Source organism: Cryobacterium melibiosiphilum (assembly GCF_003602235.1).
GTDB lineage: Bacteria > Actinomycetota > Actinomycetes > Actinomycetales > Microbacteriaceae > Cryobacterium > Cryobacterium melibiosiphilum.
This window is the reverse complement of record NZ_QZVS01000078.1, coordinates 1-57545: the sequence shown is the minus strand read 5'-3', so window position 1 is coordinate 57545 and position 57545 is coordinate 1. Positions and strand designations below refer to the sequence as shown.

49 protein-coding genes are annotated in these 57545 nt (G+C 67.4%); 28 read left to right on the top strand and 21 right to left on the bottom strand.

Translation table 11 applies throughout. From position 1 onward, the window contains the following. Positions 1–33: 33 nt before the first annotated feature. Complete coding sequence (gene ald / locus D6T64_RS08555) at positions 34–1173, bottom strand: alanine dehydrogenase (RefSeq protein ID WP_119974277.1); 1140 nt, start codon at positions 1171–1173, stop codon at positions 34–36. 316 nt (positions 1174–1489) lie between these two features. Between ald and D6T64_RS08550 the strand changes: the two genes are divergently transcribed. After that, positions 1490–2698 (top strand): PucR family transcriptional regulator, encoded by a 1209-nt coding sequence (locus tag D6T64_RS08550; RefSeq protein ID WP_119974217.1) that lies wholly within the window; start codon positions 1490–1492, stop codon positions 2696–2698. A 147-nt stretch (positions 2699–2845) separates the two neighbouring features. Then, on the top strand, positions 2846–4789 hold the full coding sequence (locus tag D6T64_RS08545; protein WP_119974215.1) for a tetratricopeptide repeat-containing diguanylate cyclase: 1944 nt from the start codon (positions 2846–2848) through the stop codon (positions 4787–4789). Positions 4790–4815: 26 nt separating this feature from the next. Here D6T64_RS08545 and D6T64_RS08540 read toward each other — a convergent pair whose 3' ends face one another. The 8 genes from D6T64_RS08540 to alr form a co-directional block, all read right to left on the bottom strand. Next, positions 4816–5628 (bottom strand): ATP-binding cassette domain-containing protein, encoded by an 813-nt coding sequence (locus tag D6T64_RS08540; RefSeq protein WP_119974213.1) that lies wholly within the window; start codon positions 5626–5628, stop codon positions 4816–4818. Next, complete coding sequence (locus D6T64_RS08535) at positions 5625–6689, bottom strand: ABC transporter permease (protein ID WP_119974211.1); 1065 nt, start codon at positions 6687–6689, stop codon at positions 5625–5627. Before D6T64_RS08535 ends, D6T64_RS08540 begins: the two co-directional genes overlap by 4 nt. Beyond that, positions 6686–7684: a sugar ABC transporter substrate-binding protein gene (locus D6T64_RS08530; protein WP_119974275.1), complete on the bottom strand. Its 999-nt coding sequence runs from the start codon at positions 7682–7684 to the stop codon at positions 6686–6688. Before D6T64_RS08530 ends, D6T64_RS08535 begins: the two co-directional genes overlap by 4 nt. Before the next feature lie 61 nt (positions 7685–7745). Beyond that, a complete protein-coding gene (locus D6T64_RS08525) occupies positions 7746–8681 on the bottom strand; it encodes a TIM barrel protein (protein ID WP_119974209.1) in 936 nt (311 codons plus the stop codon). Beyond that, on the bottom strand, positions 8678–9703 hold the full coding sequence (locus tag D6T64_RS08520; protein ID WP_119974207.1) for a Gfo/Idh/MocA family protein: 1026 nt from the start codon (positions 9701–9703) through the stop codon (positions 8678–8680). The genes D6T64_RS08525 and D6T64_RS08520 overlap by 4 nt, the downstream gene beginning before the upstream one ends. Before the next feature lie 55 nt (positions 9704–9758). Further along, positions 9759–10796: a Gfo/Idh/MocA family protein gene (locus D6T64_RS08515; protein ID WP_119974204.1), complete on the bottom strand. Its 1038-nt coding sequence runs from the start codon at positions 10794–10796 to the stop codon at positions 9759–9761. Between the two features lie 237 nt (positions 10797–11033). Continuing rightward, positions 11034–12041 (bottom strand): LacI family DNA-binding transcriptional regulator, encoded by a 1008-nt coding sequence (locus D6T64_RS08510; RefSeq protein WP_119974202.1) that lies wholly within the window; start codon positions 12039–12041, stop codon positions 11034–11036. 206 nt (positions 12042–12247) lie between these two features. After that, complete coding sequence (alr, locus tag D6T64_RS08505) at positions 12248–13393, bottom strand: alanine racemase (RefSeq protein WP_233550958.1); 1146 nt, start codon at positions 13391–13393, stop codon at positions 12248–12250. A gap of 193 nt (positions 13394–13586) precedes the next feature. Here alr and D6T64_RS08500 point away from each other — a divergent pair, with 193 nt between their 5' ends. Then, a complete protein-coding gene (locus D6T64_RS08500) occupies positions 13587–13949 on the top strand; it encodes a TFIIB-type zinc ribbon-containing protein (RefSeq protein ID WP_119974198.1) in 363 nt (120 codons plus the stop codon). 193 nt (positions 13950–14142) lie between these two features. On the opposite strand, the gene D6T64_RS08495 is transcribed toward D6T64_RS08500, so the two are convergent. Then, positions 14143–15012: an alanyl-tRNA editing protein gene (locus D6T64_RS08495; RefSeq protein ID WP_119974196.1), complete on the bottom strand. Its 870-nt coding sequence runs from the start codon at positions 15010–15012 to the stop codon at positions 14143–14145. A gap of 253 nt (positions 15013–15265) precedes the next feature. Beyond that, entirely contained in the window at positions 15266–17383 is a 2118-nt protein-coding gene (locus D6T64_RS08490) for a transketolase family protein (protein ID WP_119974193.1), read from the bottom strand. A gap of 52 nt (positions 17384–17435) precedes the next feature. Between D6T64_RS08490 and D6T64_RS08485 the strand changes: the two genes are divergently transcribed. From D6T64_RS08485 to D6T64_RS08470, 4 genes are all read left to right on the top strand, one after another. Continuing rightward, positions 17436–18596: an ROK family protein gene (locus D6T64_RS08485; RefSeq protein WP_119974191.1), complete on the top strand. Its 1161-nt coding sequence runs from the start codon at positions 17436–17438 to the stop codon at positions 18594–18596. 155 nt (positions 18597–18751) lie between these two features. Next, positions 18752–19234 (top strand): PTS sugar transporter subunit IIA, encoded by a 483-nt coding sequence (locus D6T64_RS08480; protein ID WP_119974188.1) that lies wholly within the window; start codon positions 18752–18754, stop codon positions 19232–19234. Next, positions 19231–19503: a PTS sugar transporter subunit IIB gene (locus D6T64_RS08475; RefSeq protein WP_119974186.1), complete on the top strand. Its 273-nt coding sequence runs from the start codon at positions 19231–19233 to the stop codon at positions 19501–19503. The genes D6T64_RS08480 and D6T64_RS08475 overlap by 4 nt, the downstream gene beginning before the upstream one ends. 54 nt (positions 19504–19557) lie before the next feature. Next, positions 19558–21102, top strand: coding sequence for a PTS ascorbate transporter subunit IIC (locus D6T64_RS08470; protein WP_119974184.1), 1545 nt, complete (start codon positions 19558–19560; stop codon positions 21100–21102). Positions 21103–21326: 224 nt separating this feature from the next. Here D6T64_RS08470 and D6T64_RS08465 read toward each other — a convergent pair whose 3' ends face one another. Together D6T64_RS08465 and D6T64_RS08460 are read right to left on the bottom strand one after the other, a co-directional pair. Further along, on the bottom strand, positions 21327–22379 hold the full coding sequence (locus D6T64_RS08465) for an LLM class flavin-dependent oxidoreductase (protein WP_119974182.1): 1053 nt from the start codon (positions 22377–22379) through the stop codon (positions 21327–21329). 18 nt (positions 22380–22397) lie between these two features. Then, the gene (locus tag D6T64_RS08460; protein WP_119974180.1) at positions 22398–23036 is read right to left on the bottom strand and encodes an NADPH-dependent F420 reductase; all 639 of its coding nucleotides are present in this window, start codon (positions 23034–23036) and stop codon (positions 22398–22400) included. A gap of 85 nt (positions 23037–23121) precedes the next feature. Here D6T64_RS08460 and D6T64_RS08455 point away from each other — a divergent pair, with 85 nt between their 5' ends. Further along, a complete protein-coding gene (locus tag D6T64_RS08455; protein ID WP_199719117.1) occupies positions 23122–23616 on the top strand; it encodes a MarR family winged helix-turn-helix transcriptional regulator in 495 nt (164 codons plus the stop codon). A gap of 67 nt (positions 23617–23683) precedes the next feature. Here D6T64_RS08455 and D6T64_RS08450 read toward each other — a convergent pair whose 3' ends face one another. Continuing rightward, positions 23684–24628 (bottom strand): N-acetylglucosamine kinase, encoded by a 945-nt coding sequence (locus tag D6T64_RS08450; protein ID WP_119974178.1) that lies wholly within the window; start codon positions 24626–24628, stop codon positions 23684–23686. A gap of 66 nt (positions 24629–24694) precedes the next feature. Beyond that, positions 24695–27226 (bottom strand): glycoside hydrolase family 2 protein, encoded by a 2532-nt coding sequence (locus D6T64_RS08445; RefSeq protein WP_233550956.1) that lies wholly within the window; start codon positions 27224–27226, stop codon positions 24695–24697. A gap of 263 nt (positions 27227–27489) precedes the next feature. Between D6T64_RS08445 and D6T64_RS08440 the strand changes: the two genes are divergently transcribed. The 6 genes from D6T64_RS08440 (at position 27490) to D6T64_RS08415 (ending at position 34135) form a co-directional block, all read left to right on the top strand. Beyond that, positions 27490–28500, top strand: a complete 1011-nt coding sequence (locus tag D6T64_RS08440) for a LacI family DNA-binding transcriptional regulator (protein ID WP_119974175.1) — start codon at positions 27490–27492, stop codon at positions 28498–28500. Between the two features lie 207 nt (positions 28501–28707). Then, positions 28708–30384, top strand: a complete 1677-nt coding sequence (locus D6T64_RS08435; protein WP_119974173.1) for an ABC transporter substrate-binding protein — start codon at positions 28708–28710, stop codon at positions 30382–30384. A gap of 57 nt (positions 30385–30441) precedes the next feature. Next, entirely contained in the window at positions 30442–31431 is a 990-nt protein-coding gene (locus D6T64_RS08430) for an ABC transporter permease (protein WP_119974171.1), read from the top strand. A 9-nt stretch (positions 31432–31440) separates the two neighbouring features. Next, positions 31441–32454 carry an ABC transporter permease gene (locus D6T64_RS08425; protein ID WP_233550954.1) on the top strand — a complete coding sequence of 338 codons (1014 nt, stop codon included), beginning with the start codon at positions 31441–31443 and terminating at the stop codon, positions 32452–32454. Beyond that, the gene (locus D6T64_RS08420; protein WP_119974167.1) at positions 32451–33317 is read left to right on the top strand and encodes an ABC transporter ATP-binding protein; all 867 of its coding nucleotides are present in this window, start codon (positions 32451–32453) and stop codon (positions 33315–33317) included. Before D6T64_RS08425 ends, D6T64_RS08420 begins: the two co-directional genes overlap by 4 nt. Continuing rightward, positions 33314–34135 carry an ABC transporter ATP-binding protein gene (locus D6T64_RS08415; RefSeq protein WP_119974165.1) on the top strand — a complete coding sequence of 274 codons (822 nt, stop codon included), beginning with the start codon at positions 33314–33316 and terminating at the stop codon, positions 34133–34135. The genes D6T64_RS08420 and D6T64_RS08415 overlap by 4 nt, the downstream gene beginning before the upstream one ends. Here the strand turns inward: D6T64_RS08415 and D6T64_RS08410 are convergent. From D6T64_RS08410 to D6T64_RS08400, 3 genes are all read right to left on the bottom strand, one after another. Further along, entirely contained in the window at positions 34132–35016 is an 885-nt protein-coding gene (locus D6T64_RS08410; RefSeq protein ID WP_119974163.1) for a TolB family protein, read from the bottom strand. The genes D6T64_RS08415 and D6T64_RS08410 overlap by 4 nt on opposite strands. A gap of 293 nt (positions 35017–35309) precedes the next feature. Then, on the bottom strand, positions 35310–36278 hold the full coding sequence (locus tag D6T64_RS08405) for an NAD(P)H-quinone oxidoreductase (protein ID WP_119974161.1): 969 nt from the start codon (positions 36276–36278) through the stop codon (positions 35310–35312). 379 nt (positions 36279–36657) lie between these two features. Further along, on the bottom strand, positions 36658–37656 hold the full coding sequence (locus tag D6T64_RS08400; protein WP_119974158.1) for an Lrp/AsnC family transcriptional regulator: 999 nt from the start codon (positions 37654–37656) through the stop codon (positions 36658–36660). 169 nt (positions 37657–37825) lie between these two features. Between D6T64_RS08400 and D6T64_RS08395 the strand changes: the two genes are divergently transcribed. From D6T64_RS08395 to D6T64_RS08375, 5 genes are all read left to right on the top strand, one after another. After that, a complete protein-coding gene (locus D6T64_RS08395; protein WP_199719116.1) occupies positions 37826–39100 on the top strand; it encodes a metal-dependent hydrolase family protein in 1275 nt (424 codons plus the stop codon). Beyond that, complete coding sequence (locus D6T64_RS08390; protein ID WP_119974154.1) at positions 39097–40725, top strand: ABC transporter substrate-binding protein; 1629 nt, start codon at positions 39097–39099, stop codon at positions 40723–40725. The genes D6T64_RS08395 and D6T64_RS08390 overlap by 4 nt, the downstream gene beginning before the upstream one ends. A gap of 61 nt (positions 40726–40786) precedes the next feature. Then, complete coding sequence (locus D6T64_RS08385) at positions 40787–41752, top strand: ABC transporter permease (RefSeq protein ID WP_119974152.1); 966 nt, start codon at positions 40787–40789, stop codon at positions 41750–41752. After that, positions 41749–42639, top strand: coding sequence for an ABC transporter permease (locus D6T64_RS08380; RefSeq protein WP_199719115.1), 891 nt, complete (start codon positions 41749–41751; stop codon positions 42637–42639). The genes D6T64_RS08385 and D6T64_RS08380 overlap by 4 nt, the downstream gene beginning before the upstream one ends. Beyond that, the gene (locus D6T64_RS08375) at positions 42636–44327 is read left to right on the top strand and encodes a dipeptide ABC transporter ATP-binding protein (RefSeq protein WP_119974150.1); all 1692 of its coding nucleotides are present in this window, start codon (positions 42636–42638) and stop codon (positions 44325–44327) included. Before D6T64_RS08380 ends, D6T64_RS08375 begins: the two co-directional genes overlap by 4 nt. 160 nt (positions 44328–44487) lie before the next feature. Here D6T64_RS08375 and D6T64_RS08370 read toward each other — a convergent pair whose 3' ends face one another. Then, the gene (locus tag D6T64_RS08370; protein ID WP_119974148.1) at positions 44488–45102 is read right to left on the bottom strand and encodes an NUDIX hydrolase; all 615 of its coding nucleotides are present in this window, start codon (positions 45100–45102) and stop codon (positions 44488–44490) included. Positions 45103–45198: 96 nt separating this feature from the next. On the opposite strand from D6T64_RS08370, the gene D6T64_RS08365 reads away from it, so the two are divergent. The 6 genes from D6T64_RS08365 to D6T64_RS08340 all read left to right on the top strand — a co-directional run bounded on the left by D6T64_RS08365 (position 45199) and on the right by D6T64_RS08340 (position 50218). Then, positions 45199–46677 carry an ADP-ribosylglycohydrolase family protein gene (locus D6T64_RS08365; protein ID WP_119974146.1) on the top strand — a complete coding sequence of 493 codons (1479 nt, stop codon included), beginning with the start codon at positions 45199–45201 and terminating at the stop codon, positions 46675–46677. Then, positions 46674–47450: a TY-Chap2 family putative peptide chaperone gene (locus tag D6T64_RS08360; protein WP_119974144.1), complete on the top strand. Its 777-nt coding sequence runs from the start codon at positions 46674–46676 to the stop codon at positions 47448–47450. Before D6T64_RS08365 ends, D6T64_RS08360 begins: the two co-directional genes overlap by 4 nt. A 23-nt stretch (positions 47451–47473) precedes the next feature. Beyond that, entirely contained in the window at positions 47474–48067 is a 594-nt protein-coding gene (locus D6T64_RS08355; protein WP_199719114.1) for a phosphohydrolase, read from the top strand. Positions 48068–48069: 2 nt separating this feature from the next. After that, positions 48070–48906 carry a hypothetical protein gene (locus D6T64_RS08350; protein WP_119974142.1) on the top strand — a complete coding sequence of 279 codons (837 nt, stop codon included), beginning with the start codon at positions 48070–48072 and terminating at the stop codon, positions 48904–48906. 665 nt (positions 48907–49571) lie between these two features. Then, the gene (locus D6T64_RS08345; RefSeq protein ID WP_119974140.1) at positions 49572–49826 is read left to right on the top strand and encodes an AbrB/MazE/SpoVT family DNA-binding domain-containing protein; all 255 of its coding nucleotides are present in this window, start codon (positions 49572–49574) and stop codon (positions 49824–49826) included. Continuing rightward, on the top strand, positions 49823–50218 hold the full coding sequence (locus tag D6T64_RS08340) for a PIN domain-containing protein (RefSeq protein ID WP_158594848.1): 396 nt from the start codon (positions 49823–49825) through the stop codon (positions 50216–50218). Before D6T64_RS08345 ends, D6T64_RS08340 begins: the two co-directional genes overlap by 4 nt. 109 nt (positions 50219–50327) lie before the next feature. Here the strand turns inward: D6T64_RS08340 and D6T64_RS08335 are convergent, their stop codons facing one another. Beyond that, on the bottom strand, positions 50328–51935 hold the full coding sequence (locus D6T64_RS08335; protein WP_119974135.1) for an SIR2 family NAD-dependent protein deacylase: 1608 nt from the start codon (positions 51933–51935) through the stop codon (positions 50328–50330). Between the two features lie 144 nt (positions 51936–52079). After that, positions 52080–52991, bottom strand: a complete 912-nt coding sequence (locus D6T64_RS08330) for a YDG/SRA domain-containing protein (RefSeq protein ID WP_119974132.1) — start codon at positions 52989–52991, stop codon at positions 52080–52082. Positions 52992–53158: 167 nt separating this feature from the next. Between D6T64_RS08330 and D6T64_RS22575 the strand changes: the two genes are divergently transcribed. From D6T64_RS22575 to D6T64_RS08320, 3 genes are read left to right on the top strand one after another with little or no spacing between them, the layout of a single operon-like run. Beyond that, complete coding sequence (locus tag D6T64_RS22575) at positions 53159–53509, top strand: hypothetical protein (RefSeq protein ID WP_158594847.1); 351 nt, start codon at positions 53159–53161, stop codon at positions 53507–53509. After that, positions 53506–56289, top strand: coding sequence for a UvrD-helicase domain-containing protein (locus tag D6T64_RS08325; protein ID WP_158594846.1), 2784 nt, complete (start codon positions 53506–53508; stop codon positions 56287–56289). The genes D6T64_RS22575 and D6T64_RS08325 overlap by 4 nt, the downstream gene beginning before the upstream one ends. A 47-nt stretch (positions 56290–56336) precedes the next feature. After that, positions 56337–57368 carry an NADPH:quinone reductase gene (locus D6T64_RS08320; RefSeq protein WP_119974128.1) on the top strand — a complete coding sequence of 344 codons (1032 nt, stop codon included), beginning with the start codon at positions 56337–56339 and terminating at the stop codon, positions 57366–57368. Positions 57369–57545: the final 177 nt, after the last annotated feature.

Sequence of the window (57545 nt, the reverse complement as noted above, 5' to 3'; positions counted from 1 at the left end):
TGTGCCGGCCCCGCGGCATCCGTCTGCGGGGTGTTAGGCGGTGACGAGCGCCGGGGTGTCGGTGACGAGGTCGGTCCAGCTCGCGAGCGGCAGGTCGAGCGCGATGCTCACCGAGCGGTTCGCGATCTGGCCGGCGGCGATGTTCAGGCCGCCGGCGAGGGCCGCGTCGCGCTCGAATGCGGCGCGCACGCCGCGGTCGGCGATCGAGATCGCGTACGGCAGGGTGACGTTGGTCAGCGCGAGCGTCGAGGTCTGCGGAACGGCGCCGGGCATGTTGGCGACGCAGTAGAAGATCGAGCCGTGCACCGCGAAGGTGGGGTCTTCGTGGGTGGTGGCATGGGTGCCTTCGAAGCAGCCGCCCTGGTCGACGGCGATGTCCACGAGCACGCTGCCCGGCTTCATGCGCGAGACGAGCTCGTTGGTGACGAGCTTGGGGGCCTTGGCGCCCGGGATCAGCACGGAACCGACCACGAGGTCGGCCTCGATCACGGCACGGTCGATCTCGTAGGCGTTGCTGGCAATGGTCTTCAGTCGTCCGGCGTACTGGGCGTCGAGTTCGCGCAGGCGGTCGATGTTGATGTCGAGGATGGTGACGTCCGCGCCCATGCCGATGGCCAGCGCGGCGGCGTTGGAGCCAGCGACGCCGGCGCCGATCACGGTGACCTTCGCGGCGCGCACGCCGGGAACGCCACCCATCAGGATGCCGGGGCCGCCGCCCGGGCGGGTCATCGACGCGGCGCCGACCTGAACGGCCAGGCGGCCGGCGACCTCGCTCATCGGGGCGAGCAGCGGCAGCGAACGGTCGGCCTTCTGCACGGTCTCGTAGGCGATGGCGGTGACGCCCGACTCGAGCAGCGCGGTGGCGAGCTCGGGCTCGGCGGCGAGGTGCAGGTAGGTGAAGAGGATCAGGCCCCGGCGAAAGTACACGTACTCGGTCTCGATCGGCTCTTTCACCTTGAGCACCATGTCGGCGCCGGCCCAGACCGCGGCGGCGGTGTCGATGATGTCGGCGCCGGCTGCGGTGTAGTCGGCATCGCTGAAGCCCGAGGCGACTCCGGCTCCGGCCTGCACGAGCACGGTGTGGCCGTGAAGCTTCGCTTCGTGTACCCCGGCGGCGGTGATGGCCACGCGGAACTCGTTGTTCTTAACTTCGGTGGGGACACCAATGATCATGGGTAACTCCTGGCTCGTTGTGGGCGCGGCGCCGATCGACATTGGTCGGCGTTGAAACGATAGGCCCGGGATTTTCCTGCAGCCGGGCCCTGACCACGTCGGCGACGGATGTCATAACTCGCTTCCGGCGATCCCCCGCCCACACGAGGGCCCCCGAATTGCCGCTTTCCCGGGGGTTTTTCCGCGCTGGCCGGTGTTCGGCCGAGTCGCGGCGTTCATTGTGGACGCCCGGCCGACTCGACATCTGTAGCGCCAACGTGCGTCGATTGTCGCCTTCCGTTGAAGTGGCCCGGCGAGCGTTCCGTAGGATTGGCCTATGAAAGCGGCCGACATCGACCAGGCGGTCGCCATCATTGCCGCGCACCTCGGCCGCGCCCTCTCCCTCGAAGACCTCGACGGTGGACTCCTGGCGTACAGCGCGCACCAGGCCACGGCCGACCGGGTGCGCACGAATTTTCTGCTGAGCAAGCTGGTTCCGCCGGATGTCAGCACCTGGCAGCTCAGCCACGGCATCGCGACCGCCGTCAAGCCCGTGCCGGTTCCGGCCAACGCCGGGCTCGGTATGCTCGGCCGAGTCTGCGTGCCGCTGCTCGCCCGCGGATTTCGCGTGGGGTACCTCTGGGTGTTGCAGCTCGACGATGAGCTCGAGCCGGGCGCCATCCTGGCCGAGCTGCGGGTCGTGCGCCCCGAGATGGACTCCCTCGCCGAGATGCTGTTGAACCGTACGAGCGCGGACTCCGACGGGCGGCGCGTGCGCGAAACGCAGTTTCTCGCCGCGTGTTTCGGCGACCGTGATGCCGTCGTGGCCGTCGGCGGCTGGCCCGGGGTGCACGGCCGCGGCCCCTGGCGGCTGGCGACGCTGCTCGAACGCGGTGATACCGCGACCCGTAACCCCGCCGAGAGCAGCCTGCTGCAGCGGTTGTCCGCACTGCACGCGACGCTCGGCATCAATGCCGTGCTGTTCTCCGCCGGCACCGAGACGCACGCCGTTCTGCTGCTGCAGGACGCGATCGACGGGGTCGACGAATCCGAGATCCTGCGCCGTTTCGGGCTCGAGGTCTCGCGGCGCGGCGGCCAGGCCGCTTCTCCCGCCCTGCTCGGCCTGAGCGAGCCGTTCTCCGACCTGCGCCGGCTTCCGGGCGCCTATGCCGAGGCGCGCAGCGCCGTGCAGGCCGGCTGGGTGGATGCCCAGCTCGGCGCGCTCGTCTCGTTCCGCGGCATCGGCGTCTACCAGTTTCTGGCCGTCGACGGGCGCGACGTGTCTCCGGGGGAGTCCACGCTCTACTCCGAACTGCGCGAGCTCGACCGCAACGGGGAACTGCTGCCCGTGCTGGAGCTGCTGTACGACAAGGACGGTTCGGTGGCGGATGTCGCCGAGCAGCTGCACCTGCATCGCACCAGCATCTACAACCGGTTGGGACGCATCCGTTCACTGATCGGGGTGGACCCGCTCGGCGGCCAGGCGCGCCTCGAACTGCACCTCGCCCTCAAAGCCGAGCGCTGGGCCGGCCGGCCGCGGCTGTAGAACACGACCTCCGCTGTGTGGTGGCGCACGACAGTGTGTGGCGCTGCAAAAAACAGTGCCACAGGTCCTGTTTTCGTTCGCGTCGGTGCCTAAGATGTTTTCAGGGCTGCTGAGCTGGCGTCTCGCGATCAGCCGGGGGAGCTGCACATGATCGAACCGGACGCTGGTGTCGGCAAGGGCCTGGTCGGCGACGACACGGCACCGAACCGGGCGGTGGGCATCGACGAGATGCTCGACAGCAGCCGGCTCTCCCGCGGCAACGGGCAGCATCGGCTGGGTGCCGAACAGGCCGAACGGGCCCTGGCCGAGCCGACCGCGACGGCGCTGCACCGAGCGCAGGCCCGCACACTGCTCAGCCTGCACCGCTTGCGGCTCGGCGACTACCCGGCCTGCGTGCGGCACGGCCTGCTCGCTCTGGAATATTTCACGGAGCACGACGATCGGCTCGCGCAGTCCGACGTGCACTGCACCCTCGCGCTGGCTTTCACCGACACCTCCCTCAACGAGACGGCCCTGCGTCATGTGCTCGGCGCGCTCAGCGCGGCGCGCGCCTGCGCCAGTCCCCTCGCCGAGTTCTGGGCCCTCAGCCGGTCGTCTCTCGTGCACGGGGCGATGGATGATGTGGAGCGGGCCGTAGACCTCGGAACCCAGGCGCTGGTGGTGGCGCAGGGGCTGCACGATCCGGAGATCAATTTCGTCGCCCTGAACAATCTGGGTGACACCTATCTGGTGTCGGCGCAGGCGCTGATGGCGCAGGGCGAGGAGGCGACGCATCCGCTGACCCAAGCCCTGACGCTGATGCGCCAGGCCGCGACGCTCGCGCAGATGCAGAGCAACCCCTTCAACGAGGCGCTTGCCCATACGAACCTCGTGAACATCCTGATTCGACTCGGACAGCACGCGGAAGCCCAGGAGCACGGTCGACAGGGCAAGGCCCTCAGCCGGCTGCACGGCTATCGCAGCCTCGAGATCGACATCGACGCTCAGTTCGCCGAACTCGCGCGCGCTGCGGGCCACGTGAACGAGGCGACCGCGATGATGGAAGCCCAACTCACCGATCCCGATATCGCCGAAGAACCCAAGCTGCTCGCCAAACTGCACCGCTCCCTCTTCGAGATGCACAAGGCCGGCGGCCGGTTCGATCGGGCGCTCGAACACCACGAGCAGCTGCACGAGGTGACGCTGCGAATGACCGTGCAGACGGCCGGGCTGCAGTCGCAGATGCTGATCAACACCATCGAAATGGAGCACGCCCGCCACGAGCTGCAACGCTCGCAGCTGGAAGCCAGCATGGCCCGGGTGCGCGCCGAGGAACTCGATAGTCAGGCCCACACCGATCCGCTGACCCTCCTGGCGAATCGCCGGGCCCTCGACCGGGAACTGCCGTGGATGGTCGGACTCGCCCAGACCGAGGGGCGCCCGCTCTGCGCGGCGATGATCGATTTCGACCACTTCAAACGGGTGAACGACCGCTTCGGCCACGGCGCGGGCGACGAGGTGCTCACCATCATGGCCGAGATGCTGCGCACCATCATTCGCGGCACCGACCTCGCCGTGCGGGTCGGCGGCGAGGAATTTCTGCTCGTGTTCTCCGATACCGGGCTGGATGCCGCGCAGCTGGCCTGCGAGCGCCTCCTCGCCCTGGTGCGCGCCCACTCCTGGGCGAGCGTCGCACCGGGGCTGGTGTGCACGGTCAGCGTGGGCGTCGCCGCGCTGGAACCCGACGAGACCGTGTCGGCCTGGCTGGCGCGAGCGGATGCCGCCCTCTACGAGGCTAAACATGGCGGCCGCGACCAGGTCTTTGCGGCTCCCAGCACCGCTGTCTCGGTCGCCGCCAGCCCCGACCCCAGCAGCGCCGACCCCACCAGCGCCGAGGCCACCAGCGCCGACCCCAGCAGCGCCGATCCCACGAGCACCGATCCGACGAGCGCCGAGGCCACCCTCGCCGAGGCCACCCTCGCCGAGGCCACCCTCGCCGAGGCCGCCGTCACCGCGGTCGTCGTTGTCGTGGCGGCCGTGGCCGCCGTGGCTGCCGCATCCGTCGCCGCGTCCGACGATTCGGTTCGTGACAGCGGGCCGCAGCCCGTTTAGCAACCCCGGCGGCGGTGGTCGCGGGACTAGCGGCGTTGCAGCTCGTGGGCGAGCGAGGCGAGCTCGGCGCCGCCGGCCATCAAGCCGGTCATCTCTTCGATGCTGATTTCGCTCTTCACGAATGAGCCGATGCTGGTGCCGCGTTTGAGCAGCAGGAATCGGTCGCCCACCGGGTAGGCGTGGTGCGGGTTGTGGGTGATGAACACCACCCCAAGGCCGCGGTCCCTCGCCTGGGCGATGTATTTGAGCACGACCCCGGACTGCTTCACGCCGAGCGCCGCAGTGGGTTCGTCGAGAATGACCACCTTGGCGCCGAAATACACGGCGCGGGCGATGGCCACCGACTGCCGCTCACCGCCGGACAGGGTGCCGATGGGCTGGTCGACGTCGCGCAGGTCGATGCCCATCTTGCCCAGCTCCGCCTTCGTGATGTCGCGCATACCTTTCACGTCGAGAAATCTGAACGGGCCGAACCCCGTCGTGATCTCGGAGCCCAGAAAGAAGTTGCGCCACACCGGCATCAGGGGCACGACCGCGAGGTCCTGATAGACCGTGGCGATGCCGAGATCCAGCGCGTGTCGCGGACTCGTGAAGGTGAGCGACTGCCCGTAGGAGAGCAGCTCACCCTCGGTGTGGGCGTGCGCCCCGGCGAGGATCTTGATGAACGTCGACTTGCCGGCGCCGTTGTCGCCGAGCACGCAGAGCACCTCGCCGACGCCGACGGAGGCGGACACGGTGTGCAGGGCGCGGATGGCTCCGTAACTCTTGCCGATGTCGCGCACTTCCAGGATCGGAGGTGCACTCGACGTGGGGGAGGCGGAACTGGTGGTGTGGCTCATGAGCGGACTCCTGCCCGTTTGCGAACGTAGAGGTTGACGAGCACGGCGAGCAGCAGCATGCCCCCGAGGAAGGCCTTGAGCCAGTTGTTGTCCCACTGGGCGAAGACGATGCCCTGCAGGGTCATGCCGTAGATCAGGGCACCGAGGGCGGCGCCGATCGCGGATCCGTAGCCGCCGGTGAGCAGGCAGCCGCCGACGACGGCGCAGATGATGTAGATGAATTCCTGGCCGATGCCGGTGGTGGCCTGCACGGTGGAGACGTCGAAGAGCATCAGCATGCCGACCAGCCAGCCGGCGCCGGCGGTGGTCATGAACAGGCCGATCTTGACCTTCATGACCGGGATGCCGACCTGGCGGGAGCTCTGCAGCTGACCGCCGACAGCGAAGATCCAGTTTCCGGCGCGGGTGCGGATGAGCACCCAGGTGGCCACGATGATGGCGAGGATCCACCAGATCACGGCGATTTTGAGGCTCATCCCGAACAGGGTGAAGGAAGAGCCGAAGAACACCTTGACCTGGTCGAACATGGGCACCGTGCCCATGCCCTGGATCACCACCGAACCGGTGATGAGCTTCGTCACGGCGAGGTTCACGCCCTGGAGGATGAAGAACGTGGCGAGGGTCACGATGAAGCTCGGCAGGCCGGTCTTCATCACGATGATCGCGTTGCTCGCGCCGACCGTGAGGGCCACGGCGAGGGCGATGAGCATCGCGATCCAGACGTTCAGGCCCCACTGGGTGGTCATCACGCCGACGATGAGCCCGGTGGTGCCGGTCATCGCGCCGGCGGAGAGGTCGAATTCCCCGCCGATCATCAGCATCGCTACCGCGACGGCCATGATGCCGAAGAGGCTGGCCGAATAGAGCCAGGTGGACACTCCAGCCGGGGAGAGGAAGACCTCGGTCGTGAGGGAGAAGAACGCGAAGATGGCCAGGGCGGCGACGAGGGCGCCGATCTCGGGTCGTCGCAGCAGCTTCACGATCGGGCCGGCGGGCGTGAGGCGCTCGTCGACCGGGGGCGCTGCCGGTGCCGCTGTGGCGGTGGGAGCGGTGAGGGTCATCGGGTGCCCTTGACGGCGAACTCGGCGACCTGCGCTGCGTTGTCCTTCGTGACGAAGCCGGGCCCGGAGTAGACCGGCTGGCCGCCACCGACGACGTCACCGTTGCGCAGCTGCAGGGTGAGGAAGACGACGGGCAGGTAGCCCTGGGAATAGGGCTGCTGGTCGACGGCGAAGAGGATCGAGCCGTCTTCGATCAGGGCGGTGACGTCGGCGGAGACGTCGAAGGTGGCCAGCAGGGCGGTGCCGCCGGCCTCGGTGTTGGCCTGCGCGGCGGCTACGGCGATGCCGGGGTTCAGCGTGAGCACCCCATCGATGGAGGGGTCGGAGAGCAGCATGCTGCTGATGGTGTTCTTCGCGTCGGCGATGTTGGCGACGTCCACCTGCAGGTTCGTGACCGTGCCCAGCGTATCGGCAGCTCCCGCGCAGCGCTCTTCGAGCGACACGTTGCCGGCTTCGTGGATGACGCAGATGACGTTGCTGGCACCGGCGTCGGCCAGTTGCTCCCCGGCGCCCTGGCCGGCGATGAACTCGCTCTGGCCGACGTGGGTCTCGGCGCCGAACTCGGCGGACTGGTCGAGCCCGGCGTTGATGGTGATCACCGGGATGCCGGCGGCGACGGCCTTCTCAACGGCGCTGCGCACGCCGTCGGGGTTGGCCATCGACACGATCAGGCCGTCGGGATCGGTGGCGATGGCCGCGTCGATGAGCTGGCTTTGTTTCACCGGGTCACCGTCGCCCTGGTACGTGACGTTCATGCCGAGGTCGGCGCCGGCCTGTTCGGCGCCGCTCTTGACGACGTCCCAGAAATTATCGCCGGGGGTGCTGTGGGTGACGACCGCGATCGTGCCGGTGGCGGCATCCGTCGACGTGGTGGTGTCGGTCGTGGATTCCTGGCCGGTGCCGGAGCATCCGGTCAGGACCAGCGGTACGGCCAGCAGCAGGGCCAGCCAGCCCGTGCGGCTGGTGGCGGGCGTGGGACGGGTGGTGTGACGCATCAGTTGATCCTCCATTGGATTCAGGTGCTGTGGTTGTAGCGGGGTGAGTCGGTGGTGGCGGTTAGTCGGTCGGGGCCGTCGGGGCTGTGGGGAGGCCGAGGATGAAGTCGATGCTGCGGCGCACAGCGAGGTGGGGGGCATCGGTGGCAGTGGGCTCCCCGGTCAGGATGGTGTCCTGTTCGAGCACGTAGTAGCCGGTGTAGCCGGTGGCTTCGAGGCTCGTGACGATGGTCGCGATGTCGATGTCCCCCTCGCCGAGCGGCACGTACATGCCGCGGCGCACGGCATCCGTGTAGCTGAGTTCGCCGCGCTGAACGCCCTCGGCCAGGCCCATCCGCACGTCTTTGAGGTGCACGTGGGAGATGCGGTCGGCGTGCTGCACGGCGATGTCGACCGGGTCCGTGCCGCCGATCAGCAGATGGCCGGTGTCGAGGCACAGGCCGATGCTCGACCCGGTCAGCACCTGGGCGACGTCCGCGGTGGATTCGACCAGCGTGCCCACGTGCGGGTGCAGCGAGGCGACGATTCCGCGCCCGGCCGCGTGCTGGGCGATGCGGTCGAGGTTGCCGAGCAGGGTCTGCCACTGCGTCTCGGTCAGGGTGGGGCGCGAGTCGTAGCCGAGCTGCCCGGTGTCGGCCGAGAGCACCAGGCGGGTCGCGCCGGCGGCGAGAAACCCTTCCAATTCGGCCGCGATCAGGGGAACCGGGTCGACGTCGGCGTCGTGCAGCACGATCGGCACGAATCCGCCGACCGCGTCGAGGCCGAAGGCACCCAGGGTGCTGGCTTTCTCGGCCGGGTCGTTCGGGAGAAAACCCTCGGGCCCGAACTCGGTCGCGGTCACGCCGAGGTCGCGCATGTCCGCCAGAACCCGCTCCGGGCTCAGCTGCCAGCCCCAGCCGGGAACCTCGCAGACCCCCCACGAAATCGGCGCGACGGCGATGCGGGCGGCCAGGGCGACCGTTTCGTGCGCTGCGGCGGCCTGCGCTGCGGCGGTCATGCGCGGGCCTCGACCAGGGCGGATGCCTGCACCTCGTCGAGCCGCACGACGCGGCCCTGCACGCGGGAGAGAGAAGCGGCTTCGGCGATGTAGAGGGCTTCGAGGGCGTCCCGCGGGGTGCACCGGCTGCTGGCCGTTCCGGCGGCGACGGCGACGAACGCGGCCAGTTCCGCGGAATAGGCATCGGCGAAACGGTCCTGGAAGGTGGGCCAGGGCGACCCGGTCGGAAAGGTGATGCCCGGCTCGGTGCTGGTCAGCGGCATCCGCTCATCGAGGCCGACCGTGCGGTTGCCGATGGTGCCGGCCAGTTCCATGCGCACGTCGTAGCCGGCGCCGTTGTAACGGGAGCCCTGCAGGGTGACGAGGGTGCCGTCATCGAGCGTGAGGATGGTCGCCGATTCGTCGATGTCGCCGGCGGCGGCGAAGTAGTCGGCTCCGCGGTTGCGACCGGTCGCGAAGACGGACGCGACCTCCCGGCCGGTCACCCAGCGCAGAATGTCGAAGTCGTGAATGTGGCAGTCGCGATAGAGGCCGCCGCTGACCGGCACGTACTCCGCCGGCGGTGGAGTCGGGTCGCAGGTGACCAGGTGCATGCGGCGGAGTTCGCCGATCTCCCCGGCGGCGAGGGCGCGGCGCGCCTCGGCGTAGCCGGCGTCGAACCGGCGTTGGAAGCCGATCTGAACGGCAACGTCGTGCCGTTCGACCTCTTCGACCACCGCGAGCGTGGAGCTCAGCGATTCGGCGAGCGGCTTCTCGCAGAACGTGGGGATGCCGGCCCGCACCGACCGCAGGATGAGTTCGGCGTGCACGGCGGTGGGCGCGGCGATGACGATGCCGTCGGGGTTCGAGGCGAAGGCCGAGTCGATCGAACCGAACGACGCTCCGGGAACGGATGCCGCGGCCGCCTCGGCGCGGGCCGGGTCGAGGTCGGCGATGAACAGGTCGTCGACTCCGTCCTGGTGCATCAGGGTGTTGACATGGGCCAGGCCGATTCGGCCTGCGCCGAGAACTACGAAACGCACGGGGGTACCTCCACGGTGAATGGGAACACGGATGGTGAACGAGCAGAAGAAGGGGTCAGCCCACGAGGGCGGGGGCGCCGGCGACACGCACGGGCAGGCCGGTCTCGAGGGACTCCTGTGCGGCATCCGCTACCCGGCTGGCCGCGACGGCGTCGTCGGGGGTGCAGGGGTTGCTGCGCTCACCGCGCACGAGTTCGACGAAGGCGGCCATCTCGCTGCGGTAGGCCTGGTCGAAACGTTCCGCGAAGGTGAGATGGGGCGTACCGGTCGGAAAGCGGATGCCCGTCTCGGCCGAGCAGAGGGCGCTCTGCTCGTCGAGTCCCACGAGCAGGGTGCCCGCGGAGCCCTGAAGTTCGAGGCGCACGTCGTGGCCGCCGCCGTTGTAGCGGCTGGCGCTGACGGTACCGATCATGCCGTTGTCGAAGGTGACGAGGGCCACGGCCGTGTCGACGTCGCCGACCGCGCCGATCGCGGGATCGCCGTTGTTGCTGCCGCGGGCGTAGACCTCGACGATCTCGCGGCCGGTGACCCAGCGCAGAATGTCGAAGTCGTGCACCGAGCAATCGCGAAACAGCCCGCCGGACCCGGCGAGAAACTCCACCGGCGGCGGGGTCATGTCGCAGGTGACCGCGCGCAGGCTGTGGATCCAGCCGAGTTCGCCGGCCTGGAACGCTCGCCGGGCCTCGAGGTAGCCGGCGTCGAAGCGGCGCTGGTGGCCGATCTGCACGACGCCGTGGTGCTCGCGGATGTAGTCCAGAACCGGCACTGATTCGGCGACGTTCACGGCGACGGGCTTCTCGCAGAACACCGGGATGCCGGCATCGACCCCGGCACGGATGTGTTCGGGGTGCAGTGCGGTTCCGGTGGCGATGACGAGTCCGTCGATCCCCGAGGCGATGAGCGCGTCGACGCTCGGCAGGTACTCGGCGCCGAGGTCGGCGGCGACGGCCTGCGCGTGTTCGGCGGCGACATCCGTGAGGGCGAGGGTGACCGTGCTGCCGGGCGCTGACCGGGCGGCGAGCGCGGTGATGTTGCGGGCGTGCATCACGCCGATTCGGCCGACGCCGATGAGTCCGAGTCGTACATTTTTCATGAGCGTTCCCTGCGTCAGTGGAGGTGGGCGGAGTTGGCGGAGCCGGTCTCGGCCTGCTCGCGACCGCGTGGATCAGACAGTATTGGACCGGTCCAACATCTGTGATCAGGTTAGCGGCTCACCGCGTACCCGTCAAGGTTTGTTCTGACAAATGCACACACTCGTGCGCGAGAGCGCGAGGCCGGGAGGCCGGGAGGCCGGGAGGCCGTGAGGCCGGAGCTCGCGGAGCGGGCCGGGTCAGGGCCGCGGCGGGCGGCTGCTGCCACGGGCGGCGAGGGTGGGTTCGTGCAGAGTGATCGACCGTGCCAGGCCCGGATTGGCCAGCCGCGCCACGAGCAGTTCCCCGGCCCGTCGGCCGCTGCGTCCGTCGGCGTTGTCGATGCTGGTGAGGCTGATGTGCTGCATGCGGGCGGTGGGGGTGTTGTCGTACCCCACGATCGAGAGGTCGTCGGGAACGGCGAGGCCCAGCGCATCCGCCGCCGACAGCAGGCCGAAGGCGGTCATGTCGTTGACGGCGAAGATCGCGGTGGGGCGGGGGTCGAGGCCCAGCAGGGCGAGGCCGGCGGCGTGGCCGCCGGCCTCGGTGAAGTCGCCGTCGACGGTGAGCACATACTCGCCGAGGCCGTGCGCGAGCATGGCGCGTTCATAGCCGGCGCGGCGGGCTCGACCCACCGGCGACGGTCCGGCCCCGATGTGCGCGATGCGGCGATGCCTGAGGTCGACGAGGTGCTGCACGGCCAGCTGCGCGCCGGCCTCGTTGTCGCCGGTCACAACGTCCGCCGACGGATGCGGGGCTTCCGGAGCCCCGAGCACCACCGTGGGTACCTGGCCGACCGCGGTGATCAGGTCTTCCGTCTGGGGCAGCGTGCCCACGAGAACGAGGCCGTCCACGTTCATCTCGAGCAGCTTGCCGAGCAGTGACGAGCCGCCGCGGCTGTCGAGGCGGTGGTCGCCGAGCAGCATCTGCAGCCCGTTCTGATTGAGCACGGCGTTGAGGCCGTCGACGGCGTCGACGAACCAGGGGTTGCGCAGGTCGTTCAGCACCACGCCGACCGTGTAGCTGCGGGCTTCGGTGAGCGTGCGGGCCGCAGCGTTGGTGCGGTAGTCGAGCTGGTGCACGGCGGCGGTGACCGCGTCGCGCTTGCCCGCGCTGACGTAACCGGTGCCGCGCAGCACGAGTGAGACCACGGATTTCGACACCCCGGCGAGGGCCGCTACGTCTCGAATGGTCGCCCGCTTGGTCATGCTCCTACTCTAGGCAGGACCGGTCCAACATTCGGTGCGTGACGCGGCGCGGGGCGCAGGGGCGCGCGCGAACCGGCGGCCGACGGATGGCCCGGGCCCGGCGCATCCGTCGCCTCGCGCCGTCGACGTGTCGATCAGTGACAGCTGTGAGCGCGCAAACCCCGTATAGCGGGGTCGCGGCCCCACAGGTGGTACGAATCGACAGTTCAGGACGTCGCGCCCCGATAGACCCGCGGAACCCGCGGGCTGATGCGCGTCACGACCTCATAGTTGATGGTGCCGGCCGCCGCCGCCCAGTCGTCGACGCTCGCTTCGCCGTCGTCGCCCGGGCCGAACAAGACGGCCTCGGCCCCGAGCAGGCTGTGGCCGCCGGTCACGAGTCCGGCCTCGCCGAGGTCGATGACCATCTGGTCCATCGCGATGCGGCCGACGACCGGGTAGGTCACCCCGTTCACCCGCACCGGGCCGCCGGTCGCGATGCGCGGAATCCCATCGGCGTAGCCCAGCGGCACGAGCGCGAGGGTCGTCGCGGCCGGGGTGCGATAGTTCAGCCCGTAGGACACTCCCTGGTCGGCGGGGACCTCTTTACAGTGCGCGATCTGGGTGACGAGAGTCATCGCCGGCCGCAGCCCGAGGCTCGCCGGGGTGCGGCCGGCCAGCGGTGACAGCCCGTAGAGCGCGAGCCCGGTGCGCACCAGGTCGAGGTGGATGTCGGGGCGCGTGAGCGTGGCCGGGCTGTTCGCCAGGTGCCGGATCGACGGATGCACCCCGGCCGCGTGGGCGAGGTCCACGGCCTCGTGAAAAAGCGCGAGCTGGGCATCCGTTTCGGGGCGTTCGGGCTCGTCGGCGACGGCGAGGTGGCTGAAGATGCCCACCACCTCGATCTGGCCGGCCGCCTGGTGCCGGGCGACGTCGGCCAGCAGCGCGGGCAGTTCGGCGATCGTACAGCCGTTGCGCCCCAGCCCGGTGTCGATTTTCAGATGGATGCGTGCGCTCCGGCCGAGCAGCCCGGCCGCCGCCACGATCTGCGGCAGCTCCCACCCCGAGCAGCCGAGGTCGACGTCGGCGGCGATCGCCGCGGCAAAGTCGCTGTCGACGGTGTGCAGCCAGGCCAGCAGGGGAGCGGTGAGCCCGGCGGCGCGCAGGGGGAGTGCCTCACTGATGTGGGCGACCCCGAGCCAGGTTGCGCCGGCGTCGAGCGCGGCGCGGGCGACGGGCAGGGCGCCGTGGCCGTAGGCATCCGCTTTCACGACGGCCATCACGGCGGCGGGGGCGGCGATCTCGGCCAGCCGGCGCACGTTGTGGCGGATCGCGTCGAGGTCGATGAGGGCGGCGCGCTCGGGTGCATTCACCCTTGTCACCCTAGACCCGGCCGCGCGAGCATCCGGCTTCGGAAGGTGAGGTACGGAAAAAGCACCTCCGTGTCGCAAACGAAGGTGCGTTCTCCGCACCTCAGCGCCTCAGCACTCTCCCCGGTCACGTTCACAGCTTCAACCCCGGCCTGGTGTCTACGATCGAACTTCACCGACGTTCTGGAGGACGCCCATGAAATGCCCCACCGACGGAGCCACTCTCGTCATGAGCGAGCGCGCTGGCGTGGAAATCGACTACTGCCCGCAGTGCCGGGGAGTTTGGCTCGACCGAGGAGAGCTCGACAAGATCATCGATCGCGCCGAGAAGGAGTTCGCCGCCGCGGCTCCCGCGCCGGTCGCGCCGGTGGCCCCGGCCGCGCCGCAGCCGCAGTACCCGGATGCCCGCGCGCCGCAATACGGCGACCGCGACCGTGACCGGGGCTACGGCGACCGTGACCGTGACCGCGGCTACGGGGACCGCGACCGCGACCGTGACGGTCGCGATGGCTACCGGCCCAAGAAGAAGGAGAATTGGCTCGGCGAGCTCTTCGGCTAAGGGAGCTCGCTGGCCCCGCGGCATAACTCCTGCAGATCGCGCTGCGCCGACGACGGAGGCCCGTCATCTCGCGGTGCTTCCCAGGCGCTGCCCACGATCTGCAGGAGTTGTGCCGCCGCGACGCCGCAGGGGTCACGCGGGATGATCCCCGCGGCGGGTCTGCGCCGGCGCGGCACCGTGTATCGGATGCCGCTCAGCCGACCGTTGTGACCATCGTGAGCACGCTCGTGCCGTCCACGTCGTGCAACTCGAGCGTGACCCGAACCCGGCCGAGTTCGCCCAGCCGCGACACGTGGGTGCCGCCACACGGGATGCGCGCCGAGGTTCCGGGGAGCTCACAGACCCAGTAGCGACGGTCGGTGAGAGCGTCACCGTCGCGGTCGATGCGCACCGCGGCATCCGTCGCCACCCAGTCGGCGAGCGTCGTGTTGATCGTCTCGGCCAGCAGCGGGAGTGCCTCGTCGAGCCCCTCGGTCACGAAGCCCTTCTTGCGCAGGGATTTGCCGAGTCGGTAGGCGTCGGTCGAGGTGTTCTCTCCGATCAGGGACACGTCGATCGCCGTGCCGTCGAAGTCGGGGCGGCCGAGGGCGTCGGGCCGCGGCTGCTTCTTCCAGCGGTCTTCGACGGCCAGATTCAGGGCGAGCGACGCAAGATGGCAGGCGGTGTGCCCCGCGGAGGTGCGGGCGCGCACGCCCGGGTCGACCACGACCCGCACCGCGTCACCCTCGGCGATCGGGGCACCGGCCGCGACAATATGGGCCGCGACGAAGGCCCAGCCCGCGGCGCCCTTGGGTACCGGAATCTCGCGCCCGAGGTGCAAGCCGATGCCGTCGGTGGCGCCCACGATGCAGTCGAGCAGGGCGATGTCGCCGGTTTCGGTGCGCAGCACGGCCTGGTCGGCACCCTGGTCGGGCCAGCCGGCATCCACGGGGTGCGCGCACGTCGTATCGAGCAGAACCGCGCGGCGGCCGTCGCTGAGGTCCTCCACGTGCAGCACGAGCGCGGATGCCTCCGCCGCCCCCGCCGCATAGGTCACGCGGGTATCGGCAACGGGATAGGTCATGTGGGGCGGGCCTTTCCGGCGACGAGGGAGCAGAGGGGTGGGAGCAGAGGGGGTGGAGCTGACGGGGTAGGGCTGATTGGGCCGAGCGGAGCAACCGTCACAGTGGCGGCAGCCCCTTCGATGCTATGTCAGGGCGACTGAAAGTGCGTTCCGCGCGCGGTGGCGGCATAACTCCTGCAGAATCGTTCGGCCCGAGCGGCAGAAGCCCATAACGACGCGGAACCTTTCTGCCGCCGCCGACGATCTGCAGGAGTTATGCCACGGCAGCCCGCGCAACCACCCGTCGCGCCGCGGCGACCACGTGCTCTTCGGTCACGCCGCGCAGTGCCATGACCTGCGGGCCGCTTCCGGACTCGCCGAACTCGTCGATTCCCACCACCTCGCCGGCGAATCCGACCCAGCGCCACCAGCCGTCAGTGCGGCCGGCTTCCACCGCCACGCGCGCGGTCAACGACGGCGGCAATACCGTGTGGCGATACGGCTCGGCGGCGGCGGCAAACCACTCGACGCACGGCATCGAGACGACCCGCACGGCCAGGCCATCTTCTTCGCTGAGACGCCGGGCCGCGGCGATCGCGAGCGCCACCTCGCTGCCGGTCGCGATCAGGGCCAGGTCGAGGCCGGTGCCGCTCTGCCAGATGACGTAGCCGCCGGCCGCGACACCTGTCGTGGCGTCGGCCGTGCCCTGCGCCGTCACGCCGTCACGTGCGTCGCCGGCCACCACCCGCTCCAACACGGGCACGTCCTGCCGCGACAGGATGAGCGCGGTCGACCCCTCCGGCCGGGCGACCAGGCGACGCCAGGCGGCGACGGTTTCGGTGGCATCCGCCGGCCGCACGACGGAGAGCCCCGGAACCGTGCGCAGCGACGCGATCTGCTCGACCGGCTGGTGGGTGGGGCCGTCCTCGCCCACGGCGACCGAATCGTGGGTGAAGACGTAGATGACCGGCAGCCGCATCAGGGCTGCGAGCCGCAGCGCCGGGCGCAGGTAGTCGCTGAACACGAGGTAGGTCGAGGCGAACGGACGCCAGGGTCCGTGCAGGGCGATGCCGCTGAGGATCGCGGCCATGGCGTGCTCACGAATGCCGAAGTGGATGAACGCACCACCGGGATTCTCGGCCGACACGGCGGCACCCGGTAGGGACACGTTCGTCGACCCGCTCAGGTCGGCCGATCCGCCCCAGAGGGCCATCACTCCCGAGAGTGCCTGGATGATCGCGCCGTTGGTCTTGCGGGTGGCGACCGGGGAGCCGGGTTCGGTGATGCCGGCCGCGACCCGGTCGAGCGCGTCCGCCACGGCCTGCTGGTTCGTGCCCGAGCGAAATTCCAGCCACGCGGCGGCGGAGTCGGGGTTGGCCCCGGCCCAGGCCGCGAACGACCCGTTCCACGCGGCCTCGAGGTCGAGCCCGCGCTGCACGGCCCGTCGACAGAATGCGAGCGCCCCGGGGGTGACGAGCTGTTGCAGGGTCGCATCGGCGGCGAAGCCCAGGGTTCGCTTCACGGCGGCCACCTCTTCGGCGCCGAAACCGCCCGCGTGGGCCGCTGGCCGGCCGCCGAAAACCGTCGAGGGCGCCCCGATCGTGGTCTTCACCGCCACCAGCGTGGGGCGACCGCAGCGCTCGGCGGCGCGGCGCAGCATCCGCTCGATCTCGGTCAGGTCGGTGGCGTCGACGACCTCGAGCACGCGCCAGCCATAGGCCCGGTACCGGGCGCGCACGTCTTCGGCGAAGGCATCCGTCGTCGGGCCGTCGATGGTGACGCCGTTGTCGTCCCAGAGCACCACGAGATTGTCGAGGCCGAGGGTGCCCGCGAGGCTCGAGGCCTCGGCCGAGACGCCCTCCTGCAGGCATCCGTCGCCGGCGATCGCCCAGATCGTGTGGTCGAGCAGCGCCGACCCTGGGGTGAAGGCGGCGGCTTCCTTGCGGGCGGCGATGGCCATTCCGACAGCGGATGCCACACCCTGCCCGAGCGGGCCGGTGCTCATCTCGACGCCCAGCGTGAGGCCGTGTTCCGGGTGCCCGGGAGTGCGCGAACCCAGGGTGCGGCTGGCCGCGATGTCCTCCAGGGTCAGGCCGTAGCCGGTGAGGAAAAGTTGCACGTACAGCATCAGGCTCGCGTGCCCGGCGCTGAGCACGAGGCGGTCCCGGGCGACCCAGTGCGGGTTGTGCGGGCTGTGTCGCAGCACCCGGGAGAAGAGCACGTGGCAGAGTGGGGCGAGCGCCATGGCCGTGCCGCCGTGGCCGTGCCCCTTGGCCTGCACAATGTGGGCGGGGATCGCGATCGCGGCGGCGACGGCCGCAGCCTCCGCGGGCCCGTCGGCGGGCGGATCAACAGCGGCATCGATGGTGACAAGACTATTTTTCAAAGTCATACTGCACACATTGGTATATAAATATACTTAAGTCAATCACGAGGAGGACCGTGTGGCGCATGCGATGTCGACCGGCTCGGGGGTCGTTCTCGACCTCATTCGCGCGGGCATCGCGACCCGCCCGGCCCTGATCGACGAGCTCGGCTGGTCGCGCATCACGCTCGCCCGCCGCCTCGACGAACTGCTCCATGCCGGCATCATCGTCGTGGCGGGCCAGAGCGACTCCCGCGGCGGCCGACCCGCCGAGAGCTTCGCCCTCAATAAAGACGCCGGGCTGCTACTCAGCGTCGACATCGGCGGATCGCACACCCGCGTCGCGATCACCGACCTCGTCTCCACGATCCTCATCGAGGACCAGGCCGAGATCGGCCTCTGGGAGGGTCCGGACACCGTCTTCACCTGGGCGAACCAGGTCTTCGACTACCTGCTGCGCGGGCTGGGCAAGTCCCGGGCCGACGTGCGCGGAATCGGCGTCGGGGTACCCGGGCCGGTGGATGCCGCCACCGGCCGGCTCGCCGCCCCCCAGATCGACGCCCAGTGGAACGACGTGCTGGTCAAGGACCATTTTCCGCAGGACTACAGCGCGATCTTCGCCGTCGACCGGGACGTGAACGTCATGGCGGTCGCCGAATCGCGGCTCGGCTGGCCCGAGCACCGAGACCTCACCGTACTCAAGGTGGGGCTCGGCATCGGCTGCGCGCTCGTGCTCGACGGCCGGGTCTACCGCGGGTCCCGCGGCGGGGCCGGCGACTTCTCGCACAGCTTTCGCCACGGCACCGAACTCTGCAGTTGCGGTCAGCGCGGCTGCCTCGAGGCCGTCGCGAGCGGCTACGCTATCCGCCGGGAGCTCAACGCCCTCGGCTACCGCATCCGCACGACCGGCGATATCGTCGCGCTCAGCCGTATGGGGTCGCCGGATGCCGTGCGTCTGCTGTCCGCGGCCGGTGCGGAAATCGGGCACGCCCTCGTCGACGTTGCCGGGCTGCTGAACCCCGCCCTGATCGTGATCGGCGGCCAGCTCGCCGAGGCCGGCGACCCCTACCTCTCGTCGCTGCGCGAGGCCCTGCTGGCCAGGGTGCGCGCCTTTTCCGGCACCGGCCTCACCGTGGAACCCAGCCGGCTGGGCAACAAGGCAGGCGTGCTCGGCGCCTCACTCATCGCCCAGGACGCCCTCTTCGACGCCGACCGCATCAGCCATCTCACCCGCAGCTGACGCCGACGGCGATCCGGGGCAGGGCCAAAAGTCCTGACTTCGGATCACTTGTAGACAAAAGTCGCGGCGCCGCATTAGGCTCGGATCACAGCCCCGGTAATTGGGGCAGACGATGTGGTCTTGTGAATGGAAGACCGGAACCGAGGAGTCTTCGCATGACGGTCAACCTGGCACACGATCTCGACGCGGCGTCGATTCGCACCCACGCCGTCGCCGCCGACTGGCGGGCCGCAATCACCCTCGCCGGTGACGCCCTCGCGGCCGGTGGCGTCACGACCGACGTCTACACCGCCGAGATGATCGCCGCCGTCGAGAAACTCGGCCCCTACATCGTCATCGCTCCCGGCCTCGCCATCGCCCACTCCCGCCCCTCGCCTGCCGTGCTGCGCGCCGGCCTCAGCTGGGTCACCCTCGAGACTCCCGTGAGCTTCGGGCACAAGAAGAACGATCCGGTGTCGCTCATCGTCGGCCTCGCCGCCCCCGACCACGACGGACACCTCGAGATGATGCAGGCCCTGGCCGGCGTGCTCATGAACACCGAGCAGCTGGCCGCGCTGAAAAACGCCGACTCGCCCGCCGAGGTCCTCGCACTCATGTCCACCCCCGAACTGACTGCTGAACGAAAGGCACACTCATGAAGATCATCGCGGTCTGCGGAATGGGGATCGGCACATCCGTTCTCCTGAAAATGAACACCGAAAAGGTGCTCCGCACGCTCGGCATCGACGCCGACGTCGAGGCTGCCGACATCGGCGTGGCCCGCGGCATGGCCCGCGACGCTGAGATCGTGCTGACCAGCGAGGAGCTCGCCGAGGAGATCGGCGACGTCGACGCCCAGGTCATCGTGATCGACAACTTCTTCGACCTCGACGAGATCACCGAAAAGCTCACCGGCGCGCTCGAGTAGCGCCGGTTCTGTCCCACCACTAATTGCACGACTGAGTAAGAAGGGGAGCCTCTCATGGAGTGGTTCTTAGTCATCCTGGATTTCATCGGCCAACAGATTTTGAATGTGCCGGCCTATCTGGTGGGAATCATCACGGCGGTCGGGCTGATCGCCCTGCGTCGCCCGGTGGGCGCCATCATCGGTGGCAGCCTGAAAGCGGCGCTCGGGTTCCTGATCCTCGGGGCCGGTGCCGGCGTGGTTGTCGCCTCCCTCACCCCGCTCGGCGAGCTGATTTTGCAGGTTACCGGAGCGCAGGGCGTGATCCCGACCAATGAGGTCATCACCGCCCTCGCGGCCGAGGAATTCGGTGCCACCAGCGCCTACGTGCTCGTCGTCGGCTTCGTCGTGATGCTGATGCTCGCCCGCTTCACCCCGCTCAAGTACGTGTTCCTCACCGGACACCACATGGTCTTCATGGCCATGATGCTTGCCGTGGTGCTCTCGGTCGGGTTCGGCTCCGAGCTCAGCTGGCTCGTCGTCGTCATCGGCGGTGGCCTGCTCGGCGTGATCATGGTCGTCATGCCCGCCTTCGCCCAGCCGTGGACCAAGCGCATCACCGGCGACGACACCATCGCCATCGGCCACTTCGGAACCCTCGGCTACATCGCCGCCGGCGCAGTTGGCCAGGCCGTCGGCAAGCGCAGCAAGTCGACCGAGCACATCAACTTCCCGCAGAACCTGCGCTTCCTGCGCGACTCCATGGTCGCCACCTCGGTCTCGATGGTCGCCATTTACATGGTCTTCGCGGTCTGGGGACTGATTGCGCTTCCCCGAGCGGATGCCCTCGCCATCTTCGCCTCCGCCGACGCCGGCGCGTTCATCATGGCCGCGTTCGCCCAGGCCCTGCAGTTCGGTGTCGGTGTCGCGATCATCCTCTACGGCGTGCGCACCATCCTGGGTGAGCTCGTTCCCGCCTTCCAGGGCATCGCCGAGAAGGTCGTTCCCGGTGCCCGGCCGGCGCTCGACATTCCGATCGTGTTCCCGTTCGCGGCCAACGCCGTACTCATCGGGTTCCTGGCGTCCTTTGCCGGTGGCCTGCTCAGCCTCGGCGTGCTCGCCATCTGGCTCGGCCCGGTCTTCGGCCTCGCGCTGATCCTGCCCGGCATGGTGCCGCACTTCTTCACGGGTGGTGGTGCCGGTGTCTACGGCAACGCGACCGGTGGTCGAATCGGCGCCATGGTCGGTGGCTTCGTCAACGGAATCCTCATCACCATCCTGCCGGCGATCCTGCTGCTCGTGCTCGGCGGCCTCGGCTTTGCCAACAGCACCTTCGGCGACACCGACTTCGGCTGGTTCGGAACCCTCATCGGCGTGAGCCTGCTGGGCGACAACACCGCCGTCGGGGTCATGCTCACCGTTCTGATCGGCGTGGTGCTGGTGCTCGCGGCGATCCTGTTCCAGGTCAAGGTCGTCAACAAGGGCTGGATGCCCGGAGCCAAGCACACGGCCTTCGTTGACGCGATCGACGCCGAGCTCAAGGCTTCCGCTGCCGCAGCAAAGGCCGAGGCCAAGCTGGCCCGTGCCGCCGCGGCCGCCGAACTGGCGGACAAGAAGGCGTAATCGGCCATATCAGTCCAGATAAAGGGGTCGCACCGGTCGGTGCGGCCCCTTTTCCGTGTCGGGACGGGGTGTCTCCGCGAGGCCGCCGTCATAACTCCTGCTGATGTGTTCGGCCTCAGCGGCAGAAGCCCTTCATGACGCGGAACCTATCTGCCGCCGCACGCGATCAGCAGGAGTTATGCCGCGGCCGGCCCCGTCACCGTCCCTGACGGAGCCCTCGAGGCCTACTTCGCGGCGAGCAACCGCTCCACCCGCGGCTTGACCTCGGTCGCCAGCAGGGTGATCGACTCCATCAGGTACTCGTGCGGCAGTCCGCCGTGGTCGCCCTGGAAGAAGTGGCGCATGTGGCCGAGGTGGCCGTGCAGGGCCACGATGCGTTCGGCGACGTCGTCGGGGTCGCCGACGAAGTAGGCGTTGGGCGCGTCGACCTGCGCGAGGTAGGCGCCCTTCTGCGGTGCCGGCCAGCCGCGCAGCCGGCCCATCTCCACGTTCAGGTTGACCCAGCCCGGGTACATGCGCTCGACGGCTTCTTTCTTGGTCGGTGCGACGAGGCCGAAGGTCGCAACCGAGACCTTGATGTTCTCGGTGTGACCGGCGGCGGCCGCGGACTGCCGGTACAGCTGGGCGAGCGGCGCGAAGCGGTGCGGCTGCCCGCCGATGATGGCGTAGGCCAGCGGCAGGCCGAGGCGGCCGGCGCGGGCCGACGACGGAGCGCTGCCGCCGGTGGCGATCCAGATCGGCAGCGAGCCCTGCACCGGGCGGGGTACGACGGCGAGGTCCGGCAGCGACGGGCGCGCGGTTCCCGACCAAGTCACGTTCTCGGTCGTGTTGTTGTTCAGTGTGAGCAGCAGGTCGAGCTTCTGGGCATAGAGCTCGTCGTAGTCGTTCAGGTCGTAGCCGAACAGCGGGAACGTCTCGACGCTTGACCCGCGGCCGGCGGTGATCTCGATGCGGCCGCCGCCCGAGATGGCGTCTGCGGTCGCGAACTGCTGAAAGACCCGCACCGGGTCATCCGTTCCGATGATGCTTGCCGCGCTGCCGAGGGTGATCTGCGTCGTCGCGGCGGCCGCGGCGGCGATGATCGTGCCGGGCGACGACGCCGGCATCGACACCGTGTGGTGCTCGCCGACGCCGAAGTAGTCAAGGCCCACCCGGTCGGCGTGCACGATCGCGTCGAACAGGTTCTTGGTGGCCTCGGCGGTCGAGCGCGAGCTGCCGTCGGGGTTGAGCTGGGTGTCGCCGAAGCTGTAGGCGCCGATTTCCACGGTGGTCTCCATTATTTGAGGGGTGATTGATTACGCGGCGAGCGGATGCTGCACCAGCGCACGCAGCGCGGGTGCGGTGTAGCTGCCGGTGAAAATGGCGGTTGTGGGTTCGAAAACACGCCCGGCGGCGAGCGGTCCGGCGTCGACGGCGTCGTAACCGAGCCGGTCGATGAAGCCCCTGACCAGGTCCTTGGCGTTAGCGTCGTCGCCGGCCACGGCCAGCGCCCGGCGCTCAGGATCGCCGGCGGGCCGGTCATCCTCTTCCATCTCGTGATAGCCGATGTGGTTGAGCGACTTCACGACCCGCGAGCCGGCCAGGAACTGGGCGACGACCTCACTCGAGGTGCGGGCATCCGCTTCGAAATCATCGTGCACGCCGTCGACGGGAGCCCAATAGTTCATGGCGTCGATGACGATGCGGCCGGCCAAGTCGGCGGGGTTCAGGGTGCGGTACTTGTGCAGGGGGATGGCCACGATCACGAGGTCGGATGCTGCCGCTTCGCTCGCGTCGACGGCCTGCGCTCCCGGCGTGACGATATTCACCAGCAGGTCGATGTCGGCGGCGGGCTGCGCGGTCGCGATGCGCACCCGATACCCGGCCTTCACGGCCTGCCGGGCGAGGGCGGTGCCGACGCGGCCGGCGCCGAGGATTCCGATCGTGGGGTGCATGCTGACTCCAAACTGTTCTGTTCTACAGATCATATGCCGCGCAGAAGATCTATGCAACTGCATGCTTTGCGGTTAGGATTGCCCTATGACAAGCGAAGCGACCGTGTCGCAGGCGGTGCCCGGCGACCTCGGCTGGAACCTGGCCATGGTGCTGCGCGGCTATCAGCGCCTGCAAGAGGATGCCGTCGATGGCCTGCCCGGCGGGGTGCGCTGCTACCAGGTGCTCTCCACCGTCATTCACCACGAGCTACCGTCGCAGCAGGCGATCGGCGCTCACCTCGCCATCGATCGCACGGTCATGACCTACCTGCTCGACGGCATGGTGACCGCCACGCTGGTCGAGCGGGTGCCCGACCCCGCCGACCGCCGGGCGCGCAAGATCGTGGCCACGGCCGAGGGGGTGGCCGTGCTGGCTCGCTACGAAGCACGTGTCGCCGCCGTCGAACAGGCCATTCTGGGCGGGCTCGAGGGCGCGGATGCCGCCCAGCTCGGCAGCCTGCTCGGCCGGCTCGCCTCGAGTGTGCATCGCGCCGACCCGACCGCGAGCCCCTGCGAGGCCGTCGAGTCCCTCGACCGCTAGCCGGCGTCCGCCATTTCGCCGAACCGTGAGTTAAGCATGGCTTTGCGGCCCGAAACGGATGCTTAACTCACGGTTCGGCGTAACGCGCGACGAAGGGGCTCAGGGCACTGTCGGGGCTCAGGTGCGCCAAGAACGCGGCGCCGTCCAGTGCCGATCCAGCAGCCGCGAAAATGTCTACGTTCGGCCAAATCGCCCGCAGCCCGGCATCGAAGCGGGTCGCTATCGCAGCGGATGCGAAGACACCCCCGATCCGCCCGGCTACCGGAGTCGACCGCACGGCCTCCCCGACCCGCCGCAGGCCGGTGGCGGCCGAGAGCACCAACTCGTCGGCCGCTCGTGCGCACAGGGCGGCCGCGACGGCATCCGTGTCGGCACACTCCGTTACCCAGCGGGCGTAGCTGGCGATTCGGCGCACTCGCCCCGGATCGGACTGCAGATCGAGATATGCGAACTCGAGATCGACGAATTCCTCGCTGGCCCGCTGCGTGAGTGCGGTCGGCGCGCCGCGGCCGTCATGGGCGCGCATCACGGCCTCGAGCCCCGCCCGCCCGAGCCAGTACCCGCTGCCGGCGTCGCCGATCAGGTTTCCCCAGCCGTCCACCCGCGCGACCTCGGAGTCACCCACGGCCAGGGTGACCACCCCGGTGCCCGACGCAACGACCACTCCTTGTGCAGCGCCGAGGGCACCGAGATAGGACGTGACCGAGTCGTGCGCGAGCGCGACCTGGCGCACACCCGAGTCCCGACCGGCTGCTGCTAGCTGTCGGGGATCACACTCGACGGCCGTGAAACCGGAGATACCGGCGCACACGGTGTCGATCGTTCGGCCGGCGGCCGCCCCAACCTGCGCAACAACGGCCACGATCTGGGGCAGCAGCGCGGTGTCCGTGCGAAGAGCATCGAAGTCGAAGTCGCGCGCGACTCCGAGCCCCCGCAGGCGCGCCCGAATTCCGGTCTGGCCGGCGTCAATGGCCAGCAGCGTAGCGCCACGCGCGGTGACTTCGACGGTCATGGTCGTTCCTCTTATATAGGGCAGAGAAAATAGGCAGGGAAATAGGGCAGAGAATCCGGCAGCGGGCTATCCGAGCGCGACCAATTGGTTGGCGCTGCGCAGGACCAGGGGGCACGACAGATCCGCCGCGGTGAGTTCTGCCTGTGACGTGATGTCGAACGTGACGTGCTCGCCGGGCAGCAGGGTCACCAGCATGTCGGTGACGCCCGCCGCCGGATCGACTTGGTCGACCAGCAGGGCCAGATCGCGCACGAGGGCGTTCGCCGTCACCGTGAGCCGGTAGCCGCCCGATACGCGTTCCAGGCTCGTGGCGAGATCGGGCACGTGGAGTGCCGTGTCCCGCGGTTCGGCGAAGAAGCGGTGAGCGCGCACCCCGGTGAGCTCGGCCTGCAGAAGCTCCGCCGCCGCATCCGTCGCCGAAGCAACGGCTGCGGGCAGCGGCACGGTCGCCGTTGACCGTGGCGCGAGGGTGACCTGTTCGGTGTGCTCGGCGAGAATCGTTCCCGCAAACGAGAGCCGTTGCACGGTGAGGGCGCCCGTCCAGGTGTCGGCCGAGTCGTTCACGGCGACCGCGGCGAAGGCGCCGTCGCGCTTCTGCAGGGTGACGAGCCGGTCGGCGTAGGCGTGGCGCAGGGCGTAGAGCAGCGGCTTGGGGCGGCCGTAGCCGTCGACGGCGGCCCACGACGTGACCGGCCAGCAGTCGTTCAGCTGCCAGACGATGCTACCCATGCAGTGCGGCTGCAGGGATCGCAGGTGATCGACGGCGGTCGAGATGGCATTGGCCTGGTTCAGCGACATGGCCCAGTGCCAGTCTTCAATCGTGTTCGGCAGGGCGAAGTGCGCCAGCAGGCCGTCGGTCAGCTTCGCATTGCCGAGCGCCGCCTTCTGGTGCACCACCATGCCGGGCGACTCGGGCGTGAGCGGAGCGTCGCTGATCGACTCGGTCATGGTCGACCACGTGGGCGGCCCCTGCCAGCCGAATTCGGCGACGAAGCGCGGTCGGTAGTCGAGGTAATTCGGGTAGTCGCGCTGGTTCCAGATGTCCCAGATATGCATCGTGCCGTGAGACGGGTCGTTGGGCACGTGCGCGTCGACGTCACCGTCCACCGCCGGTGAGAACGGGCTGCCGGGGGTGTAGCCGACGTGCGGGGCGAGTTCGGCGACGATGGCCGGGAACAGTTCGTAGTAGTAGCCCGCGCCCCAGGTCTTGCCATCAAGGCGCAGCTTCCAATTCCAGTCCTCGTAGCCCCAGATGTTCTCGTTGTTGCCGTTGAGCACCACGAGCGACGGATGCGCCGCCAAGCGGGTCACGTTTTCTCTCGCTTCGGCCTGCATTTCGTCCCAGAGCGGTTGCTCTTCGGAGTAGGCCGCGCAGGCGAGCAAGAAGTCCTGCCAGGTGAGCATGCCGCGCTCGTCGCAGAGCTCGTAGAAGTCGTCGCTTTCGAAGATGCCGCCGCCCCAGATGCGCAGCAGGTTGATGTTGGCGAACTCGGCCTGTTCGAGGCGATCCCGGTAGCGGGCCCGGTCGACTCGGTGCGGGAATGCATCGTCGGGAATCCAGTTGGCTCCGCGCACGAACACCGGCTGACCGTTGATGACGATGGTGAACGGGGTGCCCGCCGCGTCGGGCGTGATATCCAATTCCACGGTGCGAAAGCCGATAGGCTTGTTGGCCTCGTCGAGAATGGTGTCGCCGCTGCGCAGGGTCACGGCCAGGTCGTAGAGCGGCTGCTCGCCGTATCCGCGCGGCCACCACAGCGCGACGTCGCCGATGCGCAGGCTCAGCTCGGCGTGCGTCGCACCGGCCGCGAGCTCCACCTCGGTGTCGAGTCCGGCGACGGATGCCGCCACGGTCACAGCGGCATCGCTCGCCCGGGCGACATCGACGTGCACGGTGATGAGACCGTCGCTGGCGTCGACCGTGGCGATCGGCCGCACGGTGGCCAGCCGCGCTGTCGACCAGCTCTCCAGCGTGACCGGGCGCCACATGCCTGAGCTGGAGGTATCGATGCCCCAGTCCCAGCCGAAGCTGCAGGCCATCTTGCGGATGGCGTTGTAGGGGTGGTGGTTCACGTGCGGGCGGTAGCCGAGCTCCAGACTGGCGGCATCCGCGTGGCGTATCGGCGAGCGAAAGGTGACCGTGAGTTCGTTCAGTCCCGAGCGCAGCAGAGCGCGCACGTCGAAGCGGTAGCTGCGGTGCATGTTACGGGTCTGACCGACCGGATGCCCGTTGAGCGCGATGTCGGCGACGGTGTCGAGACCGGCAAAGTTGAGTTCGGTCTTCGTGCTGTCGGCGGGCTGCCAGGCGAACGTGGTCGTGTAGCGCCAGTCGGCGAGGCCGATCCAGGCGAGCTGACGTTCGTTGGAATCCAGGTAGGGATCGGGAATGAGGCCGGCCGCGAGCAGATCGGTGTGCACCGAGCCGGGCACGGTCGCGGCCACGATGCTGCCGCGCACCTCCGCCGGAACCCCGGCCCCGTCGACCGCGGCGACCGTCCAGCCCTCGTCCAGGCGCCGGATGGCCGGCAGGATGCGGCGGGGGGTCGACGTGAGTGTGGGCGGTGACTGGTTCATCAGGTACTCCAATTCGGTCGTCATTGATCCGTGGAAGCCCCATTCACCTGCTGCGAACCGGCCCCCGTTGGCGCTGTGGGAGCAATGCTACGGGCCCGAAATGACGCGAGTCAAAACGAAATGTCCACGTTGTCTCATTGTGTCTGCTTGGGCTGGATCGGGTCGGATGCCAGTGAAACACTAGGTTGTGAGTGCCCCTTGTTTGGGTCGTGGGTGCAAAATGTCCAAAAAATGTCTTACGTTGTCATCGGCGCTATTAGCCAGCAGCACTGAATCGAGGGCATGTCATGTCAACACTTCCACGGGCCACACAGGCCGATGTCGCCAAGCTTGCCGGGGTCAGCTCGAAGACCGTTTCCCGGGTGTTCGCCGGCACCGGCGACGTGTCCGCCGCGACCCAGGACCGCGTGTTGACCGCGGCGAAACGGTTGCGTTTTCGCCCGAACGGGCTCGCCCGCAACCTGCGTCGGGGCGGGGTGACCAACACGATCGCGTTTGTGATGGGCGACCTGAAGAACCCGTTCTACTTTCGCGTCGCCGCAGGTGTGGAGCGGGAATTGGCTGCGAGTGGCTTCACCATGCTGCTGGCTACGACCGCCGATGCACCCGACAGCGAAGAGGTCGTTGTAGACGCGCTCCTCTCCCAGCGCGTGCGCGCGCTGCTGCTGATCCCGATCGCCGACGACCAGTCCTATCTCGACGGTGAACGCCAGCTCGGCACCCCGATCATCAGCGTCGACCGGCCGGCGGGCAACCTCGTCGCCGATTCGGTCGTGCTGCAGAATCGGCAGGGCATGGCTGAGGCCGTGCGCTCGCTGACCGCCCTCGGTCACCGCAAGATCGCCTTCATCAGCAACCCGTCGGCGATGTACACCCAGCGCGAACGGCTGGCCGGCTACCGGGAAGCGCTGCGCGAGGTGGGGGTGACCGACTCAGCGCGCTGGGAACGGCTCGATGACGACCCGACCATCGCCGCGGAGAGCGTGGTGCGCGGCCTTCTCGATGGCGACGACCCGCCCACCGCCGTCGTGGCCGGCAACAACCGCGGCAGCCACGGGGCCATCAGGGCTCTGCGAGACCGGATGCCTCCGGTCGCGTTCATCGGGTTCGACGATTTCGAGCTCGCCGACGCTCTCGGCATCTCGGTCGTCGGCTACGACGCCCTCGACATGGGCCGCACGGCTGCTCGTCTCGCGTTGGAACGCTTGGCCGATCCGACCGCGTTCAGCCGGCAGATCGAGATTCCGACCCGGATGATTCATCGCGGATCGGGAGAAATTTTGCCCCCCGAAAAGTAGCGAAATTGGCCCCCGCCTAGTAAGCGGTAGGCTTCCACGGAATCAACCGGAAATGAACATAACTCTGATTCTTGAGGCGCATCTTTTGTTCGACTCTCGGTGAAAGCTGATGTACGTTGCTCCTGAGGGGTCTTCCCTTCGCCCGGGGGCAGGCGAATTCTTCATCGACCGTCCTCCTGGTCTCATTCTCAATGACGAGGAGATCCAATGTCTTGTGTTCCATCGCGCCGCACGAAATGGGCTGGAGCGGCGATCTTCCTGACGTCCGTGCTCGCCCTGTCGGCCTGCAGCGGCACCGGTGCCGACGACACCGCTTCGGGAGACACCGAGGTGGTGGTCTACACCGGTGTGACCGGCGACTTCGCCGAAAACTTCAATCCGTTCATCGTCGGGTCGTTGCAGTCCACCCAGGGCATGATCTACGAGCCGTTGTTCTACTACAACATCGTGACCGGTGCCGATCCGGAACCCCTGCTCGGCACGGAATTCGGCTTCAACGACGACGGAACCGTGCTCACCGTCAGCACGAGAGAGGGCGCGGAATGGAGCGACGGCGAGCCGTTCAGTGCATCCGACGTCGCGTACACCTTCGACCTGCTGAAGGAGGTCCCGGCCTTCAACATTGCCGGCTTCGACGGCGAGGTCACCCAGCCCGACGACAACACGGTCGTGTTCACCTTCGACGAGCCCGCGTTCATGAATGCGCCGGCCTTCCTGGGCAACACCCCGATCATCCCGGAGCACGTCTGGTCCGTGATGGACAGCCCGACGACCAACCAGAATGCCAGTCCGGTCGGATCCGGGGCGTTCCAGCTCGCAGAATTCAACCCGCAGAACTACGTGCTCGCGGCGAACGAGACCTACTGGGGTGGTGAGCCCGACGTTGACGCCCTGCGCTTCATCTCGCTCACCGGCAACCAGTCGGCCACCGACACACTGCTCTCCGGGCAAATCGACTGGGCCGGAATCTTCCTGCCCGACATCGATCAGATCTTCGAGGGAACCTCGCTGACCTACACCAACACGCCCCTGAACCAGACGGCGCTGTTCACCTGCTCGAACGCGGCATTGGGCTGCACCGGCCCGCAGACGGATGTCGCGGTGCGCGAAGCGATCTACAACGGCCTGAACCGCGACCAGCTGAACGCCCTCGCGTTCTCGGGCTACAACGGCACCATGTCCCCGACCTACGCGCTGCTCGGCCGTGACGACAAGTGGATCGCCCCCGAGTTCTCCGAGCCCGTTCCCGGCGAGCCGAACATCGAGGCCGCCGACACCGTGCTTCTCGACGCCGGCTACGCCAAGGGATCCGACGGCATCTATGCCAAGGACGGCCAGCGCGTCAGCATGACCGTGCAGGTGGTCACCGGCTGGACGGACTACATCGCCGCGATGGAGGCCGCCGCTCAGCAGCTTCTTGAGGTGGGGATCGAGCTCAAGCCGGCCCAGGTGTCGTTCCAGGAGTGGACCAGCAGTAAGACCAGCGGAACCTTCGAACTCTCGCTCGATTCGGTGCCGCAGGGTGTGGCCGCTGACCCGTACTACGTCTACCTGAACTCCTTCGCCTCGAAGAACACTGCCCCGGTCGGCGAGACCTCTAACCGTAACTACGTTCGGTACTCGAACCCCATCGTGGACGCGGCCATTGAAGCGGCATCTTCGGCCGCAACGGATGACGCCAAGCTCGCCGAATACGCCACGATCCAGACCGAGATCGTGCGGGACATGCCCTACATCCCCGTGCTGGTGAACAGCGCCCTGTCCATCTTCAACGAGGAGAAGGTCACGGGCTGGCCCACCGAGGAGAACATGTACGCGTACCCGCGCCCTGACCGGTCCTGGGACAACGGCATGGTCGCGAAAAACTTGAAGGTTGTGAACTAGGTGCGCCGCCGGAGGAGTTCGTCGGGGCTGAGCAGTGAACTTCTGGGGGACTGAGCAGTGAACTATCTTGCTCGAAAAATCAGCTTCTACGTCGTGGCCCTCTGGGCCGCGTTGACGCTCAACTTCTTGATTCCTCGTCTCCTGCCGGGCAACCCGGTCGAGATTCTGATTCAAAAGTTAGCCGCGCGTGGGCCGATTACCCCTGAGTTGCGCAACAGCGTCGAACTCCTCCTCGGCGATACCTCGAACGACCCGATCCTGGTGCAGTACTGGAGCTACCTCACGGGGATCTTTTCCGGCGACTTCGGAGTCTCGATCACCTATTATCCGCAGCCGGTCGTGGAGATCATCGCCCAGGCCCTGCCCTGGACGATCGTGATGATCGGCATCGGCACCATCATCGCCTTTCTGGTGGGGATCACCCTCGGCATGCTGGCCGGCTGGAAGCGCGGCTCCTGGCTCGACAACCTGGTGCCGGTCACCACGATGTTCCAGGCGGTCCCGTACTTCTGGCTGGCCCTCATTCTGCTCTACGTGAGCGCCGTGCAGTTCAAGATTTTCCCGGTCAGCGGCGGCTACAGCTATACCGGCGCCGGACCGAGCTGGGATTGGGACTTCATTTCCAGCGCGATCTATTACGGCACCCTGCCCGCGCTGACCATCGTCATCTCCTCTTTCGGTGGCTGGCTGCTCGGCATGCGCAACATGATGGTGTCGACCCTCTCCGAGGATTACATCGTGACGGCGGAGGCCAAAGGCCTACGCCCCACTCGCATCATGATGGCCTACGCGGCTCGCAACGCGATTCTGCCGTCGGTGGCGGGATTCGCCATCTCCCTCGGTTTTGTCGTATCGGGGTCGATCGTGACCGAGCAGGTCTTCTCCTATCCCGGAGTGGGCAGCACCCTGCTGCAGGCCGTGAACAACAACGACTACTCACTCATGCAGGGCCTGTTCCTGGTGATCACCCTGACCGTGCTCGGAGCCAATCTCATCGTGGACCTGCTCTACACGGTCATCGACCCGCGTACGCGAGCCAGAAGCTGAGGCCCTGAAGTGACCGAGAATATGATCTCCCCTGCCGACCCCGCCGCCCAGCGCGAAACGGGTCGCCCGCTGACGGGCACCCTCGCCGCAATCCGTCCACGCTTCGAACGCCGCCGGCCGCGCTGGCAGCGGATGCTTTCGGGCCTCTCCCCGAAACTCGCCGTCGGCTTGGGCATCATCATCGCGATCGCCCTGTTCGGAGTACTCGGGCCGATGCTGCTCGGCAACCCGCTGTCCATTCGCGACATCGGACGCACACCCCCGAGCAGCGAGTTCTGGCTTGGCACAACCCAGACGGGCCAGGACATCTTCGCCCAGATGGCCCACGCGACCCGCGGCTCGCTCTTCATCGGCGTCGTCGTGGGGGTGCTCGCCATGCTGTTGTCAGTCATCTTCGGCGTGATCGGCAGTTATGTCGGCGGCTGGCTCGACGAGAGCTTCTCCCTGTTCACCAACGTGATGCTCGTCATCCCCGCCCTGCCGCTGATCATCGTCATCTCCAGCTATGTGGCCGACAAGAGCATCCTCATGCTCGCCGTCATCCTTGCCATTACGAGCTGGGCCGCCTCGGCCCGGGTGCTGAGATCGGTCACCCTGAGCCTGCGCAGTCGGGACTATGTCGCCGCGGCCCGGGTCACCGGCGAACGGCAGTGGCGCATCATCGGCGTCGAAATCCTGCCCAACCTGGTTCCCGTGCTGGCCTCGCAGTTCGTGCTCGCGGTGATTTTCGCCATTCTGGGTGAAGCCGGGCTGAGTTATCTCGGGCTCGGCGCATCCGGTGCCCTGACCTGGGGCACGATGCTCTTTCAGGCGCAGAACGGTTTTGCTCTCACCCTCGGGTCGTGGTGGTGGTTTGTGCCGCCGGGGCTCATGATCGCCGTGCTCGGCGGGGCGCTCTCGCTCGTGAACTTCGCCATTGACGAGATCATCGATCCCCGCCTGCGCACGGCGTCCCTCGACAAGAACAAGAAGCGCGCCGCGCGTCGGCTGCGTGCCTCGACCAAGGCAGGAGTCACTGTATGACCGCCGACAGCTTACTCAGCGTGAACAACTACAACATCGTCTATCAGGTCGAGACCCCGGTGCACGCCGTGCGCGACGTGTCCTTCGAGTTGGGGCGAGGTGAAATCCTCGGTCTGGCCGGGGAATCGGGGTGCGGCAAGACGACCCTCGCCTACGGAATCAATCGACTGCTGCGGCCCCCCGCCGAGATCACCGACGGATCGGCGATCTTTCACGATCAGAGCGGCATCGACGTGGACATCAACGCGCTGAGCGTGGCTGAACTACGTCGATACCGGTGGGACAAGGTCTCGATGGTCTTTCAGGGCGCGATGAACGCCCTCAACCCGGTCATCAACATTCAAAAGCAGATGACCGACATTTTCTCCACGCACCGGCCAGAGATGAGCAAGTCGGAACGCATCGAGGAGTGTGCGGACCTGCTCGACCTGATCGGGGTCGGTCGGGACCGCCTGCGCTCGTTTAGCCATGAACTCTCCGGCGGCATGCGTCAGCGGGTCATGATCGCGATGGCCCTGGCGTTGAAGCCCCAGCTGATGATCATGGACGAACCCACGACCGCGCTCGACGTGCTCGTGCAGCGGGACATTTTGCAGGAGATCAGCGAGCTGAGACACAAATTCGGTTTCTCGGTGATTTTCATCACCCACGACCTGCCGCTGTTGCTCGAGATCAGCGACCGAATCGCGATCATGCTCAAAGGGGAGATCGTGGAATACAACACCCCCGAACAGATCTATCGCAACGCCGGCCACGAATACACCGACAAATTGCTGCACTCCTTTCCGAGCCTGACCGGTGAGCGTGGCGGCTTCGTGCGCAGCGGCGCGGCATCCGCTCTCAGCAGTGAGGCGACCCGATGACCGTCCTGGAATTTCGCGGCGTGAGCAAGGAATACCGCATCCGTGGCTCGAAAAAGTTCAAGGCCGTGGCCAACGTGAGTTTTCGGCTGGAACCCGGAAAAACGATCGCCCTGGTCGGCCAGAGCGGCAGCGGCAAGTCGACGATCGCGAAGATTCTGCTGCAGCTGGAACGGCCTACGAGCGGGTCGATCCTGCTCGATGGTAAACCCGTGCCCCGGTATGGCAACGCGCTCCGGCGCTATCGCAAAGAGGTGCAGATGGTCTTTCAAGACCCTTTCGCCTCGCTGAATCCGTTCCACACGGTCTCGCACCACCTCGCGCGACCCTTGCAACTGCACGGGCAGGTCGGCCCAGACGGTGTGACCGCCGAAGTCGTGCGGTTGCTCGAGCGGGTGCAGCTGGAACCGGCGGCGGTGATCGCCGAACGTCGGCCCCACGAGCTATCCGGTGGGCAACGCCAGCGCGTTGCCATCGCGCGAGCGCTGGCCCCCCGCCCGAGCGTTCTGATCGCCGACGAACCGGTGTCGATGCTTGACGTGTCCATTCGCCTGGGGGTGCTGAACCTGCTCGGAAAGCTGCAGCGAGAAGAAGATCTCGGTGTGCTCTACATCACGCACGACCTCGCGACGGCTCGGCATTTCAGCGACGAAATCATTGTGCTGAACAAGGGCAGGATCGTTGAACAGGGGCCCTCCGACCGGGTCATTCTCGACCCGCAAGACGATTACACCAAAGCGCTCCTGGCGGCATCGCCGAACCCCGAGCTGCGATTCACGCAGGAACCGTGCTCGGGGCCGGCCGCGCCGAGCGGGCGCTAGTGCGGCTGCACGTACTCGACGAACGCTAGCTGTGAGCCGTCGGGCGACCAGCTGGGAACGTTCATCGTGCCCTGGCCGCCGAAGACGGTGGCCAGGGTGCGAGGCTCGCCGCCGCCCACGCCGAGGAGTCGAAGCTGCACGGTGACGTCGGCGGGATGCCCGAGTGTGCCCGGGGGAAAACTCACGTAGGCCAGGTGCCGGCCGTCGGGGGAGGGCTGCGGAAACCAGTTGACCCGCTCGTCGTCGGTCAGTTGGGTGAACGCGCGCCCGGCCAGGGTCAGGCCGAAGAGTTGGGCGTGCCCCGGCAGGGTTGCGGCCCGTTCGGAGTTGAAGAAGACGGTGGAGCCGTCGGCGCTGAAATTGGCGCCGTCGTCGGCGAACGCGTCATCGGTCAGCTGATTGTCGGGCCCGCCGGCACTCGGCACGGTGAACACATTGGTCACCACGCTGCCGTCGGTGCTGATGCGCATCCCGATGTAGGCGAGCGTCAGGCCGTCGGGGGAGACGCCGTGCAGGTAGTGCCGAAAGTCGGGCCCGTGGTCGTTGGAGACGATCCGCGACCGGGCGGATACGAGCTCGATGGCGCGCAGGCTGCCGTCGCCGCAGGAGACGTAGATCGTGGCACCGTCGGGCGAGAGCACGTGGTCGTTGTTGATCGCCGGAATCGCGCCGAGGTCGACCGGTGTCAGGGGCGTGCGGCCGTCGACGGCGACGCGGAACAGACATCCGTCACCGTTGACCAATAGCGAGACACCGTCGGGCGTCCAATTGGGGGCCTCAAAGAGCAGATCTGACGACTCAGCAACGAGTCGGCGGGCGCCGGTGTCGAGGGTCAGAACCCAGAGTTGGGCGCGTTGGCCGGGGAGCAGGGTGCGCGGCACCTCTCAGCCCCGATCGCTGAGCTGGTGAACCGTGCCGATGGAACAAGCCACTGCATCTCCTCGTCATTGAGTGCGTCAGACGGCGTGCGCATGCCCCCTGCGAAGGAATTACCCTACTCAGACCCTACAGCTCACGCGGAAACAGGGTGAGGATGCAGCTGCTGAGGCAAGGCCACCGGGGCCGCGGCTCTCGGCCGGCTGCGGCATAACTCCTGCTGGATGCCCCGGTACGGCCAGAGAGTCCCCGGATTTCGGCGGTCCCGCGGCGAGGAGCAGGAGTTAAGCCGGGCGGCTCAAGGCACCAGCAGAATCTTGCCGACGTGAGTGGACGCTTCGAGCCGACGGTGGGCATCCGCCGCCTCGGTGAACCGGAACCGACTGTCGATCACCGGCCGAAACGCGCCCGAGACGATCCACGGCCAGGCTGCGGCCTCGAGGGCCCGCATGATGGCGACCTTTTCGGCCAGCGGCCGCGACCGCAGGGTCGTGCCCCAGTAGCGGCCGCGCTTCTGCATCAGGCGGAACGGGTCGAAGGTCGCCGGTTCGCCGCTCTGGTTGGCGAGCACCATCACGCGCCCGTTCACCGCGAGCGCGTCGATGTTGCGGGCGGCGTAGGAGCCGCCCATGATGTCGAGGATCACGTCGGCGCCGCGACCGTCGGTCGCGGCCTTCAGTTCGGTGACGAAGTCCTGCTCGCGATAGTTGATCAGAATCTCGGCCCCGAGCGATTCGCAGGCGGCCAGTTTCTCGGCCGAACCGGCCGTCACGGCTACCCGGGCGCCGGCCAGCCGGGCCAGCTGGATCGCGGTCGTGCCGATTCCGCTGCTGCCGCCGTGCACGAGCAGGGTCTCGCCGGGCACGAGTGCGCCGCTCATCAACACGTTCGACCAGACCGTGGCGAGGGCCTCGGGCAGCGCGGCGGCGTCGATCAGGTCCATCGACAGCGGCACCAGCAGGGCGAGGTCTTCGTGCACCACGGCCTCGGTCGCGTACCCGCCGCCGGCCAGCAGCGCGCAGACCCGGTCACCGAGCCCGAACCGGGTCACCTCGCCGCCCACCTCGATGACCAGGCCCGACACCTCGAGCCCCGGCCACTGCGGCGCGTCGGCGGGCGAGGGGTAGCGGCCCTGCCGTTGCATCACGTCGGCCCGGTTCACGCCCGCGGCCGCAACCTTGATACGGATGTCCCGGGCACCGAGCACGAGGTCGGGCACGGTGGTCAGGGTGAGGGCTTCGGCAGGAGTGACAAGAAGTGCGCGCATCCCCGCAGCCTACGCGCGTGCATTCCGGTATTTTCCCCGCCGTATCGACACCGGAAATCACGTCGTGCGGCCGCGGCCGCGGCATAACTCCTGCCAGCAGACGAGGGACGCCCGAATTTCGGACGCCATTCGTGCCGTCCGTCCGCTCAGCAGGAGTTATGCCCCGGCCCGACCGGTGCGGCCAGACGCCCATACCTTGATGGACCTGCTGCGCGGCGCCAGCGTCAACGACAAGGGGAGCGAGTGCCGGCGGGCATCCGGCCCCACTCTGGCTCGGCTCGTGCCGGCGCGCGGCATAACTCCTGCACGTCTCGAGTCCCCGCGCACGGAGGCCCGCCTTTCCGCGGAACTTTTCGACCGCCGCCACGATCTGCAGGAGTTATGCCGCCGCGCCGCCCACGACGGCCGTGCGCCGACCGTCGCCGCGCAGGGACACCTGCATGTGCTTGAGCATGTTCGACGTGACCGACCGTTCCCCGATGCGAATCTGCGGGATGTTGCGCGCCAGGTGCGCCTCGAGCGCTGTGATCTCGGGCAACGACCGCACCCAGAAGTTCAGGCACAGATTGTACGGCCCCACCAGAACCTGCGCCGCCCTGATCTCCCGGATGCGCGATAGCGCCTCCCCGACCTCGGCGATCTGCCGCGGATCGACGGTGCACATGAAGTGTGCCGCGATCGGCCAGCCCGACAGCGGCCGCGCCACGTCGCAGCGCATGACCAGCGCCCGGGAACTGATCATGTGGTTGAGATGACGGCGCACGGTTGCCACACTGGTCGTCATCCGCTCCGCGAGGCTCGTCAGCGTCGCCCGGCCATCCAGGGTGACGTTGCGCAGCACCTGTTCGTCGATTTCGTGCACCTCGTGTGAGGGCGAGGCGACATCGTCAAAGCTGGCCGCGTGCATCAGCGTCGAAACCTGTTCCTGCGACAGGGCGCGCAGCCGCCAGGCACTGCCTTCCAGCAGAACCCCGGTCACGATGTGGGTTCGCGTGGCGATGACGCCCTTCAGCCGTGTCAGGGTGCCGGTCAGGTACGCATCCAGGGCGACGATGTCGTGACCCTGCCAATCGAGGCTGATCGACCAATCGCCCAGAACCGAGCGCAGGGTGCGCACGCTCGGGTCGGCCTCGAGGGCAAGAAGAGCGTCGGGCAGCCGACTGGATTTCACCCGAATATCGATGATGGCGCGCAGGGACTCGGCCGCGATGACATCGGAGACGGAGATCCAGGCGGAGCCGTTGTCCTCCATCACCTGCCAGCGCCGGGAGGCCGTCATCGGGTCCACGCCCAACACCTCGCCGATAAAGGTCCAGGGCGCGCGAGGCCAGATTTGCAGGGCGTGAATGACCTGGCGGTCGAGTTCGTCGAGCTGCATCCGATCTATCGAAACGCTCGCGCTATGGCATGACACATATCTGCAATCTACGCGGCCGAAGTATCAGAATTCCGCACCGCAACACGACTGTTACGTGCATGACGTTGAATCACCAATCAAGTCGCCCGTGAGGGGAACCCGTACCCGACTAGCTCCAGGAGGATTTTTCGTGAAAACGCATCAGGCAGTGGCAGTGATCAACGCCACGATTATCGACGGCACGGGGGCCGCGCCACGACCCCGGCAATCCCTCGTCGTGCGCGACGGAGTCATCGAATGGATGGGGCCGCACTCCGAACTCCCGAACCTGCCCGACGACACCGAGTTCGTCGACATCGACGGCGCCACCGTGCTGCCCGGCTTCATGGACGTGCACGTTCACCTCGCCATGGACGGCTCCCTGAACCCCGCCGGGTATCTGCACGAGCCGGATGCCCTCCTTCACTTTCGAGGCGTGCGTAACGCCCGCCGCACCCTCGACGCGGGCGTGACGACCGTGCGCGACCTCTCCGGCAGCGACTACGCCCTCGCCATGGCCGTTGAGCACGGCATTATCGCCGGGCCTCGGGCGATCATGGCCATCCACGCCATGGGCCCGACCGGCGGCCACTCCGACTCCCGCACCCTGACGGTGCCCTTCGACTGCCACCCGGCCGGCGCGCACTTCGGCAAGACTGCCGACGGCGAAGACGCGGCCCGCAAACTCACCCGGGAGATTTTGCGGATGGGCGCCGGCGTCGTCAAGGTCATGGCCACCGGCGGGGTGTGGAGCCCGAGGGACGCCCCCGAACATGACGGCTTCACCGAGAAGGAGATGCGCGCGGTCGTCGAGGAGGCCACCAACAAGGGCGTCTACGTCGCCGCGCACGCTCAGGGCGCGAACGGTATCAAGAACGCCCTGCGCGCCGGCATCAAGAGCATCGAGCACGGCTACCTCATCGACGACGAGGGCATCCAGCTGTTGCTCGACAACGATGCCTGGCTGGTTCCGACCCTGCTGACCGGCACCACGCCCCCCGACCCGACCAAGGCCACCGCCTATGCGGTCGAGAAGAAGAACCGGGTGCGCGCCCTGCTCGAAGAGAACATCTCACGGGCCTTCGCCGCGGGGGTCAAGGTAGCCCTCGGCACCGACAGCGGCGTGGTTCCCCACGGCCAGAACCTGCGGGAACTGGGCATCATGGTCGATCTCGGCATGGACCCGATGCGAGCCATTGTCGCCGGCACGACCGAAGCGGCTCGTCTCCTCGGCCTGCACGACGAGGCCGGGAGCATCGAAATCGGCAAGCGCGCGGATCTGGTCGTGACCGCGGCCAACCCGCTCACCGACATCCACTCGCTCGGCGATCCGCAGAACATCTCCCTGGTTATCCAGAACGGCACCATCGTCGTCGACCGCCGCATCCGCGCCCTCGCACTCTCAACGGACAGAAGGACAGCATGAAGAACCGCACCCGAGCCGCCGCGCTCGCCAAATCCGCCGCCGTGCTCCTGACCGCCACGCTCGCCCTCACGGCCTGCGGCGGCACCGGGGCCAGCACCGAAACTGCCCAGGGTGGCGTGCTGCGTATCGGCACCACCACCGACGTCGTGCAGTTCGCGCCGCTGAACAACGTCAGCATCTCCGATCAGTACATCATGAACCAGCTCTACCCCGACCTGTTCACCCTCGAAATCGACGGCACGCTGTCGCCCCACCTCGCCGAAAGCTACACGGTCAGCGACGACGGCATGGTCATCGACATCGTGCTGAGCGACGAGTTCTCCTGGAGCGATGGCGAACCCATCACGGCGGACGACGTGAAGTTCACCCTCGACCGGTTCGTCAGCGACAAGCTGCTGCACGGGATCACGATCGCGAGCAACCTCGCATCCGCCGAGGTGACCTCGCCCACCGAACTCTCGGTGACGATGAAGAGCGCGAGCTACGGCTGGGCCCAGGACCTCGCCCGGTCGATGAAGGTGCTGCCGATGCACGTCTTCGCCGACGTGCCGAACCTGGCCGAGTACCCCATCGACGCCCACGAAGACGCCTGGGTCAGCGGCGGCTCGTTCACCCTCACCGGCATCACCAAGGGCCAGAGCTATACCTTCGAACGCAACGAGGGCTACCCGCTCTCCGCCGACGGAAACGAAGCGGTCGAGGGAGTCGAATTTCGCATCTACCCCGACCTCAACACCATGCAGCTCGCCCTGCAGAGCGGTGACCTCGACCTCGCTGCTCCCTCCATCCCGTCGTCAGCCGTGACGAGCCTCGCCAGCCAGCCGAACATCGAGGTCGTCGAAACGACCGAGGCGCTCAACTACTCCAAGCTCACCTTCAACGCCTCGAGCGCACCGCTCGACGACGTGGTCGTGCGCCAGGTCATCTCGGGTCTCATCGACACCGACGCCATCCTCACCAGCGTGCTGCAGGATCGCGGCACCCACCCGGTCGGACCGGTGCTGCCGGTCTACACCGACTACCAGCCCGACATCGAGGAGTGGAGCTTCACCGCAGACGAGGCCCGCACCATGATGACCGACGCCGGGTACACGGATGCCGACGGTGACGACTACTTCGACGGCATCGACCTCAAGCTGCTCTGCGACCAGGGCAATGCCAACCACGCGAAGTCCGCGCAGATCGTGCGCGACAACCTCGCGACCGCGGGCATCACCGTCTCCCTGGCCTGCTCCGAGCGCGCCACGTCGCTCGCCGCGGCCAAGACCGGCGACTTTGATCTGTACATCCATAAGCTCAACCAGATCAACAGCCCGGCCACGAGCCTCGCCCTGCAGTACTCCTCGGCCAACACCTCCGGGCTCTACTACAACTACGTCGTGGATGCCGAGATGGATTCCCTCATCGCGACCGCTGCGGCCGCGACCACCGAGGCCGACAACATCGCCGACACCCAGGCGGCGGCCGCGTACATCCACGAGAACGCCTACGTGTTGCCGCTCTACGTTGAGGCGCTGAGCAATGCCTACAATTCCTCCCGCTTCACGGGGTACCTGCCCAGCGGATCGGAAACGTTCTCCATGGTCAACCCGTACTCCCTCTCCCAGGTAGTCCCGGCCACGTAGCGGTTCGCGTGGGGCGGGCCGCGCCCGCCCCACGCCTTCGTGTCACCCGAAAGGTTCGCTCATGACTCGCTACGTGGTTTCCCGTGTCGGCCGTGCTGTTCTGGCCGTCTGGATCGCCGTCACCATCACCTTCTTCCTGCTCCGGCTGCTTCCCGGCGGCCCGACCACCCTCATGCTCGACGGGGTCAACGACCCGGCACTCGAAGCCAAGCTGCTGGCGGACTACGGCCTCGACCAGCCGCTCATCACCCAGTACGGCCTATTCCTCTGGCAACTGATCCAGGGCAACCTGGGCTCCTCGTTCTACTCGCAGTCACCGGTCACCGAGGTGCTCTTCGACCGGATGCCGTGGACGCTGCTGCTGGCCGGATCCGCCTTTCTCATCACCCTCGTCGTCGGCATCCCGCTCGGCGTCGCCGCCGCGGTGAAGCGCGACGGCCTTCCCGACCAGGCCCTGCGCTTCTTCGGAATGGCCGGCCAAGCCATGTTCGTTCCGAGCCTGGCCGTGCTGCTGCTGGCGGTGTTCGCCCTGAAGCTCGGCTGGTTTCCGATCGGCGGCGCCGTGAGCTCCTTCGTCGAAGGCCCGCAGTACTTTGCCAGCGTCATCTCCCACCTGATCCTTCCCCTGCTCTCGCTCGTCTTCATCAACATCGGGCCCTACGCGCTGACGGTGCGCACGAACATGCTGCAGGTGCTCGGCGCCGACTACATTCGCAGCGCCCGCTCCCGCGGCCTGTCGTCGCAGGCCGTGATCTGGAACCACGGGCTGCGCAACGCCGTGATCCCCGCGGTCACCCTGATGGGGCTGCAACTCGGCACCCTCGTCGGCGGCGCGGTGCTGACCGAGACGGTGTTCGCCTACCCGGGCATCGGCTCGCTCATCTACGAAGCGGTCGGGCGGCAGGACTTCCCGATTCTCCAGGGCGCCTTCATCCTGCTCGCCATCACCGTCGTGCTCGCCAACCTCCTCACCGACCTCGTCTGCCTGCTTTTGGACCCCAAACTCCGAACGGGGAATCGCGCATGACCACTCAAGCCATCAACACGCCCGCACCCAGCTTCACGCGGGGGATGAGTCCCCGGCAGCGCACCTGGCGGCGGTTCTTCAGCAGCCCGGTGGGCTACATCTCGCTCGGCACGCTCGCCGTCTTCGCTCTGATCGGCATTTTCGGTCCGATGATCGTGCCCTACCCGTCGGGCCTCGGAACGGACATTCTGCAGCCGCCCACGGCCGCGCATCCGTTTGGAACCGACGGACTCGGGCTCGACGTGCTCGCCCAGGTCGTCTGGGGAACCCGCATGAGCCTGCTGGTCGCCCTCTTCGCCGGGCTGCTCGCGGTGGCGATCGGAGCCTTCCTCGGCATCGTCGCGGCCTATTTCAAGAAAGCGGATGCCGTGATCACCACGATCACCGACGTCATGCTCTCCCTTCCCCTGCTGCCCCTGATGATCGTGGTGACCGCGATGGTCGGCCCGAGCATCGTCACCCTGACGCTCGTGATCGGGTTCTTCTCCTGGCCCGAGATCTGCCGCCTGATTCGCTCCAACGCCCTGGTCGTGAGCGCGATGCCGTTCATCGACGGCGCCCGCGCCATTGGGGCGTCGCCGCTGCGCATCATGCTGAAGGAGATTTTGCCGATGGTCAGCCCGCTGCTGATCGTGAACGCGCTGCTCACCGGAGCGCGCGCGGTCATCGCCGAAGCCGGGCTGAGCTTTCTCGGCCTCGGCGACCCGGACACCTGGTCGTGGGGCCGCATCCTGCAGAGCGCCCAGCGTGACGGCGTGCTCGTCTCGGCCTGGTGGCAGACGCTGTTCCCGTCGCTGATGATTCTGCTGCTCGTGCTCTCGGCCACCATCGTGGGCATGCGCTTCAACGATTCCCGTGCCGTCAAAGTGAAAGGCGCCCTGAAATGAGCGACACCCAGATCGTTGCTGAAACCGTCGACCCGCACCGGGAGCGTGAGGTGATTCTCGACGTGCGCGATCTCGCCGTGGACTTCACGACCGAGATGGGCCGGGTGAGCGGGGTGCAGGGCGTGAGCTTCACGCTCCACCGCGGCGAAACCCTCGCGATCGTGGGGGAGTCCGGTTCGGGCAAGACCACCACCGTCAATGCGGTGCTCGGCCTGCTGCCGGGCAACGGCGATGTGACGAGCGGCGAAATCTTCTTTCGGGGCACCGATATCGCGGGCTACTCCGAGAAGGCGTTGCGGGGCATCCGGGGCAAGCACATTGGTCTGGTGCCGCAGGATCCGATGTCCAACCTCAACCCGGTGATGCGGGTCGGCGACCAGCTCGCCGAGGTGCTGCTGGCGCACGGCAAGGCGACCCGTAAAGACGTGCGCGGCAAGGTCAACGAGCTGCTGGCGCGGGCAGGCCTGCCCGACGCACCGGCCCGGGCGAGGCAGTACCCGCACGAATTCTCGGGTGGGATGCGCCAGCGCGCCCTGATCGCGATCGGGCTCGCCTGCCAGCCCGAACTGCTGATCGCCGACGAGCCGACCTCGGCGCTCGACGTGACGGTGCAGCGCACCATTTTGGACCACCTCAGTTCGCTGACGCACGACCTCGGTACGGCGATGATCCTCGTCACCCACGACCTGGGTCTTGCCGCCGAGCGCGCCGAAACCGTCATCGTGATGAATAAGGGGCGCATCGTGGAGCAGGGGCCGTCGGCCCAGATTCTGCGCAATCCCCAGCACGAGTACACTCGCCGGCTGGTGGAATCCGCGCCATCGCTGGCCTCCGCCCGCATGAAGCCGATCAATCCGGCCGCCGTGACCGGCCAGATCGGCGAGGCGTCGGTGATTCTGCACGTGCGCGACCTGGTGAAGGAGTACACCGTGCGCAGCCACACCGACGGCAAGCGCACGACCTTCAAGGCAGTCACCGGCGTCAACTTCGACCTGCACCGGGGCACGACGCTCGCGATCGTCGGCGAATCGGGCTCTGGCAAGTCCACGACGGCACGCATCGCGCTGCGGCTGGAGGAGCCGACGAGCGGCCTGGTGGAGTTCAACGGCACGAATATCGCGCACCTGCGCGGCCGGGACCTCAAGGGCCTGCGCAAGCAGGTGCAGCCCATCTTTCAGGACCCCTACGCCTCACTGAACCCGATGGCGAGTGTCGGCGAGATTCTCGAGGAGCCACTGAAGATCTACCGCCTGGGCAACCGGGCGGCCCGGCGGGAACGGGCCATGGACCTGCTCGAGATGGTGGCGCTCGACGCGAGCATCTACGACCGGTTCGCGACCGAGCTCTCGGGCGGGCAGCGCCAGCGCATCGCCATTGCCCGCGCGCTCGCCCTCGAGCCCGACCTGATCATCTGCGATGAGCCGGTCTCGGCCCTCGACGTGCTGGTGCAGGCGCAGATTCTCGAGCTGCTCATGAAACTGCAGACCGAGCTCGGGCTGAGCTACCTCTTCATCTCGCACGACCTGGCCGTGGTGCGGCTGATCGCCGACCAGATCGTGGTCATGAAGGCGGGGGAGATCGTGGAGCGCGGCGCCGTGGTCGACGTCTTCACGTCGCCGCAGCACGAGTACACGCGGATGCTGCTGGACTCGATCCCGCACATCCCGGCGCTCGACGCGGCGAGCTAGGCCGGCCGCGGAGAGCGCGGCGGCCGCTGCGGCGGCATAACTCCTGCTGATCGTGGGGCGATCGCGACGGAGGCCCGTGATTCCGCGGAACTTTTCTGCCGCCGCGACGACCAGCAGGAGTTATGCCGCCGCCCGCCCCGAGCCAGAGCCCGCCTTGGGACTACGCGTGCCGAAACAGCTTCGCGGGCTTGCCCACGAGGCCCTGCTGGTAGGCATCCGTTTCGAGCAGGTGGCTGCGCATGTGCCGCCGAAAGGTGTCTTTGCCCAGCGGCTCACCCGCGATCGCCGAGTGCAGCCGCAGCAGGTCGAGCAGCGTGAACTGCGGCCCGAGCAGGCTCTCCGGGTCGGGCGCGACGCGATACTGGGCTCGCAGGGTGCGGGCCGCCAACTCGACGATTTTGTCGTGGTCAAAGACCAGGCCGTGCGCCTCGGTAACCGGACGCATCTGGACATGGGCAACGGATGCCGCTGGCACAACCACGAGGTGCGCCACCGAAATCACCCAGCCGCGGGTGTCCCGGCCGGGCGCATCGAACACGTGCAGCTGGCGCGGCCGGAGCCCCTCGATGTGTGCCTTGTCGCGCAGCGAGCGCAGCACGGCATCGGCCAGAGTCTCGCGTTCGTGCACAAAGGTTCCGGGAAGGCGCCAGCCATCCCTGTTCTGCACGAGTGCCACGCACAGCGCACCCCCGGTCACCGTGAGCACCGCGGTATCCACCGCAAGGGACGGGCGAGGATAGTCGGTCAGCAGCTTCTCGGCGGAGTCTCGATACATGGGCACCCCCTAATTGTCTCAGAAGCGCGCTTATTCTGTCAACGTGCGCTACGGTGGGAATAGATCATATTCGCACAAACTCTCAGGGGAGATCAGATGACCCACACCACACTCAGCACCGCCCAGCGCGACCGCGCCGCCGGCGTGCTCCTCGGCCTGGCCTGCGGCGACGCCCTCGGCGCCGGCTACGAATTCGGTGCGCCCCTGCCCGATCACACTCCGGTGCGCATGCAGGGTGGCGGCGGCTTCGGCTGGGCGCCGGGGGAGTGGACCGACGACACCTCCATGGCCATTCCGCTGGCCCGGGCGGCGGCGGCCGGCCTCGACCTGCGCGACGAGACCGTGCTCGACGGCATCGTCGCCCAGTGGGTCGACTGGGCGAAGACGGCGCCCGACGTGGGGGTGCAGCTGCGGGCGGTGCTCTCCCGCACCGAGCCCACGGCATCCGCGGTGCGACAGGTGGCGAAGGCGCACCACGACCGCCACGGGCGCAGCGCCGGCAACGGCTCGCTCATGCGCACCGCCCCGGTGGCACTGGCCTACCTGCACGACCCGGCGGCGCTCGCCGAGGCGGCGCGGCTGGTCAGCAGCCTCACGCACTATGAAGCGGATGCCGGCGACGCCTGCGTGCTCTGGTGCCTGGCCATCCGGCACGCCGTGCTCGAGGGTGAGCTCGACCTGCGCATCGGCCTGCCGGCACTGCCAGCCGACCGGCGCGCCCTCTGGGAGGGCCGGTTCGCGGTCGCCGAAACCAGCCGGCCGGCCGACTTCGCCCGTAACGGCTGGGTCGTCGAAGCGCTGCAGGGCGCCTGGTCGGCCATCGTCACCACACCCGCGACGGATGCGACGCACCTGCGTCTGGCCCTCGACGCGGCCGTGCGCGGCGGACGCGACACCGACACCGTGGCGGCGATTGCCGGCGGGTTGCTCGGGGCGCGCTGGGGTGCGTCCGCTGTTCCCGCGGAGTGGCGCCGCATCGTGCACGGCTGGCCGGGGCTGACCGCGGCCGACCTTCTGCGTCTCGGCTCGAGCGCCACCCCAGACCTCGCCCACGCGCAGGCGGAAAGCGTCGACTACGCCTACCTGGGTGACGTCTCCACCCTCGTGCGGCACCCGCACGACGACGGCGTGTGGCTCGGCGCTGCCGGAGCCCTCGATGCGCTGTCGGCCGAGATCGACGCCGTGGTGTCGCTCTGTCGGGTGGGAACGAAGCAGGTGCCCACGCGCATCCGTCACCGCGTGGAGGTGCGCCTGATCGACGACGACGACCCGGCGAAGAACCCCAATCTCGACGTCGTGCTGCTCGACACCGTGCAGGTCGTTGCCGCGCTGCGGGCGGAGGGGCACACGGTGCTGCTGCACTGCGCGCAGGCGCAGAGCCGCACGCCGTCGGTCGCGGCGTTGTATGCCGCCGTGCACCGTGGAGTGCCGATTGACCGGGCGCTCGCCGAGGTCATCGCGGCCCTGCCGGCCGCGGCACCGAAGCGCTTTCTGCGCGACGCGGTCGTACGGTTAGCTGAAGCGAACACAGATAGCCCCCACCAGGGCCCGAACACCGAGGGAGCCCGAGCATGAGTGGCGCGGTATCGAACGATTCCGGTGACAACTTCGTCACTGACCACGACGGCGGCGACGACGGTTACGAGGAATATACCCCGCCGGCGGATCGATTTCTCACCGCGCAGATCTGGTGGATCGCGAGCGAACTGGTGCGGCGGCATCCGCACCTGCGCATCTCGGGCCATGAGGTTGCCGGCGAGGGCCGCCTGGTGCTGCTGCACGATGAGCAGGACAGCATGAGCATCCAGTGGGACCTGGTGGGCGGCTGCAAGTACCTCGTCAACGGCGTGGTCACGAGCATCAGCTGGATCGAGATGATGGCGGCGGTCAGCCCGCACGAGACCGTGAAGCGCATCGAGGTGGGGGCCGGCCTCGGCATCCCCAAGGCCGTGCCGGTCACCACGCCGCACTCACTCAGCTACCGGGTGATCGCCAGTGCGCTCGCCACCGCGGTCGACGACCGGCACGAGTGGTGCGCGGTTCCGGCGCCGATGAACCCCTATGACGACCCCGACTGCCCCTATTTTCAGGGGTTCCCGTCGGCGATCGCGGCCCGAGACGAGTACGCGCGCGAAGCGGATGCCCAGATCGCCTCGACCGGGCGGCCCGTGCACTTCTTCCAGCCGTTCTGGGCGCTGCTGCGCAACCTCGAGCCGATCGCCATCTTCGATTCGGCCGGTGTGATCCACACCGTGATGGGCGCCACCGAGCTGATGCCCTGCTACGACTCGATCCACCGCAAGCTCGCTCTCACCACGGCCCGGGTTCTGGGCCCGTACCTTCCCTGATCAGAAGAACAAGGAGCACTACCATGACCACCCCCGACCTGCCCGCGCCGAAGAAGCTCCTCGACCACACACTGGCCGAGGTGCAGGCCGCCGTCGCTGAGTTTCTGCTCGCAACGCCACACGCGACAATGCTGGACGCCGCGGTGAACCTGGCCCGGTCGGCGCACGCCGGCCAGCGCGACAAGCTCGGCGTCTCGTATATTTGCCACCCGCTCGCCGTGATGCGTCGGGTGACCACCGATGACGAGAAGATCGTGGCCGTGCTGCACGACGTGGTCGAAGACACGGCCGTCACCCTCGATTACCTGCGCACCCTCGGCTTCGAAGAGCACGTCGTCACGGCAGTGGATGCCATCACCAAGCGTGCCGGGGAGCCGCTCGCCGAGTCGATGGCCCGCGTGGCGGCCGACCCGCTCGCCCTGATCGTGAAGCGGGCCGACATCTCGCACAACGCCGACCCCGCGCGTCAGGCCAAGCTGACGGACGCGGCGCGGGCGCGCCTCACGGAGAAGTACGAGAACTCGGCCCGGCTGTTGGGCACGACCCTCGCGGCGATTCTTGAGGAGCACCAAACACCACGCGCCAGCGCGTATGTCGATCAACTGAGTGGCGTCTGAGCGTGACGAATCACTTCATCCTCGAGCGGCAGCGATTCAACAGCGAGGCCGATCTCCGTCTCGCCGAAGACGCAGGGTGCCGCCGTGAAGCACAACTCGGGGGTCAGTATGAGTGGTTTTGGGGCGTTCCCGGCGTGTTCCAAGCCTTGGCGGCCCCGCTCTCGGGCCACACTGTTCCTGCCGCGCCGCAGGCAGATGACGTTCATGCGCAGTCCCTCGGCTACTGGGCGGCGCTGCATTACCTGCTGCTGCATCGACTGGGATGGGCGCACCCGGACAGAGGGCTGCGGTGGTGGTACGACGCGGGAAAACCAGTCGACGACCCGACGCTCTCGCTCATCTCCGAGGTGTGGGACCGTGATGGAAACCTGGACGCGTACCTCTCGTGGCTCCTGCACGGTCAGCCCGCCTTCCTCAACCCGGAATGCATCTGGTGGGCGGAGTGGCCGGAACAACGTATGCCGCTTTCACCCGCATGGGAGCGGTGGAAGATCGATGCTCAAGCGGTTGTGGAGCGTTCGGGATCGAAATACTTCCAGGGCGGGGGAGATCCGCTGCACTTGACCGGTCATTCCGGTGAGAGCGGAAAACCCGACCCGAACGCGACCATTTCGGTAGTTTCGCGCGCGGACCGCCGGGCCGTCTTTCTGACGGACACGATGGATGCCTGGTACATCGACCTCGATACTCAGGCGAAGAAATTGCCCGACGTCGGGCAGTGGTCGTGGCGCGTTGACGTCATTGTCAGACCCGTCGGATTTCTGGGCACCTATCGCAGGTCGAATGTGACCGGCCTGTGGTTCACCGGGAAGCACCGAAACCACACCCCGGGCAACTGACACGGCGACGCACAGCAATCCCACTGAGCGGGCGCCCGGGTGGCAAGTTCCACGACTGGCCCCAGAAGAACGGGGCCGGGCGTGATGGCGAGCGAACTCTCGCTCGTCGGGCGTGCGGTTCACAAAGCAGCTGTCAACCGCTGCGCTGCCACCTTCGCGCCTCATCGGCCAAGGCCTTACGTGCTGCCCTGAGGTGTGGCCACGGCTGCGGGACATCCGTCAGGTTGAGCGGTGGCCGCAAGCCCGAGAGCACACCGATCTCCAGCTGCCGCAGGGGTACGTCCTCCGGCTTCGCCCAGACGGCCAGGGTGAGATATTCAAGCGACCAGTAGAGCCCTCAGCTCCGCGTCACCATAGATCTTCCGAAGCGGATGCTTCACTTCACCACCACCACCACCACCACCACCACCGGCACCGGCACCGGCCCCCGACCTGTCCGCGCCGTAGGCCCTGCTCGACGCGGCCGTGAGAGCCGCATGCGGCCGGCGCGCGCTCTGGGCGCTGCTCGGCCTCGCGGCGGCGGGCTTCGGTGTCGTCGTTGGGCTACCCCTCGACAACTAGTGCATCTTCGGCGCCATCGGTTCTCTTCAGACGCCTATTCCTAAGGACTGTCACCTCACACTTACCATTGGACGCTCCGTCTTACGCGACCTACTATGTAAGACATGAAGTCCGTCGTGACGTTGAGCAGCAAGGGACAGCTGACGCTTCCCACGGCCATTCGCAAGGCACTGGGTCTTGAGCGCGGTGATCGGCTTGAAGTCTGGATAGATGAATCCAACGGCACCATCACCGTCTCGCCGGTCGAGGACATCGAGGCCCTGAGCCTCCGGGTCTCGGGCTATGCGGCAATCATCGAGCCCGTTACCGACGTCGATGCGTACTTCCAAGCGCATCGGAACGACGGCGAGGACTCGTGACCGGATCGTTGGACGCAAATGTCGTGCTCCGACTCCTGCTCAACGATGTGCCCGATCAACACGCGGCGGCTGTTTCCTTACTGCTCACGGGTGGCCCGTTCTTCGTTTCAGACATCGCCGTGATCGAGACAGTCTTCGTGCTCGGGCGTGCCTACGGTCTGACACGCGATCAGCAGCGAGATTCAATTCACAGCCTCATGATTTTGCCGCAGATCGTAGCCAACGTTCTGCTGCACGATCGCGCTCTTTCTCTATACGTCGCTCACCCCAAACTGTCCTTCGAAGACTGCTGCTTGGTAACCGCGGCCGATTTGACCTCTCATCAGCCGCTCTGGACCTTCGACCGTAAATTGGCCAGCCAGACAGATGCTCAACTGCTCGAGACAGCGTAGGTCGAGTCGGTGTCGCAACTGAAGACGATGCTGGCGTCATACTCGTTGAGCACGGCTGTTACCCTCAGGGTTCACGTCTGGCAGCGGATGTCGGCGGTCTACTGGGCGGTCAGCGCTTGTCGTGCCCCAGGTCGCGGAACGCCTTCTCGACGACCGCCCAGGCCGGCGTCGGCTCGCCATTCGGCCGGGCCTCCTTGTAGAACTTCAGCAGGCTTTCCCGCAGCGCGGCGTCTTCCTCCCCGAGCGAGTGCTCGTACTCCGCCGAGAGCAGGTACGAGTGGCTGTCAGTTGAGAACGCCAACAGGGCGTCGAGAAAGATCTCGAGGGTGCGGGCGGCGTCGGCGAGGCTGTCGTCGGGCATCCGCTCGCCCATGCTGATGAGGTCGAGCTGGCTCTTCCAGAGCATGTCGTTGAGCGGATTGGCCTGCAGGGTCAAGGCTGTCGCGATCGCGCCGGTGCCGTCGGCATCCTGCGGAAGCGCGCGCCGCACGTCGTGGATGATCTCGTGAAAGTGGTCGTCCTTCAGTCCGAACCCGACGAACAGCAGGTGGTGGGTGATCAGGGTCGCCTTGACGACGGCCGACAGGGCGTCCCGGGACGTGTTGAACCCCAGGTAGTCGTCGCGGGTCAGCACGATCGTCTCGGGCCGCGTGACCGATCCGTGCAGCTTCAGCAGCCACTTCTTGCCGTTGACCTTGCTGTCGGGAATCACCGTTCGCACATCCCCGATATCAGCGGATGCGAGCTCGAACAGCGCGTCGTAGTTGAGCGTGATCGCCTGCTCGGTGCGCAGCCCCGCGAGCAGGGCCGGTGCCAGGCCGTAGCGCGTGAGAGCTACGTGCTCTGCGATCCGCGCGTTGAAGCTGGGGCGAGGGCCGGCGGCATCCGCTTTTCCGGTGCCTTCGAGAGCGGATGCCTCATAGCGCGCCCGCAGGTACCCCGCCTGGTCGAGGGCCGACATGCCCGGTTCCAGCAGGCGCGCCGTCTCTTCGCTGGTGAGCTTCGCGTCGCGGGCGAGGGCGGCGATCAGCCCCTTCCACGTGGGCGCGCCGGCGCTCACGCTCGTTCCGGCTCCCATGAACGGCACGAGACGGCCGGCCTTCGCGCGCTCGGCGAGAGCCTTCGCCTGGTCAAGACGCCCGCCGACGGCCAGTTCGGTCCAGTAGCGCGGATCCTTCTGGCGCAAGACCTGGGCGAGCGCGAACGTGCGCTCGTCGCGTAGCACCAGCACGATGTCGACGCCGTGCTTGGCGCCCGAGGTGCGCGCCTGCTCGAGGATCGCCTGCAACACGTCGCCTTTGAGTAGCGCCCCGCCCCCGCCGTCGGTGCCAAACGACGGCATCGCAAGCAGGGGATTGCGTCGCCCGTCATCCCCTTTCGCGGAAGCCTTGATGCGCGCGCGGGCTGCCTCCGCCGCGACCTCAACAAACTTCGCGATGCGCGGGCGCAGGGCCGCGGCGTCGGTGAATCCCCGTAGCGGCACCGCCGTCAGAATAGGGAGCGGCTCGGTGTCAGCCCACCCCTTGACGGGAATGCTGAACAGCCTCCCGCGCGAATATTTGAAGTTACGGGACTTCACCACCGCGTCTGCCAGCCCTTCAACGGCGGAGGTCCAGAATCCGGTCATGTGGTAGCGGGAGTCGCTCGGCAGCATCCACGCGTCACACTTCAGGTGGGTGATATCGCCCATGATCACGTACACGTGTGATTGCGTCATGGTTGATTCTTAGCATGTGGGGTAGCGCGGCCGTGCGGTGAAGCGGCTGCCGCCGCTCCGCCCGGCACGGAACCCGGTCACCCTCAAGTGCGTTACAGGCCATGTAGTCGCTCGTTAACGAAGGCGCTCAGCCCGCGATCTTGGTCATGCACGATAGAGCTTCTGAGCCGAGCTATCACCCTGCTCTTCCGATATCCAGAGGTGCCGGTGATATTGCACATTCGTGATGTCGAGAAAATGACTCTTGCGAAAAGTCAGTTCAGCGATCGCTGTCATTTTTCGCGTTTCGACGACTTCCATTTGATCGGTGAGGACCATACCACCGAGGTCAAATTGAGTGTGGTGGTTCGGACACATGCAGAGGATATTCGACCAATTGTCTCGGCCGACGTGCGGGCGACCGAGTGGGCGGACGTGTGCACCCTCAGCGTAGGAGTGCCCATTGACCGTGGGTATTTGAGTCTCGCAGACCTGGCACTGGAAGTCATAAAGCTGTTTAATCTGTCGGGAAAGCTGCGAGTCACGAATCCGCCTTGAGACAATCGTCGACGAATACTCTGGGTCTGGAATGTTCGCACTCTGCGGCTCCAGGGGCGGTTGCTCATCAATTCTTTCGAGCCGAAACCGAACGATCTGAAAGCCGTCGCGGCCCTTGTCCATCCAGGTCTGTGTGACCAGGTACAAGCCTGAATACCGATATCCAGACGGTGGTGCGAATGGGGAACTCTTCGTGTGTTTTCGTACAACACGCACGGGCAGGCCCAGAGCCATGCTGGTGGCGAGCCCCGCATTACCTGGGGCATCTGGCGACTGGTCCCGTACTAGGCGAGTGCCATTAGGTGCGCGCCCACCGTGTCCGGTGTAGATGATGTAGTCACCGCGGTCTTTGTCGTCAGCGTATCCGCCCGACAAGACGATCGAGTCCGCGCCTTCAGCTTTGGTGCCGCTGATGCCGGGTTGGGTGGGCCGGTGAACGTTAGCGTCGTGGAGCTCGCGCCGATTCTCGAATAGTTGGCCGACTGTAACCCCGTCGGGCGTGCCAAAGAACTTGCTCATAAGTGATCCCCCAGTGCCAGGATAACGATCGATGGGGAAGAAAGAAAAGCCTGACTGTGACCATTTCTAGGGGTCAAGTGACCTTGGAAATGGACGTCCAGGTCGCGCTAAGCTGCACTGTGTCGCTACAGTGCGCAGAGCCATTCGTTGGACAAAAGGACGCCACTATGAGCTTGAACGTTGTGACCGATACGCTCACGTCGCAGTTCGCCGCGATCGGAGGCGTCATGCTGCTGGCAGGCATCCTGCCATTCGTCGCGTCATGGATGCTCGACGGAATCGTACAAGTTCTCCGACGCAATGGTCCCAAGCTTTTTTTAATGGGCCTTGGCTTCACGGTTCTCGCCGGCGGGGCCGGCTATTTCGCCCTGCAATACGGGCTCGGTGTCCATGGCGTACCCGTGGATTCCACGTCCGCCATGACGACTTTGGCCCAAACGATCCTGATGTTTACGATTCCGCTGGCGCTGATTGCCTTCGTCATCCGTACAGTCAAGCTGCTCGCCAAATCACGATGACGCGGCACACGCTGGCGACCTGGCAGCCGTCCGCCTGGAGCAAGGCGCTCACCAATTCCGGCGACTGGCGGCTTGCCCTTCACGACGACGTCGTCACTGTGACGGTCGACGGCGTCGCGACCGATGCAGGCCTCGAGGCGTGCGCGATTCTCGACGTGGCCCGCGGCCTGTTCTGGAACCAGTTCACGCTGCAGGTGGGGGAGCGGGAGATACGGCTCCGGGGCATCCGCCGGGCTGACGCCGCGGCCTTCGAAGCCGCGTTCGCCGACGCACAGCAGTCGCTTCAGCTGCGCCAGCTCATCGCCGAGTTCGACGCGGCGGCCCGACAGGCCACGTTCTGGGTGACAAGCTTCACGGCGGATCTCGCACGCCACCTGCGCACGAAGGGCTGGCTGACCACCGAATTCAGCGTCGAGTGGAGCGCCCGGAAGGCCGCCGTCGGCTTCAGCCACCTGCTCGACCACCCCGCTCTGCAGGCTCACATCGCCGCGCAACCGCTCGATGTCGCCGGCACCATCGCTCTCTGGACCGAAGACCTGCCCGTGATCATCGCCCGCGAAAACCAGCGCCACCTCGACTCCGAGACCGAGGAATGCCGCGACTTCTTCGACAGCGTCGAACGCTCGCCGCTGACCCCGGAACAGATCCGCGCGGTGGTCTGCTTCGACAACCGGATGCTCGTGGTCGCCTCCGCCGGATCCGGCAAGACCTCGACCATGGTCGCCAAGGCCGGGTACGCGCTGCACCGAAACCTGATCGCCGCCGACAAGATCCTCCTGCTCGCCTTCAACGCCGCGGCCGCGAAAGAACTGCAGAAGCGCACACGGAACCGCCTCGAGCCGCTCGGGCTCGACGCCGACCAGGTGGTCGCCCGCACCTTTCACGGCTTCGGGCTGGACGTCATCGGCCAGGCAACCGGAAAGAAGCCGTCGCTGGCGCCCTGGCTCGAAGGCGGCGGCGACATCGCTCAGCTCGGCCGCATTGTTGACCGGCTGCGGGCCACCGACGTTCTGTTCCGCAGCGAGTGGGACTTCTTTCGTGCGGTGCTCGCCCGCGAATACCCAGACGACGACGGCACCACCGCAGACGCGAGCGAGGGAGACCGAACCTCGCAGGGCGAGACCGTCAAGAGCCCCGGCGAGCGGATGATCGCAGACTGGCTCTTCTTCAACGGCGTCGACTACATCTACGAGAAGCGCTATGAAGTCGACACCGCCGACGCTGAGCACGGCCAGTACCACCCGGACTTCTACTACCCGAGCATCAACGTCTACCACGAGCACTGGGCCATCGACGCGCAGGGTGAGTCACCGTTTGACGGCTACCTCGACGGCATGAAGTGGAAGCGCGGGGTTCACGCCGCGAACGGCACGACCCTGCTCGAAACCACCATGTCTGACCTCTGGGGCGGTGGCGCCCTCACCGCGCTCGGTGCCCAGCTGACCGCGCGAGGCATCCGCTTGCGGCCCGATGCCGACCGCCTCGCTGCCGGGCAGAAACCGGTCGAGAACGCGCTGCTGTTGCAGACGTTTCGGAGCTTTCTGATCCACGCCAAGAGCAACTGCCTCACCGACGACCAGCTGGCCGTGCGCCTCGCCGAGCAGGCCCAGGGCCCGATCCGGTACCGCGACGCGTCGTTCCTGCGTCTGTTCACGATTATGCGCCGTGAATGGAACGCGCAGCTGGCCGCGGACGACTGCATCGACTTCGAAGACATGCTCACCCTCGCCGCCGAACATCTCGAGGCCGGCGACTGGCAGAGTCCGTACGAGCTCGTGATGGTCGACGAGTTTCAGGACGCCAGCTACGCCCGCGCCCGCCTCGCCCGCGCGCTCGTGGCGCAGCCCGGCCGCTACCTGTTCGCGGTCGGCGACGACTGGCAGAGCATCAACCGTTTCGCCGGCGCCGATCTCTCGGTCATGACCGGATTCGAGGCCTGGTTCGGCCCGAGCGAGGTGCTGCGCCTCGAGCGCACGTTTCGGTTTCCGCAGTCGATCGCGGATGCCTCTAGCGCCTTCGTGCTGCAGAACCCGGCCCAGCTCACCAAAACGGTGGTCTCGTCGACGCGGGAGTATGCCCCGACGATTGGCATCGTGACGGTGGATTCGGAGACCGCGGTGGCCGCGGGCATCCGTCACCGCTTGAAACTGCTGCACGACGATGTGGCCAGCGGCAAACTGCCCGGGACCGCGAACGGCAAGCTCTCGGTGCTTGTGCTCGGCCGCTATAAGCATCAGAGCAAATATCTCAGCGGATGCGCCGACCTCGCCGACCTGCTCTCGGTCACCTTCTCCACAATCCACGCCTCGAAGGGGGCCGAAGCCGACTACGTCGTGATCGTCGGCATGGTGAACGGAAAGTACGGGTTTCCGAGCACGATCCCGACCGATCCGGTGCTGCGCCTGGCGATGCCGGCTGCGGAGGAGTTTCCGAAGGCGGAGGAGCGGCGGCTGTTCTATGTGGCGCTCACGCGGGCACGGCGCGGGGTGCTGCTGGTGACGGTCGACAGGCACGAGTCGCGGTTTGTGATGGAGCTGATTCGTGACCAGCGGATCGTGCGCACCAACGCGATCGGCGAGGTGCTGAAGTCGGTGGTCTGCCCGAAGTGTGGGCGCGCGTTCATGGTAGAGCGGGTGTCGAAGCGCGGGCCGTTTTTCGGGTGTGGGCGGTTTCCGCACTGCAAGGGAACCCTGTCGATCGATGGCAGCCCGTCGATGCCGGCCGTGAAGCCGGTCGGAGAACCGCGCAAGGCCTTCACTCCGTACCGCCGCCACCGCTGACCCTCGGTGCCGGGAACCATTCTGCTCCCGCCTGCGTTACCCCTGACATGAAGTCCATTGTGTACAGCCAGACCGGTGACCCGTCCGTGCTCCGCCTCGTCGAGCGGCCGGTGACCGAACCCGGAGCCGACGAGGTGCGGGTGCGCATCGTGGTCAGCGGCGTGAACCCCACCGACTGGAAGTCCCGCCGCGGCTCGGCACCGGGCGAGGCGCTCGCGTTCGACGACGTCGTGCCCGGGCAAGACGGCGCCGGCATCGTCGACGCGGTCGGCGAAGGCGTGCAGCACGTCACCGTGGGTGACCGGGTGTGGCTGGCGCTCGCCGCCTACCAGCGCTCGAATAGCGGCTCATCCCAGGAATACGCCGTGCTTCCCGCGGAGCGCGTCTTCGCGCTGCCGGCAAACGCGAGCTTCGACCAGGGCGCGAGCCTCGGGGTGCCGGCGATCACGGCGTACCGCGCGCTGACGGTAGCCGAAGACGGCCCCAACCGGCTGCACCCGGGTGCCCTGACCGGCAAGACCGTGCTTGTCGCCGGCGGGGCCGGCGCGGTCGGGCACGCGGCGATCCAGCTGGCGCGGTGGGCGGGGGCATCCGTTGTCACGACCGTGAGTGGACCGGCGAAAGCGGCGCTCGCCGCGGCGGCCGGCGCGCAGCACGTGCTCACCTACACCGACTCGGATGTCGTCGCCCAGATTCGCGCCATCGCCCCGGATGGGGTGGACCTGATCGTGGAGGTCTCTCCGGCCCAGAATGCGCGGCTCAACCTGGCCGTCATCCGCAACCGCGGATCGATCGCGGTCTACGCCAACAACGGCGGTGACGAGGTGACGCTCGACATCGTGCAGCACTTCATCCTCAACGTGCGCTATCAGTTTGTGCTGCTCTACACGGTGGGGGCCGACGTGATCCGGGCGGCGGCCGTAGACATTAACGCAGCCCTTGTCGATGGCGCCCTGGCTGTGGGTGAAGAGGCGGGGCTGCCGCTGCACCGCGCCGACCTGGCGCACACGGCGGATGCCCATGCCCTGGTCGAGAGCGCGGTCGTCGGTAAGGTGCTGATCGACGTCTCGGCGGGGTGATCCCCATCCGCCGGAGTGCGTGAACCTGCTGCAAACGCAGCGTCGGGCGTGGCGAACACGCCATGCCCGACGCGGCCGCCTAGGGCGTGTCTCCTAATGATCCGTGGGGTCGTGTGGCACAGTTGACGCATGTCGCGAACTGCCGTTTTATCTGACAGCGAGTGGGCTCGACTCGAG

Coding starts and splice junctions, on each gene's coding strand:
- D6T64_RS08525 (WP_119974209.1), bottom strand. CDS start 8,681: ATGACCGCCGCAGCGCAGGCCGCCGCAGCGCACGAAACGGTCGCCCTG.
- D6T64_RS08445 (WP_233550956.1), bottom strand. CDS start 27,226: ATGACGACCGAATTGGAGTACCTGATGAACCAGTCACCGCCCACACTC.
- D6T64_RS08530 (WP_119974275.1), bottom strand. CDS start 7,684: ATGCGTCACACCACCCGTCCCACGCCCGCCACCAGCCGCACGGGCTGG.
- D6T64_RS08465 (WP_119974182.1), bottom strand. CDS start 22,379: ATGGAGACCACCGTGGAAATCGGCGCCTACAGCTTCGGCGACACCCAG.
- D6T64_RS08330 (WP_119974132.1), bottom strand. CDS start 52,991: ATGAGCAAGTTCTTTGGCACGCCCGACGGGGTTACAGTCGGCCAACTA.
- D6T64_RS08440 (WP_119974175.1), top strand. CDS start 27,490: ATGTCAACACTTCCACGGGCCACACAGGCCGATGTCGCCAAGCTTGCC.
- D6T64_RS08415 (WP_119974165.1), top strand. CDS start 33,314: ATGACCGTCCTGGAATTTCGCGGCGTGAGCAAGGAATACCGCATCCGT.
- D6T64_RS08390 (WP_119974154.1), top strand. CDS start 39,097: ATGAAGAACCGCACCCGAGCCGCCGCGCTCGCCAAATCCGCCGCCGTG.
- D6T64_RS08495 (WP_119974196.1), bottom strand. CDS start 15,012: ATGACCTATCCCGTTGCCGATACCCGCGTGACCTATGCGGCGGGGGCG.
- D6T64_RS08490 (WP_119974193.1), bottom strand. CDS start 17,383: ATGACTTTGAAAAATAGTCTTGTCACCATCGATGCCGCTGTTGATCCG.
- D6T64_RS08380 (WP_199719115.1), top strand. CDS start 41,749: ATGACCACTCAAGCCATCAACACGCCCGCACCCAGCTTCACGCGGGGG.
- D6T64_RS08370 (WP_119974148.1), bottom strand. CDS start 45,102: ATGTATCGAGACTCCGCCGAGAAGCTGCTGACCGACTATCCTCGCCCG.
- D6T64_RS08550 (WP_119974217.1), top strand. CDS start 1,490: ATGAAAGCGGCCGACATCGACCAGGCGGTCGCCATCATTGCCGCGCAC.
- D6T64_RS08470 (WP_119974184.1), top strand. CDS start 19,558: ATGGAGTGGTTCTTAGTCATCCTGGATTTCATCGGCCAACAGATTTTG.
- D6T64_RS08400 (WP_119974158.1), bottom strand. CDS start 37,656: ATGCAGCTCGACGAACTCGACCGCCAGGTCATTCACGCCCTGCAAATC.
- D6T64_RS08360 (WP_119974144.1), top strand. CDS start 46,674: ATGAGTGGCGCGGTATCGAACGATTCCGGTGACAACTTCGTCACTGAC.
- D6T64_RS08325 (WP_158594846.1), top strand. CDS start 53,506: ATGACGCGGCACACGCTGGCGACCTGGCAGCCGTCCGCCTGGAGCAAG.
- D6T64_RS08510 (WP_119974202.1), bottom strand. CDS start 12,041: ATGACCAAGCGGGCGACCATTCGAGACGTAGCGGCCCTCGCCGGGGTG.
- D6T64_RS08475 (WP_119974186.1), top strand. CDS start 19,231: ATGAAGATCATCGCGGTCTGCGGAATGGGGATCGGCACATCCGTTCTC.
- D6T64_RS08455 (WP_199719117.1), top strand. CDS start 23,122: ATGACAAGCGAAGCGACCGTGTCGCAGGCGGTGCCCGGCGACCTCGGC.
- D6T64_RS08335 (WP_119974135.1), bottom strand. CDS start 51,935: ATGACGCAATCACACGTGTACGTGATCATGGGCGATATCACCCACCTG.
- D6T64_RS08500 (WP_119974198.1), top strand. CDS start 13,587: ATGAAATGCCCCACCGACGGAGCCACTCTCGTCATGAGCGAGCGCGCT.
- D6T64_RS08405 (WP_119974161.1), bottom strand. CDS start 36,278: ATGCGCGCACTTCTTGTCACTCCTGCCGAAGCCCTCACCCTGACCACC.
- D6T64_RS08365 (WP_119974146.1), top strand. CDS start 45,199: ATGACCCACACCACACTCAGCACCGCCCAGCGCGACCGCGCCGCCGGC.
- D6T64_RS08540 (WP_119974213.1), bottom strand. CDS start 5,628: ATGAGCCACACCACCAGTTCCGCCTCCCCCACGTCGAGTGCACCTCCG.
- D6T64_RS08435 (WP_119974173.1), top strand. CDS start 28,708: ATGTCTTGTGTTCCATCGCGCCGCACGAAATGGGCTGGAGCGGCGATC.
- D6T64_RS08450 (WP_119974178.1), bottom strand. CDS start 24,628: ATGACCGTCGAAGTCACCGCGCGTGGCGCTACGCTGCTGGCCATTGAC.
- ald (WP_119974277.1), bottom strand. CDS start 1,173: ATGATCATTGGTGTCCCCACCGAAGTTAAGAACAACGAGTTCCGCGTG.
- D6T64_RS08355 (WP_199719114.1), top strand. CDS start 47,474: ATGACCACCCCCGACCTGCCCGCGCCGAAGAAGCTCCTCGACCACACA.
- D6T64_RS08515 (WP_119974204.1), bottom strand. CDS start 10,796: ATGAAAAATGTACGACTCGGACTCATCGGCGTCGGCCGAATCGGCGTG.
- D6T64_RS08375 (WP_119974150.1), top strand. CDS start 42,636: ATGAGCGACACCCAGATCGTTGCTGAAACCGTCGACCCGCACCGGGAG.
- D6T64_RS08420 (WP_119974167.1), top strand. CDS start 32,451: ATGACCGCCGACAGCTTACTCAGCGTGAACAACTACAACATCGTCTAT.
- D6T64_RS08320 (WP_119974128.1), top strand. CDS start 56,337: ATGAAGTCCATTGTGTACAGCCAGACCGGTGACCCGTCCGTGCTCCGC.
- D6T64_RS08545 (WP_119974215.1), top strand. CDS start 2,846: ATGATCGAACCGGACGCTGGTGTCGGCAAGGGCCTGGTCGGCGACGAC.
- D6T64_RS08480 (WP_119974188.1), top strand. CDS start 18,752: ATGACGGTCAACCTGGCACACGATCTCGACGCGGCGTCGATTCGCACC.
- D6T64_RS08385 (WP_119974152.1), top strand. CDS start 40,787: ATGACTCGCTACGTGGTTTCCCGTGTCGGCCGTGCTGTTCTGGCCGTC.
- D6T64_RS08345 (WP_119974140.1), top strand. CDS start 49,572: ATGAAGTCCGTCGTGACGTTGAGCAGCAAGGGACAGCTGACGCTTCCC.
- D6T64_RS22575 (WP_158594847.1), top strand. CDS start 53,159: ATGAGCTTGAACGTTGTGACCGATACGCTCACGTCGCAGTTCGCCGCG.
- D6T64_RS08535 (WP_119974211.1), bottom strand. CDS start 6,689: ATGACCCTCACCGCTCCCACCGCCACAGCGGCACCGGCAGCGCCCCCG.
- D6T64_RS08460 (WP_119974180.1), bottom strand. CDS start 23,036: ATGCACCCCACGATCGGAATCCTCGGCGCCGGCCGCGTCGGCACCGCC.